General features: G+C 52.6%; 53 protein-coding genes (2 of these 53 only partly in view). 12 read left to right on the top strand and 41 right to left on the bottom strand.

The genetic code is table 11. The features are described 5' to 3' along the window. From nuoJ to lrhA, 10 genes are all read right to left on the bottom strand, one after another. Nucleotides 1-292: the 5' portion of an NADH-quinone oxidoreductase subunit J gene (gene nuoJ, locus EC840_RS12520; RefSeq protein WP_120162063.1), read on the bottom strand. It extends 269 nt beyond the left edge of the window; only the first 292 of its 561 coding nucleotides appear in the window; the start codon lies at nt 290-292; its stop codon lies off the left edge, out of view. A gap of 12 nt (nt 293-304) precedes the next feature. Then, nucleotides 305-847, bottom strand: coding sequence for an NADH-quinone oxidoreductase subunit NuoI (nuoI, locus tag EC840_RS12525; protein ID WP_112289933.1), 543 nt, complete (start codon nt 845-847; stop codon nt 305-307). Nucleotides 848-861: 14 nt separating this feature from the next. Next, nucleotides 862-1,839 (bottom strand): NADH-quinone oxidoreductase subunit NuoH, encoded by a 978-nt coding sequence (nuoH, locus tag EC840_RS12530; protein WP_112289931.1) that lies wholly within the window; start codon nt 1,837-1,839, stop codon nt 862-864. Next, nucleotides 1,836-4,562: an NADH-quinone oxidoreductase subunit NuoG gene (nuoG, locus tag EC840_RS12535; RefSeq protein ID WP_113877069.1), complete on the bottom strand. Its 2,727-nt coding sequence runs from the start codon at nt 4,560-4,562 to the stop codon at nt 1,836-1,838. Before nuoG ends, nuoH begins: the two co-directional genes overlap by 4 nt. A gap of 141 nt (nt 4,563-4,703) precedes the next feature. Beyond that, nucleotides 4,704-6,065 (bottom strand): NADH-quinone oxidoreductase subunit NuoF, encoded by a 1,362-nt coding sequence (gene nuoF / locus EC840_RS12540; RefSeq protein ID WP_112289929.1) that lies wholly within the window; start codon nt 6,063-6,065, stop codon nt 4,704-4,706. Beyond that, nucleotides 6,062-6,598 (bottom strand): NADH-quinone oxidoreductase subunit NuoE, encoded by a 537-nt coding sequence (nuoE, locus tag EC840_RS12545; RefSeq protein WP_226790007.1) that lies wholly within the window; start codon nt 6,596-6,598, stop codon nt 6,062-6,064. The genes nuoF and nuoE overlap by 4 nt, the downstream gene beginning before the upstream one ends. A 2-nt stretch (nt 6,599-6,600) precedes the next feature. After that, the gene (nuoC, locus tag EC840_RS12550; RefSeq protein WP_013574591.1) at nt 6,601-8,400 is read right to left on the bottom strand and encodes an NADH-quinone oxidoreductase subunit C/D; all 1,800 of its coding nucleotides are present in this window, start codon (nt 8,398-8,400) and stop codon (nt 6,601-6,603) included. An 89-nt stretch (nt 8,401-8,489) separates the two neighbouring features. Beyond that, nucleotides 8,490-9,164 carry an NADH-quinone oxidoreductase subunit B gene (locus tag EC840_RS12555; RefSeq protein WP_013574590.1) on the bottom strand — a complete coding sequence of 225 codons (675 nt, stop codon included), beginning with the start codon at nt 9,162-9,164 and terminating at the stop codon, nt 8,490-8,492. Nucleotides 9,165-9,186: 22 nt separating this feature from the next. Continuing rightward, on the bottom strand, nt 9,187-9,630 hold the full coding sequence (locus EC840_RS12560; protein ID WP_101076106.1) for an NADH-quinone oxidoreductase subunit A: 444 nt from the start codon (nt 9,628-9,630) through the stop codon (nt 9,187-9,189). Nucleotides 9,631-10,344: 714 nt separating this feature from the next. Then, complete coding sequence (lrhA, locus tag EC840_RS12565; protein WP_113877048.1) at nt 10,345-11,289, bottom strand: transcriptional regulator LrhA; 945 nt, start codon at nt 11,287-11,289, stop codon at nt 10,345-10,347. 985 nt (nt 11,290-12,274) lie between these two features. Between lrhA and EC840_RS12570 the strand changes: the two genes are divergently transcribed. Further along, on the top strand, nt 12,275-13,489 hold the full coding sequence (locus EC840_RS12570; RefSeq protein WP_113877047.1) for a pyridoxal phosphate-dependent aminotransferase: 1,215 nt from the start codon (nt 12,275-12,277) through the stop codon (nt 13,487-13,489). A gap of 110 nt (nt 13,490-13,599) precedes the next feature. Further along, nucleotides 13,600-14,199 (top strand): 5'-deoxynucleotidase, encoded by a 600-nt coding sequence (gene yfbR / locus EC840_RS12575; protein WP_112289921.1) that lies wholly within the window; start codon nt 13,600-13,602, stop codon nt 14,197-14,199. Here yfbR and EC840_RS12580 read toward each other — a convergent pair whose 3' ends face one another. The 4 genes from EC840_RS12580 to yfbV all read right to left on the bottom strand — a co-directional run bounded on the left by EC840_RS12580 (nt 14,200) and on the right by yfbV (nt 17,977). Further along, nucleotides 14,200-16,032, bottom strand: a complete 1,833-nt coding sequence (locus EC840_RS12580) for an SLC13 family permease (RefSeq protein ID WP_112289919.1) — start codon at nt 16,030-16,032, stop codon at nt 14,200-14,202. A 118-nt stretch (nt 16,033-16,150) separates the two neighbouring features. Further along, the gene (locus tag EC840_RS12585; protein ID WP_132965573.1) at nt 16,151-16,804 is read right to left on the bottom strand and encodes a sugar phosphatase; all 654 of its coding nucleotides are present in this window, start codon (nt 16,802-16,804) and stop codon (nt 16,151-16,153) included. Between the two features lie 27 nt (nt 16,805-16,831). Next, entirely contained in the window at nt 16,832-17,326 is a 495-nt protein-coding gene (locus EC840_RS12590; RefSeq protein WP_013574583.1) for a YfbU family protein, read from the bottom strand. Nucleotides 17,327-17,521: 195 nt separating this feature from the next. Next, nucleotides 17,522-17,977: a terminus macrodomain insulation protein YfbV gene (gene yfbV / locus EC840_RS12595; RefSeq protein WP_112289915.1), complete on the bottom strand. Its 456-nt coding sequence runs from the start codon at nt 17,975-17,977 to the stop codon at nt 17,522-17,524. A 519-nt stretch (nt 17,978-18,496) separates the two neighbouring features. Here yfbV and ackA point away from each other — a divergent pair. Together ackA and pta are read left to right on the top strand one after the other, a co-directional pair. After that, nucleotides 18,497-19,699 carry an acetate kinase gene (gene ackA / locus EC840_RS12605; RefSeq protein ID WP_112289913.1) on the top strand — a complete coding sequence of 401 codons (1,203 nt, stop codon included), beginning with the start codon at nt 18,497-18,499 and terminating at the stop codon, nt 19,697-19,699. 180 nt (nt 19,700-19,879) lie between these two features. Beyond that, nucleotides 19,880-22,024, top strand: a complete 2,145-nt coding sequence (gene pta / locus EC840_RS12610) for a phosphate acetyltransferase (protein WP_192878640.1) — start codon at nt 19,880-19,882, stop codon at nt 22,022-22,024. Nucleotides 22,025-22,109: 85 nt separating this feature from the next. Here pta and EC840_RS12615 read toward each other — a convergent pair whose 3' ends face one another. The 5 genes from EC840_RS12615 to EC840_RS12635 form a co-directional block, all read right to left on the bottom strand. Next, nucleotides 22,110-23,063: a transketolase family protein gene (locus EC840_RS12615; RefSeq protein ID WP_132965575.1), complete on the bottom strand. Its 954-nt coding sequence runs from the start codon at nt 23,061-23,063 to the stop codon at nt 22,110-22,112. Further along, nucleotides 23,056-23,889 carry a transketolase gene (locus EC840_RS12620; RefSeq protein WP_132965577.1) on the bottom strand — a complete coding sequence of 278 codons (834 nt, stop codon included), beginning with the start codon at nt 23,887-23,889 and terminating at the stop codon, nt 23,056-23,058. The genes EC840_RS12615 and EC840_RS12620 overlap by 8 nt, the downstream gene beginning before the upstream one ends. A gap of 119 nt (nt 23,890-24,008) precedes the next feature. Next, nucleotides 24,009-25,385, bottom strand: coding sequence for a PTS ascorbate transporter subunit IIC (locus tag EC840_RS12625; protein WP_132965579.1), 1,377 nt, complete (start codon nt 25,383-25,385; stop codon nt 24,009-24,011). Nucleotides 25,386-25,434: 49 nt separating this feature from the next. After that, a complete protein-coding gene (locus EC840_RS12630) occupies nt 25,435-25,716 on the bottom strand; it encodes a PTS sugar transporter subunit IIB (protein WP_013574575.1) in 282 nt (93 codons plus the stop codon). A 125-nt stretch (nt 25,717-25,841) separates the two neighbouring features. Beyond that, a complete protein-coding gene (locus EC840_RS12635) occupies nt 25,842-26,285 on the bottom strand; it encodes a PTS sugar transporter subunit IIA (protein ID WP_132965581.1) in 444 nt (147 codons plus the stop codon). A gap of 352 nt (nt 26,286-26,637) precedes the next feature. Here EC840_RS12635 and EC840_RS12640 point away from each other — a divergent pair, with 352 nt between their 5' ends. Further along, nucleotides 26,638-27,654 (top strand): LacI family DNA-binding transcriptional regulator, encoded by a 1,017-nt coding sequence (locus EC840_RS12640; protein WP_113877039.1) that lies wholly within the window; start codon nt 26,638-26,640, stop codon nt 27,652-27,654. Between the two features lie 39 nt (nt 27,655-27,693). On the opposite strand, the gene yfcD is transcribed toward EC840_RS12640, so the two are convergent. Next, the gene (gene yfcD / locus EC840_RS12645) at nt 27,694-28,308 is read right to left on the bottom strand and encodes an NUDIX hydrolase YfcD (protein ID WP_112289900.1); all 615 of its coding nucleotides are present in this window, start codon (nt 28,306-28,308) and stop codon (nt 27,694-27,696) included. A gap of 312 nt (nt 28,309-28,620) precedes the next feature. Here yfcD and yfcG point away from each other — a divergent pair, with 312 nt between their 5' ends. The 3 genes from yfcG to EC840_RS12660 all read left to right on the top strand — a co-directional run bounded on the left by yfcG (nt 28,621) and on the right by EC840_RS12660 (nt 30,656). Continuing rightward, nucleotides 28,621-29,247 carry a GSH-dependent disulfide bond oxidoreductase gene (gene yfcG, locus EC840_RS12650; RefSeq protein WP_132965583.1) on the top strand — a complete coding sequence of 209 codons (627 nt, stop codon included), beginning with the start codon at nt 28,621-28,623 and terminating at the stop codon, nt 29,245-29,247. A gap of 152 nt (nt 29,248-29,399) precedes the next feature. Beyond that, the gene (locus EC840_RS12655; protein ID WP_129639052.1) at nt 29,400-30,296 is read left to right on the top strand and encodes a TIGR01777 family oxidoreductase; all 897 of its coding nucleotides are present in this window, start codon (nt 29,400-29,402) and stop codon (nt 30,294-30,296) included. Nucleotides 30,297-30,302: 6 nt separating this feature from the next. Further along, nucleotides 30,303-30,656 carry a hypothetical protein gene (locus EC840_RS12660; protein ID WP_132965585.1) on the top strand — a complete coding sequence of 118 codons (354 nt, stop codon included), beginning with the start codon at nt 30,303-30,305 and terminating at the stop codon, nt 30,654-30,656. Nucleotides 30,657-30,964: 308 nt separating this feature from the next. On the opposite strand, the gene EC840_RS12665 is transcribed toward EC840_RS12660, so the two are convergent. Further along, the gene (locus tag EC840_RS12665) at nt 30,965-32,560 is read right to left on the bottom strand and encodes an ABC transporter substrate-binding protein (RefSeq protein WP_129639054.1); all 1,596 of its coding nucleotides are present in this window, start codon (nt 32,558-32,560) and stop codon (nt 30,965-30,967) included. Between the two features lie 158 nt (nt 32,561-32,718). On the opposite strand from EC840_RS12665, the gene pepT reads away from it, so the two are divergent. Next, the gene (pepT, locus tag EC840_RS12670; RefSeq protein WP_132965587.1) at nt 32,719-33,951 is read left to right on the top strand and encodes a peptidase T; all 1,233 of its coding nucleotides are present in this window, start codon (nt 32,719-32,721) and stop codon (nt 33,949-33,951) included. Between the two features lie 61 nt (nt 33,952-34,012). Here the strand turns inward: pepT and hisP are convergent, their stop codons facing one another. The 15 genes from hisP to EC840_RS12745 form a co-directional block, all read right to left on the bottom strand. Next, a complete protein-coding gene (gene hisP, locus EC840_RS12675) occupies nt 34,013-34,786 on the bottom strand; it encodes a histidine ABC transporter ATP-binding protein HisP (RefSeq protein ID WP_113877034.1) in 774 nt (257 codons plus the stop codon). 34 nt (nt 34,787-34,820) lie between these two features. Then, nucleotides 34,821-35,537 (bottom strand): ABC transporter permease, encoded by a 717-nt coding sequence (locus tag EC840_RS12680; protein ID WP_112288119.1) that lies wholly within the window; start codon nt 35,535-35,537, stop codon nt 34,821-34,823. Then, nucleotides 35,534-36,220 (bottom strand): histidine ABC transporter permease HisQ, encoded by a 687-nt coding sequence (locus EC840_RS12685; RefSeq protein WP_112288118.1) that lies wholly within the window; start codon nt 36,218-36,220, stop codon nt 35,534-35,536. Before EC840_RS12685 ends, EC840_RS12680 begins: the two co-directional genes overlap by 4 nt. 106 nt (nt 36,221-36,326) lie before the next feature. Further along, the gene (gene argT, locus EC840_RS12690) at nt 36,327-37,109 is read right to left on the bottom strand and encodes a lysine/arginine/ornithine ABC transporter substrate-binding protein ArgT (protein ID WP_112288117.1); all 783 of its coding nucleotides are present in this window, start codon (nt 37,107-37,109) and stop codon (nt 36,327-36,329) included. A gap of 322 nt (nt 37,110-37,431) precedes the next feature. Beyond that, complete coding sequence (locus EC840_RS12695; RefSeq protein WP_113877032.1) at nt 37,432-38,004, bottom strand: UbiX family flavin prenyltransferase; 573 nt, start codon at nt 38,002-38,004, stop codon at nt 37,432-37,434. Nucleotides 38,005-38,135: 131 nt separating this feature from the next. Further along, on the bottom strand, nt 38,136-39,653 hold the full coding sequence (purF, locus tag EC840_RS12700) for an amidophosphoribosyltransferase (protein WP_112288115.1): 1,518 nt from the start codon (nt 39,651-39,653) through the stop codon (nt 38,136-38,138). Between the two features lie 30 nt (nt 39,654-39,683). Then, complete coding sequence (cvpA, locus tag EC840_RS12705) at nt 39,684-40,175, bottom strand: colicin V production protein (RefSeq protein WP_112288114.1); 492 nt, start codon at nt 40,173-40,175, stop codon at nt 39,684-39,686. A 349-nt stretch (nt 40,176-40,524) separates the two neighbouring features. After that, nucleotides 40,525-41,316: a cell division protein DedD gene (dedD, locus tag EC840_RS12710; RefSeq protein ID WP_132965589.1), complete on the bottom strand. Its 792-nt coding sequence runs from the start codon at nt 41,314-41,316 to the stop codon at nt 40,525-40,527. Next, complete coding sequence (gene folC / locus EC840_RS12715; protein ID WP_132965591.1) at nt 41,306-42,592, bottom strand: bifunctional tetrahydrofolate synthase/dihydrofolate synthase; 1,287 nt, start codon at nt 42,590-42,592, stop codon at nt 41,306-41,308. The genes dedD and folC overlap by 11 nt, the downstream gene beginning before the upstream one ends. A gap of 187 nt (nt 42,593-42,779) precedes the next feature. Then, entirely contained in the window at nt 42,780-43,694 is a 915-nt protein-coding gene (gene accD, locus EC840_RS12720; RefSeq protein ID WP_112287107.1) for an acetyl-CoA carboxylase, carboxyltransferase subunit beta, read from the bottom strand. A 263-nt stretch (nt 43,695-43,957) separates the two neighbouring features. After that, complete coding sequence (locus tag EC840_RS12725) at nt 43,958-44,626, bottom strand: DedA family protein (protein WP_112287108.1); 669 nt, start codon at nt 44,624-44,626, stop codon at nt 43,958-43,960. Nucleotides 44,627-44,700: 74 nt separating this feature from the next. Beyond that, nucleotides 44,701-45,531, bottom strand: a complete 831-nt coding sequence (gene truA, locus EC840_RS12730) for a tRNA pseudouridine(38-40) synthase TruA (RefSeq protein WP_132965593.1) — start codon at nt 45,529-45,531, stop codon at nt 44,701-44,703. 2 nt (nt 45,532-45,533) lie between these two features. Then, nucleotides 45,534-46,544, bottom strand: coding sequence for an aspartate-semialdehyde dehydrogenase (locus EC840_RS12735; RefSeq protein WP_112287110.1), 1,011 nt, complete (start codon nt 46,542-46,544; stop codon nt 45,534-45,536). A 130-nt stretch (nt 46,545-46,674) separates the two neighbouring features. Beyond that, nucleotides 46,675-47,802, bottom strand: coding sequence for a 4-phosphoerythronate dehydrogenase PdxB (gene pdxB, locus EC840_RS12740; protein ID WP_113877024.1), 1,128 nt, complete (start codon nt 47,800-47,802; stop codon nt 46,675-46,677). Between the two features lie 100 nt (nt 47,803-47,902). Next, nucleotides 47,903-48,694 carry a helix-turn-helix transcriptional regulator gene (locus EC840_RS12745; protein WP_112287112.1) on the bottom strand — a complete coding sequence of 264 codons (792 nt, stop codon included), beginning with the start codon at nt 48,692-48,694 and terminating at the stop codon, nt 47,903-47,905. A 128-nt stretch (nt 48,695-48,822) separates the two neighbouring features. Here EC840_RS12745 and EC840_RS12750 point away from each other — a divergent pair, with 128 nt between their 5' ends. Both EC840_RS12750 and flk read left to right on the top strand, forming a co-directional pair. Then, on the top strand, nt 48,823-49,728 hold the full coding sequence (locus EC840_RS12750; protein ID WP_129639059.1) for a DMT family transporter: 906 nt from the start codon (nt 48,823-48,825) through the stop codon (nt 49,726-49,728). A 258-nt stretch (nt 49,729-49,986) separates the two neighbouring features. Next, the gene (flk, locus tag EC840_RS12755; protein WP_132965595.1) at nt 49,987-51,036 is read left to right on the top strand and encodes a flagella biosynthesis regulator Flk; all 1,050 of its coding nucleotides are present in this window, start codon (nt 49,987-49,989) and stop codon (nt 51,034-51,036) included. Here the strand turns inward: flk and EC840_RS12760 are convergent. Next, nucleotides 51,033-51,488, bottom strand: a complete 456-nt coding sequence (locus EC840_RS12760; protein ID WP_112287115.1) for a rhodanese-like domain-containing protein — start codon at nt 51,486-51,488, stop codon at nt 51,033-51,035. The two genes, flk and EC840_RS12760, sit on opposite strands and share 4 nt — an antisense overlap. A gap of 100 nt (nt 51,489-51,588) precedes the next feature. On the opposite strand from EC840_RS12760, the gene EC840_RS12765 reads away from it, so the two are divergent. Continuing rightward, on the top strand, nt 51,589-53,067 hold the full coding sequence (locus EC840_RS12765; RefSeq protein ID WP_132965597.1) for a PLP-dependent aminotransferase family protein: 1,479 nt from the start codon (nt 51,589-51,591) through the stop codon (nt 53,065-53,067). On the opposite strand, the gene EC840_RS12770 is transcribed toward EC840_RS12765, so the two are convergent. From EC840_RS12770 to fabB, 4 genes are all read right to left on the bottom strand, one after another. Further along, on the bottom strand, nt 53,060-54,187 hold the full coding sequence (locus tag EC840_RS12770; RefSeq protein ID WP_129639062.1) for an SLC13 family permease: 1,128 nt from the start codon (nt 54,185-54,187) through the stop codon (nt 53,060-53,062). The two genes, EC840_RS12765 and EC840_RS12770, sit on opposite strands and share 8 nt — an antisense overlap. Before the next feature lie 175 nt (nt 54,188-54,362). Beyond that, the gene (locus tag EC840_RS12775) at nt 54,363-55,841 is read right to left on the bottom strand and encodes a PepSY-associated TM helix domain-containing protein (RefSeq protein ID WP_132965599.1); all 1,479 of its coding nucleotides are present in this window, start codon (nt 55,839-55,841) and stop codon (nt 54,363-54,365) included. An 85-nt stretch (nt 55,842-55,926) separates the two neighbouring features. Next, nucleotides 55,927-56,412: a DUF2946 domain-containing protein gene (locus EC840_RS12780; RefSeq protein WP_132965601.1), complete on the bottom strand. Its 486-nt coding sequence runs from the start codon at nt 56,410-56,412 to the stop codon at nt 55,927-55,929. Nucleotides 56,413-56,644: 232 nt separating this feature from the next. Continuing rightward, nucleotides 56,645-57,671, bottom strand: partial view of a beta-ketoacyl-ACP synthase I gene (fabB, locus tag EC840_RS12785; RefSeq protein ID WP_112287120.1) — the 3' portion only. Its footprint extends 194 nt past the window's final position; the window shows 1,027 of its 1,221 coding nt (coding positions 195-1,221); the start codon falls outside the window, past its right edge — the gene reads right to left on this strand; the stop codon is at nt 56,645-56,647.

The following is a 57,671-nucleotide window of genomic DNA, read 5'->3' on the forward strand; positions in this document are numbered from 1 at the left end:
GAACCGAAGGTCCGATCCAGGTAGCAGGTTTAAGCCATGCACGTTCCTGTTCTTCGACATTGCCGAGGTTGAGCATCATCACGACGAAGACGAACAGCACCATAATGGCGCCGGCGTAAACGATGATCTCCAGGGCACCGGCGAAATACGCACCGAGCGAGAAGAAGACCGCAGCAATCGCCAGTAAAGAGACGATCAGATACAGCAGTGCATGAACCGGGTTGGTATGCGTGATAACACGCAATGTCGCCAACACGGCCACCAGGGCTGCAATATAAAATGCAAATTCCATGCTTGCGGCTCCTTAAGGCAACAGACCTTTGACGTTGATCGGTTTGGCTTCATTTTCAGCTTCGCCTTTCGACTTGCCGTCAATCGCCATACCGGCCATCCGGTAGAAATTGTATTCCGGATATTTACCCGGCCCAGAGATCAACAGATCTTCTTTTTCATACACCAGATCCTGGCGTTTGAATTCGCCCAGCTCGAAGTCCGGCGTCAGCTGAATGGCTGTTGTCGGGCAAGCTTCTTCGCACAGACCGCAGAAAATGCAGCGTGAGAAGTTGATGCGGAAGAATTCCGGATACCAGCGACCGTCTTTCATTTCTGCTTTTTGCAGAGAAATACAGCCTACCGGACAGGCTACCGCACACAGGTTACAGGCAACGCAGCGCTCTTCACCGTCCGGATCGCGCGTCAGCACGATACGGCCACGGTAACGCGGAGGTGGATTGACCGGAACTTCAGGGTACATCTGGGTTTCGCGCTTGGCGAAGGCGTGCATGCCTATCATCCACAAGCTGCGAACCTGGGTACCGAACCCGACCACTATGTCTTTCAATGTCATGGTTTCATCACCCCTTATTGCGCGTTGTACAAGATGACCGCAGCGGTCGCCAGCAGATTAAGCAAGGTCAGTGGCAGGCAAACTTTCCAGCCAAATGACATCACCTGGTCGTAGCGGGGACGCGGTAAAGCAGCACGGATCAAAATGAACATCACCATGAAGAACGCCGTTTTCAGCGCAAACCAGATCACCGGATACAGGAACGGCCCCTGCCAGCCACCGAAGAACAAGGTGACGATCAGCGCAGAGACAGTCACGATACCGATATATTCCCCCACGAAGAACAGACCGAATTTCATACCGGAATATTCAATGTGGTAACCATCGGCCAGTTCCTGCTCGGCTTCCGGCTGGTCAAACGGGTGACGGTGACAAACAGCCACACCGGCAATCGCAAAGGTCACGAAACCAAAGAACTGCGGGATGATGTTCCACATGTGCGACTGAGAAATGACGATGTCTTGCAGATTGAAGGAACCCGCCTGCGCTACAACGCCCATCAGCGATAAGCCAAGGAACACTTCGTAGCTCAGCGTCTGAGCGGATGCACGCATCGCACCCAGCAGCGAGTATTTGTTGTTACTGGACCAGCCAGCGAACAACACGGCATAGACGGTCAGACCGGCCATCATCAGGAAGAACAAAATACCGATGTTCAGGTCTGCGGCGAACCAGGTCGGGCTGACCGGAACAATCGCAAAGGAGATCAGCAGGGACGTAAATGCAATCATCGGCGCCAGCGTAAAGATGGCTTTGTCGGTGAATTTAGGTACCCAGTCTTCCTTGAAGAACATCTTGATCATGTCAGCGACCAGCTGCAGGGAACCGCCCCAGCCGACACGGTTTGGTCCGTAACGGTTCTGGAACAGACCCAGCAAGCGACGCTCACCGAAGCTCATAAAGGCCCCGCAGGTCACAACAACCAGCAGGATCACGACAGCTTTCAGAATAGCGATCAATGAATCAATGACTACAGGTGTAAACCAGCTCATTGTGCTGCCTCCCGCAGATTTTCAACCGTTGCGCCAACCAGTATCGGAGGAATACCCGGCAAGCCCAGCGGCAGGCCAACCTGGCCCTGACTCAATGTTTCACTCAGACGAACCGGCAATCTGAGGGTCTGACCGGCACAGGTGAATTCCACCTGAGAACCTGCATTCACCCCTAATTGCGCAGCATCTGCCGGGTTAACCATCACATACGCCTGTGGCATACGTTGCTGGATCACCTTAGAGCGCTGTGTCATTTCTTCGCTGCCGAACAGGTGATAATAAGGCGCAACACGCCAGTTATCGCTCTGCGCAGTAAAGGCAGCCGGAATAGTGGTGAAGTAATCGAGTGTCCCCTCACCTGCTTCAATCAAACGCACACCCGGATCACCATGGCGCAGACTGCCGCCGACTTCACTCTGGAATTTGTTCCAGGCTTGTGGTGAGTTCCAGCCCGGCGCCCAGGCGAATGGCACCTGATTGCGGTTGGCTGTCGGGCTGTTGTTCCCTTCCATTGAGAAGGCAAACATGGTGTCTTTATCTTGCGGCTGACGCGGTTCATGAACGCTGATGTTCGCGCGCATGGCGGTACGACCACTGGAACGTGCCGGAGAACGCGCCAGTTTCTGACCACGGATACGGAAGCTGGCGTTTGGCGCAGCTTCTACCATGCCTTTCAGCTGTGGCAGTGCTTCAACGCAGGCTTCAATGACGTGATCCAGCTGCGTCCAGTCAACATGGCGGCTGTTGATGGTGGAATGCAGCGAGTGCATCCAGCGCCAGCTTTCCAGCATAGCAACCGTTGTGTCGTAGTAAGCCGGATCGTAAACCTGGAAGAAGCGCTGTGCGCGGCCTTCCTGATTCACCAGCGTGCCGTCGCTTTCTGCGAAACTTGCCGCAGGCAGGATCAGGCTGGCTTTATCCATAATGCGCGTACGCTGATGGTCAACGACCAGCAGGTTCTGCACATTCGCTAATGCCGCATCAACTTTCGCTTCAGGCGCCTGACGATAAAGGTCATTTTCCATGACGATCGCGCTGTCGGCTTCGCCGCGGGTCAGCAATTCCAGTGCTTCGTCCAGCGAGCCGCCACCAATCATCGAAAGACCGATGCTGTTTGCCGCAGAAGCCACGAACGTAATGCCGACATCACTGCCAGCCACTTTCAGCGCTTTCGCGATATTTGCAGCGGCTTCGATGATGGCATCAGAACCGGCGCTCGTACCGGTGATGATCAGCGGCTTGCGCGCGCCGGTCAGTGCCTGCACGATCACGTCGATTTTCTTGTTCAGGCCATCAGCAAGGTCGCTGACCGCTGGCGCAGAATTATCCAGCGCATGGGCGATAGCAAAGCCGAAACGCGCCTGCTCATCGACCGGTGCACGGTAATTATAAGCCGCGATATCGTCGAGTTTGGTGTTGTCCACGTTAGTGATGAACAGCGGATGTTTGGCGTGCTGACCGATGTTCTGGACTGCCGCGATTTGCCAGTCGGCTACGCGCTGAGCCGCAGCCATCGCGCGGGCTTTGCCTTTAACGGCCTGACGAACAGATAACGCGATACGCGCACCGGTCTGAGTCAGATCTTCGCCCAGCACCAGAACGGCATCGTATTCTTCGATTTCACGCAGCGCCGGTGTGTGAACACCGCTGTTGCGCAGAACGTTCAGCATCAGTTGCAGACGGCCCTGCTCTGCCGCATTGATACCGGTATAGAAGTTTTCGGCGCCAACCAGTTCGCGCAACGCAAAGTTGCTTTCCAGACTCGCGCGCGGAGAACCGATACCGATGGTTTTCTTCGCCTGACGGATAATGTCTGCCGCGCCCTGCATCGCCTGTTCGGCGTTAAGTTCGATCCAGTCGTTACCACGAAGCTGCAAAGGTTTCTTTGGACGATCTTTCAGGTTCACGTAGCCATAACCGAAACGACCACGGTCGCACAGGAAGTAATGGTTTACGGTACCGTTATAACGGTTTTCGATACGACGCAGTTCGCCGTAACGCTCACCCGGGCTGGTGTTACAGCCAACAGAACATTGCTGACAGATGCTTGGCGCAAACTGCATGTCCCATTTACGGTTATAGCGTTCGGAGTGCGTTTTATCGGTGAATACGCCGGTCGGACACACTTCTACCAGGTTACCGGAGAACTCGCTTTCCAGCGGGCCATCTTCCGGACGACCGAAATAGACGTTGTCGTGCGCGCCATAAACACCCAGATCGGTGCCGTCCGCGTAATCCTTGTAGTAACGGACACAGCGGTAACAAGCGATACAGCGGTTCATTTCATGAGAGATGAACGGCCCGAGATCCTGGTTGTTATGGGTACGCTTGGTGAAACGGTAACGGCGCATACTGTGGCCGGTCATGACTGTCATATCCTGCAGGTGACAGTTACCGCCTTCCTCACACACCGGACAGTCGTGCGGATGGTTTGTCATCAGCCATTCCACGACGCTTTCACGGAATTCTTTCGCTTCAGAGTCGTCGATGGAAATGAAGGTGCCATCAGACGCCGGTGTCATACATGACATCACCAGACGACCGCGCGTGTCTTCCGCGTTTTGGTATTGCTTAACCGCACATTGGCGGCAAGCGCCGACGCTTCCCAGCGCCGGATGCCAGCAAAAATAAGGAATATCGAGGCCGAGAGAGAGGCAAGCCTGTAACAGGTTGTCCGCTCCGTCTACGTCGTATTCTTTGCCGTCTACATGAATCGTAGCCATAGTCAGCATGCTTCCACGTGGCCCGTCTAAACGGGCGTTAATCAAAAATTCTTGCCGGGTTGGCGTATATCATTCGACAGCGCGTCCCTTGTTCCGGAAATTCGCGCACAGCGGGCTCACGTCCGCTGCCTGTTGCCTTCACTACCAGCGCTCTTTCAGCAGATTGTTCGGCTGAATGCCCGCAATCGCATGTGCGTTGTTGTAATGCTGTTTGGCGATACCCGCCTCAAACTCTTCCCGGAAATATTTAATCGCACTCTGCAATGGCTCCACGGCACCTGGCGCGTGTGCGCAGAAGGTTTTGCCCGGGCCAAGCTGGCGGCAAAGCTGCAGGAGAGTTTCGATATCCCCCGGCTGGCCTTCACCACGTTCCAGCGCACGAAGAATTTTCACACTCCACGGCAGGCCATCGCGGCACGGTGTACACCAGCCACAAGATTCACGAGCGAAGAACTCTTCCAGGTTACGCACCAGCGGAACCATACCGATTTCATGGTCAACGGCCATCGCCAGTGCGGTCCCCAGACGGCTACCGGCTTTACCAATGCTGGCAAAGTCCATCGGCAGATCCAGATGATCGGCGGTCAGGAAGTCGGTCCCCGCCCCGCCCGGCTGCCAGGCTTTAAATTTCAGGCCATCACGCATGCCACCGGCATAGTCTTCAAGAATTTCACGTGCGGTAGTCCCAAACGGCAGTTCCCAGACGCCAGGGTTTTTTACCCGACCAGAGAAGCCCATCAGTTTGGTGCCGGCATCTTCACTTTTGCCCGCAGACATACCTTTGTACCAGTCCACTCCGTGCTCCAGGATGGCTGGCACGTTGCACAAGGTTTCGACGTTGTTCACGCAGGTCGGTTTACCCCATGCACCGGCAGACGCCGGGAACGGTGGCTTGGAACGCGGGTTAGCACGGCGGCCTTCCAGCGAGTTAATCAGTGCGGTTTCTTCACCGCAGATGTAACGCCCTGCGCCGGTGTGAACAATCAGTTCAAAATCAAAACCGGTACCGAGAATATTTTTACCCAGCAGTCCCGCTTCTGTGGCTTCCGCAATCGCACGACGCAGATTCACTGCCGCTTCGATGTATTCGCCACGCAGGAAGATGTAACCACGGTAAGACTTCAGCGCGAATGCCGAGATCAACATGCCTTCCACCAGCAGGTGCGGCATTTGCTCCATCAGCATACGGTCTTTATACGTGCCCGGTTCCATCTCATCGGCGTTACACAGCAGATAGCGGATGTTCATGCTTTCGTCTTTCGGCATCAGGCTCCACTTCAGACCGGTGGAGAAACCTGCGCCGCCGCGCCCTTTCAGGCCAGCGTCTTTTACCAGATTGACGATTTCTTCCTGAGCCATACCTTTAAGTGCTTTTTCTGCACCGACGTAACCGTTTTTGCTGCGGTATTCGTCAATCCAGACAGGCTGCTTATCATCACGCATACGCCATGTCAGCGGGTGCATTTCTGGCGTGCGTTCGATGTGTCTTGGAATGTAGGTCATGCGTAGCGCTCCAGTAGCGAACCGATCGCTTCTGGCGTCAGATGGCTGTGCGTGTCCTCATCAATCATCATTGACGGGCCTTTGTCACAGTTACCGAGGCAGCAGGTCGGCAGCAGGGTAAAACGTCCGTCTTCAGTCGTTTCGCCCGGCTTGATGTGCAACTGTTGTTCCAGAGCAGCCTGGATCCCCTGATAACCAGTGATGTGGCACACTACGCTGTCACAGTAACGGATCACATGGCGACCCACCGGCTGACGGAAGATCTGGCTGTAGAATGTCGCCACACCTTCAACATCGCTGGCAGGAATGCCCAGAACATCGGAGATCGCGTAGATAGCGCCATCAGGCACCCAGCCACGCGCTTTTTGCACGATCTTCAGCGCTTCGATAGAGGCCGCACGGGCATCTTCGTAGTGATGTTTTTCGTGCTCAATCGCTTCACGTTCAGCGTCGCTCAGCACAAACACCGGCGGCGCGACGGGCTCGCTGACGTTGATGTACTGAACTTCTGAGTCTTTATTGATATCTGTCATCGTTAGCGGTCCACATCTGACATTACAAAATCGATACTGCCCAGATACACGATCAAGTCGGATACCAGGCTGCCACGGATTACGGACGGGATCTGCTGCAAATGCGGGAAGCTTGGCGTACGGACACGGGTGCGGTAGCTCATGGTGCTGCCGTCACTGGTCAGGTAGTAGCTGTTGATCCCTTTGGTTGCTTCAACCATCTGGAAAGATTCTTGCGCAGGCATGACCGGCCCCCACGACACTTGCAGGAAGTGCGTGATCAGGGTTTCGATGTGTTGCAGCGTGCGCTCTTTCGGTGGCGGCGTGGTCAGCGGGTGATCCGCCTTGAACGGGCCTTCCGGCATGTTTTTGTAGCACTGTTCCAGAATACGCAGGCTCTGACGCAGTTCTTCCACTTTGAGCATCACGCGGGAATAGCAGTCACTGACGCCATCACCTGTCGGGACTTCAAAGTCAAAGTTTTCGTAGCCAGAGTATGGACGCCATTTACGCACATCGAACGGGATACCCGTTGCGCGCAGGCCAGCACCGGTGGTGCCCCAGGCCAGAGCGTCGTCTGCGTTATACGCAGCTACGCCTTTGGAACGGCCAATCAGAATGGTGTTTTTCAGCGCCGCTTTGACATAGGAATCCAGACGCGCTGGCATCCAGTCAAGGAACTCGCGCAGCAGACGATCCCAGCCCTTCGGCAGGTCATGCGCTACGCCACCAATACGGAACCAGGCCGGGTGCATACGGAAACCGGTGATCGCTTCCACCAGATCGTAGATTTTCTGACGATCGGTAAAGGCGAAGAACACCGGAGTCATCGCGCCCACGTCCTGAATAAACGTAGAGATGTACAGCAGATGGCTGTTGATACGGAACAGTTCAGACAGCATGACACGGATGGTGTTAACGCGATCCGGCGTCACGATACCGGCGAGTTTTTCAACGGCCAGCACGTAAGGCATTTCGTTAACACAACCGCCGAGGTATTCGATACGGTCGGTGTAAGGAATGTAGCTGTGCCAGGACTGGCGTTCGCCCATTTTCTCAGCACCGCGGTGGTGATAACCGACGTCCGGAACACAGTCGACAATCTCTTCACCATCAAGCTGCAGGATGATACGGAAAGCACCGTGCGCGGACGGGTGGTTAGGACCGAGGTTGAGGAACATGAAGTCCTCATTTTCGGTACCACGCTTCATGCCCCAGTCTTCAGGCTTGAAGGTCAACGACTCCATCTCGAGTTCTTCTTTCTGCTTGGTCAGCTCGTAAGGATCGAACTCGGTGGCGCGTGCCGGATAGTCTTTACGCAGCGGGTGCCCTTCCCAGGTCTGCGGCATCATGATGCGCGTCAGGTGCGGGTGGCCATCGAAGGTAATACCGAACATTTCCCACGTTTCGCGCTCATACCAGTTAGCGTTCGGGAACACTTTGGTGATGGTCGGAACATGAAGATCGTTTTCTGCCAATGCCACTTTGATCATGATGTCGCGGTTACGCTCGACCGAGATCAGGTGATAGAAAACGGAAAAATCCGCGGCCGGTAAACCGTCGCGGTGAGTACGTAAACGCTCATCAAAGCCATGCAAATCGAAAAGCATGACATAAGGTTTTGGCTGTTTTCGTAAAAAGGTAATCGCTTCCAGTAACTGTTCACGTTTGAACCACACCACGGGAATTCCGGTGCGGGTCGCCTGAACAGTAAAGGCCTCTGGCCCAAAACGGTTACGCAATTCGCCGATAACCGGATCATCGAGATGATCACGGGTATGCCATGCTGGCAGGGCGGAATCTTGCGTCGTCAAATCTGTCATATTTTTTTCACCACACTAAATGGTCATTTATGCCGTAAGGGGGATATTCATAAACACCTCCCCTCAGGGTTGACTCTCAGACCGCAGTGTTAAATCTCGTCCGGCGAACGCAGATTTGTCACTGCAATACGCTCAGCACGTTTACGCTCTTTTTCAGACTGCATATTCGCGCGGTAAACACCCTGATCGCCAACAACCCATGACAATGGGCGACGTTCTTTGCCGATGGATTCCTGCAGCAGTAACAGAGCCTGCATATAGGCTTCCGGACGTGGCGGGCATCCCGGAATGTACACATCGACAGGCAGGAATTTATCCACGCCCTGAACGACAGAATAAATATCGTACATACCGCCGGAATTCGCACAGGCACCCATCGAAATGACCCATTTTGGTTCCAGCATCTGATCGTACAAACGCTGAATAACCGGCGCCATTTTGGTGAAGCAGGTCCCGGCTACCACCATAAAGTCAGCCTGACGTGGTGAAGCACGCAGAACTTCTGCGCCAAAACGCGCAACGTCATGCACCGCAGTGAATGACGTCACCATTTCCACGTAACAGCATGAAAGACCGAAGTTATACGGCCAAAGGGAATTCTTACGACCCCAGTTCACCATGCCATGCAGTGATTCCTGGAGATTTCCCATGAAGACGCTGCGTTTAACCTGTTCCTGAAGAGGATCGCCGACGACCTCCTGAGATTGCAGGGGGTAACGGTCGTTCTCACCGTCCGGGTCTATGCGGGTGAGCGTATAGTCCATCTTAATGCCTCGCTATGACTGCTTACTGAGGGTGACTGTTGGTATTAATCGCCGGGCTTGGTTTAACAGGTCCTTTCGAACGTGTTGGTGTCCAGTCGAGTGCGCCAATACGCACCAGATAGAACAAACCAGCCAGCAGTACCAAAATGAAAATGGTGGCTTCAACGAATCCGGTCCAGCCGCTTTCGCGAATAGATGTTGACCATGCATACAGATACAGGGCTTCAACGTCGAAAATAACGAAGAACATGGCGACCAGATAGAACTTGGCGGACAGACGCAGTCGGGCAGTGCCGACAGAGGCGATACCTGATTCAAAAGGCGTGTTTTTGTAACGCGCTCTGGCTCTCCCGCCAAGAAACGCGGCGCCCAGTAACATCAGGCAACAAAGACCCATTGCGACGACAAGAAAAACGGCGAACGCCCAGTGTTGAGCGATGACTTCAGTGGCTGTTGACATACTCATTGCTTACTCATCAAAAGTGGCACTTTGGCATCTGCTCTGTAAGGTCGGCAGCTTGCGCACCACATCGATTCAAGGGAAGGATTAAAAACCACACAGTTCACGGCTCAACAAGGCATTAAGCCAGTGATTTGTTGTGGGCTTTTTACCCTTTTCTATAACCTTTTGTCAACTTTGACAAAAGTATCTCCACATTAGTTTACATGCATAGCATTTAATTAACATATCATGCGCCGGTACTTAAGCTAAATCGTGTCAGTAAAATACTCTGGTAAAGCATGAGCCTGTGATGGGAGTTATGACATCTTTCGAACTTTCCTATTGTCGCAGGAATAGGCAGCGCTTCCACTCTCTTAATAGGGTTATTTTTTTGATCTGTGTCAGAGTTCTGTCAATTTTGAGAGATAAAAAGGCACACTTTTAACAAGTTTTGTTGATTTTCAAAAAACGACAAGCGATTTACGGAAAAATTTGATGCTATTTTTTAACGTTGAAAAATGCTGGTTTTTTCGCCATTTAGTCGCTCAATTGTGGTTGGGGAGTGTTGCGAACAAGGGTCTTTACAGGGAGCGGGAAGCGATAAGGTTATAAAAGGCGGGTTTTACGCGAAATAATAAACAGAAGCACTAAAAGTATAACTCTTGCACCTCAAAAGAGGTAGAAGCCTTTACCCCCGCCCCGTTAAGCGGAGGCGGAAGGTAAAGCTGGGCGAAAATCTTAATTTTGGGGATCTGCCAGGAACTCCTGATCATCATCCACTACCGGACGCGGACCATAAGCGCTAAGCGAATAAGGATCATTCCCCTGCTCCACGGCATTGAAAATCGCCATGGCCAGTTCATTTTCACAACGGGCATTTTTGTACAGCACATACTGCGTGTCAGGCAGTCGTGGTAAACCGTCCTGTTCACCCAAAACACGTAACTCCGGACTCATCATTTCGATAGGTCGCGCAGTCACGCCCAGACCGGCACGTACTGCCGCACGAATGGCAGACAATGTAGAAGCCACATACGCAATACGCCACGGGATCCCTGCCTGATTAAGATGTTCAGTCGCCATTAAACGATAAGGGCTGGGCTCATCAAGCACCACCAGTGGCACGCTGTCCCCGGAAGGATAAGCAAAATCCGCTGAACAGTACCAGAGCGTTGGCGAAGTGCGCAGAACGATGTGCGGGTGGTCGGTATTGGTCATCGTAGTGATGGCCAAGTCCACTTCCTCACTTTCAAGCATCGATAGCATGAAAGGACTGCGTTTCACGCGGACATCAATCGACAACTTAGGATAGATCGACGTCACCCGGCTGAGCAGGAAAGGCAAAATGGTGTCAGCTGTATCATCTGACGCACCAATCGTTATCCCGCCCTGAACATTGCTGTACATCAAAGAGGTGCAGGCTTCATCATTGAAACGAAGGATTTTGCGTGCATACCCCAATAACTGAATACCATGTTCAGTTAATAATTTATTGCGTCCATGTCTGGCAAACAGTTCTTTTCCAACGAGTTGTTCTAGACGTTGCATTTGTTGGCTTACCGCCGACTGAGTACGACACACAGCAGCAGCAGCCGCAGCGAACGTATTTAAATCAGCAACAGCTACAAATGTCCTCAACAGGTCGAGATCGAGATTGAGGATTGGACGATTTGCAATTGTCATAGTTTTTCTTCACTTTATAGAATCTAATAACAAGCTACCCTGATGGTGCGTCAAAGTACCCGCAAAAAGCAGAATACCAGATATGTCGGATACTCACTCATTTGATAAGCTAAATTGAGAAATATTTGTGCATGAAAGTTTTGGCCATTGTGAGGATACGGGCATTAACTTCGCCCACTCTAAATCCACATAAAGGCTAAATGATTAGAGCATCTTAATTAATATAGTCTGTCCTGCTGAACCCTTCCATAACCCGCCTGCGTGCGCTTTCTGTCTGCAATAGCCGAAAATCCGCACGATCTCACGCATTGAAAACATAAGCCAAATTAATTAATAAAATCAGCCAGTGAAAATATAATTCAACAAATTCATTGAGTCACGCGAATAACAGAATTTCTCAGCCAGGTATAGTTAAAGCAAGATTAAGATTTTTCTAGTTTCTTCAAAATTTGTTTGCGCTGGAAAATTAAAATATAGCGCTCAAAAGCATTTTCATACATTAATGAAATAGGTTTCAGTTATCATTAAGAACATGATCATCTATCCAGCATTCATTATTATACATTAGCGAAATAACACTGACGCTTGTTAAGAATTTTTATCAATAAAACAGGACTGCCCAATTTTTTTTCAGAATTTATCGAGCTTTGGTAAGTTTTCATGATGTTCAGTTCAAAATTTGCTCTGGCGGGATTAACGCATTAAGCGGTGCAGCCAGCGAAAACAGTGAATTTATTGTTCGTAAAGCGTACTTTTGCAAAATATAAAAACGCAAAACACACAGAAACAAGAATTAAAAACCACATGATGATTCAAACGCTTTGTTAAAAGCCCGCCTCAGTTGACTTTACTGCTGTTTTTCACCAAAACAGTGCAAAGCCCTTCTCTTGCCCTCTGTCGGGGAGTAAATTGTGCCATTCGCACTGCTCTGCGGCCGCTCGTCGCCAGGGAAGAACAGGCTTTACTGCAAAAGGCTCTCATTTACATGTCCCCGATTGAAAAATCCCACAAACTGGACAACGTCTGTTATGACATTCGCGGCCCGGTGCTTAAAGAAGCAAAACGCCTTGAAGAAGAAGGTAACAAAGTCCTCAAACTGAACATCGGCAACCCGGCGCCATTCGGATTTGACGCACCGGACGAAATTCTGGTCGATGTCATCCGCAATCTGCCGACGGCGCAAGGCTACTGTGATTCCAAAGGTCTGTTTTCTGCCCGTAAAGCGATCATGCAGCACTATCAGGCGCGCGATATGCGCGACATCACGGTTGAAGATATCTATATCGGCAACGGTGTTTCTGAGCTCATCGTTCAGTCAATGCAGGCATTACTGAACACCGGCGACGAAATGCTGGTGCCTGCGCCGGACTATCCGTTGTGGACTGCAGCGGTTTCACTTTCCGGTGGTAACGCGGTGCATTATCTGTGTGACGAGGGCGCGGACTGGTTCCCTGATATCGCCGATATTCGTGACAAAATCACCCCGCGCACCCGCGGTATAGTGATCATCAACCCGAACAACCCGACGGGTGCGGTCTACAGCAAAGAATTGCTGATGCAGATTGTTGACATCGCCCGCGAGCACAACCTGATTATCTTCGCAGACGAAATTTACGACAAAATTCTGTATGACGAAGCTGAGCATATTTCAATCGCTTCTCTGGCACCGGATCTGCTGACCGTTACCTTTAACGGTCTTTCAAAAACCTACCGCGTGGCCGGATTCCGCCAGGGCTGGATGGTTCTGAACGGGCCGAAGAAGCATGCGAAAGGTTATATCGAAGGTCTCGAAATGCTGGCCTCGATGCGTCTGTGTGCCAACGTGCCGATGCAACACGCTATTCAAACCGCATTGGGCGGATACCAGAGCATCAGCGAGTTTATTCAGCCGGGCGGACGTCTGGTTGAACAGCGTGACCGCGCATGGGAGCTGATCAATGAAATCCCGGGAGTTTCCTGCGTGAAGCCGAAAGGTGCGCTGTATATGTTCCCGCGTATTGACGCCAAACGTTTCAACATCCATGACGACCAGAAAATGGTGCTCGACTTGCTGCTCCAGCAAAAAGTCTTGCTGGTTCAGGGTACCGCCTTTAACTGGCCGTATCCGGATCATGTCCGCATCGTCACGCTGCCGCGCGTGGACGAACTGGAAATGGCCGTTAACAAACTGGGCCGTTTCCTCGAGACCTACCGCCAGTAATGTTCAGGGCGCAGCATCAACGGCTGCGCCCTTTTCTCTTTCGCCTATTTACATCACTGCCCCGCACTGCTCACAATGGACGCTCATTCACCGTTGTTATTGAGAGTGCTATGAATCAGAGTCATTTTTTCGCCCATCTTTCCCGCCTCAAACTGATCAGCCGCTGGCCGCTGATGCGCAATGTCCGCACAGAGAATGTCTCTGAGCACAGCCTGCAGGTTGCCTTCGTGGCTCACGCTTTAGCTGTCATTAAGAACCGTAAATTTAACGGCAATCTGAGCGCTGAACGCGTTGCCCTGCTCGCGATGTATCATGACGCCAGTGAAGTGCTGACCGGCGATATGCCAACGCCTATCAAGTATTACAATCCGCAAATTGCGCATGAATACAAAAAGATTGAGAAAATTGCTCAGCAAAAGCTGATTGAAATGTTGCCGAAGGAATTGCAGGAAGATTTCCGCCCGCTGATTGACGAGCATTATTACACTGAAGATGAAAAGCTGACGGTCAAACAGGCTGACGCACTGTGTGCTTATCTGAAATGTCTTGAAGAGCTGTCTGCGGGAAACAATGAATTCACCCTGGCAAAGGCACGCCTGGAAAAAACGCTGGCAGACAGAAAAAGCCCGGAAATGGACTACTTTATGGAAGTCTTTATTCCGAGCTTCAGTCTGTCACTGGATGAGATCAGCCTCGATTCCCCGATGTGATCAGAACGGGAAAAGCACTGGCACCAGAAACACGCTGACGACCATCACCAGCAACGTAAAAGGCACGCCGATGCGGATAAAGTCGCCGAATTTATAGTTACCCGGCACCATCACCAGCGTGTTCACTGGTGACGACACCGGTGTCATAAAGGCAGCAGACGCGGCAATCGCGATGATCATGGTGAACGGGTAAGGCGACACGCCCATCTGATGCGCCGCTGCAATCGCGATCGGCGCCATCAGCACGGCAGTCGCCGTATTGGAAATAAACAGCCCGATCCCCGCGCAGAGAATGAACAAACTCAGCAGCATCATATAAGGGCCGTAACCGCCGCTGACTTCCATCAACCCCTTCACTATCAACGCCACACCGCCGGTTTTTTGCAGCGCCAGCGCAAAAGGCATCATCCCGATGATTAACAGCAGGCTAGGCCAGTGAATGGCTTTATAAGCACCTTCCATCGTAATGCAGCGGAATTTGCCCATCAGAATGCAGGCGATAATGGCGGCAATCGCATTGGGCACGTCGTCGGTGAGCATCAGCGCGACCATCAGCGCCAGGCAAAACAGCGCATGAGGTGCCTGGCTCAGCGCAGGTGCGACTTCGTCCACTTCAGCAGGAAGATTCAGCACGATGAAATCATGCATCTGTTGCTGAAGCTGGCGGATAAGTTTCCAGTCACCAATCACCAGCAACATATCGCCCAGCTGTAATTCCTCATCCACCAGTCTGCCTTCGAGCGCTTCCCCCTGACGGCGGATGCCAACAACGTTCAGGCCATAGGTCGAACGGAAAGCCACGTCGCGCAGTGTTTTGCCTAATAACTCGGAATCAGGGATTAACGACACTTCGGCCATACCGACATCTCTCGATTGTTCAGAGAAATATTCGCCGCGTAACACCATCGGCTCAAGCATTTCATCGGTACAAAACTGCCTGAATGATATGCCGGAATCGGACATATCAAGCAGCAAGACATCGCGGGCAAACAGTTCGGTATTCCCTGTCGCGCTGACCATCACACGGCGAAACTTCCGCCAGCGTTCAATGCCCACCACATTTGCGCCATAACGCGAACGCAGGTGTAAATCATCCAGCGTGCGTCCGACCAGCGGAGAACCGGGGCGGACTGTTACCCTTCGCGCCCGGCCGGTCAGACGATAGTCGCGGATCAAATCGCGAAAAGTCCGGCGTTTCCAGCGCTGTTTATCCTGCAAAGCGTTATCGGATGAGAGCCAGCGACGTGCGATCAGCATATAGCCAACGCCCATGATCAGCACCACCAGTCCGACCGGTGTGACCCCGAAGAAACCAAAACCATCGAATCCTTCACGCAGCAATTCACTGTTAACCACCATATTCGGCGGTGTCGCAACCAGCGTCATCATGCCGCTGATAAGCCCGGCGAAACTCAGTGGCATCATCAGCCGTGCGGGAGAGGTTTTCATGCGGGCAGAAACGCTGATGACAACAGGAATGAAGATCGCGACCACACCGGTGGAACTCATAAAAGCACCGAGACCGGCCACCGTGAGCATCAGCAAAACCAGCATCCGTGTTTCACTGTTACCGGCGACTTTCATCAGCCAGTCGCCAACCTGATAGGCCACGCCGGTTCTCACCAGACCATGCCCGACGACAAACAGGGCAGCAATCAGAATCACGTTGGGATCACTGAATCCCGCCAGCGCTTCATTGATGGTCAGCGTGCCGCTTAGCACGAAGGCAATGATCACCAGCAACGCCACAATATCCATTCGCAGCGTATTGCGTGCGAACAGCACCATAGCAATAACAAGTAACGTGACTACCCAAAATAATTCACCGGTCAAAACACACTCCGTTTGCGTTGAGATTGAGAGGCAGGACGGGTATCAGAATGGCATAAAAAAACCCCGCATAAGCGAGGTTTATATCAATTTAAAGAAGGAAACTGTGTTTTTTCTGTACTTAACGCAGGCTGACTTTTACGCCTTCGCCGGAACTGCTGACCAGCAGAATTTCCAGCGTCGACAGGTCAAAATCAACGTTTTCAATGCCCGGAGTGTCATCAGGCGCATTAACCGCAATGACTTTGCAGCCCGCAGCCAGACCGGCCATCACGCCCGCAGCGGCATCTTCGACAACAACACAATCTTCCAGTGCCAGACCTAAACGTTCTGCGCCAAGCAGATAGGCATCCGGTTGAGGTTTGCCGTGTTTCACCTGCTCCGCAGTAATAAACACTTCGGGCTCTGGCAAGTTCGCCGCTTTATGACGGGCGCTGGCGACAGGCATTGAACCGGAGGTCACAATCGCCCAGGGAATGTTCTGGCGGTTGAGCTCGCTTAACAGTAAATGCGCGCCGGGAAGCGCAGTGACGCCTTCAGTGTCGGTCGCCTCAATTTGTTCCAGTTTTAGAAACTCTTTCTGAATCGTTTCTTCACTTTCGCCTTCCATGAAATGACGTAAGGAAGTAATCGCCTGTTTGCCGTGAATGAACGCCAGAACATCCTGAGGATTGACTCCCCAACTGAGCGCCCAGTTAATCCATGAACGCTCAACTGCCGGTAATGAATCCACTAACGTCCCATCAAGGTCGAACAAGAAACCTTTGCACTCCACAGGCAATTCCCCTTTGGTTATTTCGCATTAAGCATTAATGATTTGCGCGATCTCTACCGCACTCAGATGGTACTGACGCGGGCACGATTGCCATACCGCCAGCATACGCTGGTATTTATCCCACATTTTGGTCTGCGAGTTAAAGCCATGCGTGCCTGCATCGAAGTCAGTGTAACGCCCTTCGGTATTCACCATAAAACGAACATAGCTTAAATAACGGGATTCAGTGGCGGCATCGAAACCAAGGAAATCAATACGGCGACGATCCAAATCCTGTGTATCTTTAAGATTGGTCCATGACACCTGCATGGCATGGTGCATTTCCATAATATTAATCACTGTGCGACAGGTTTCTTCCGGCAGCTCACCGAAATCTCTGTCCAGCTCGCGCATTTGCAAACCAAAACCGCGTTCAATTACCGTCTGTAACCGGCGATACCGTTCCGCATTATCGGGATCCAGCATGGTCATCATTTTGTATTGATTCGATAAAATCAGGCGTTGAGCGTTAGTCATTTCCATCGTGAAAATCCTCATGTCTGCATAATGAGCAAAGCATGGCATAGCGCAAAGTTCTGCGAAATCGCAAGCACACCATTCTTTGATTTGAGTCGGGATCTCATCTGAAATAATCACCGGAGGGGACTTTCCTCCGGTGTCATGCAACTTATGAAAGACTATAGATGATGGCTGACAGGGTCAGTGGAGAAATCAGGCTTACAGATCGTCTAAAAATGTTTTATCGAGTTGCTTGAACGCGCGTTTAAGCACGTCAGCTAAAGACTGATAGGTCGGGGTGCCTTCAATCGGTGCCAGCGCTTGCCCGGCTTCTGCAAGCTTATTGCGCACATCATGGAACCAGCCGAGTAAACCAGGAGGCAGAGGCGTCACGGAACGCCGACCGAGCCACCACAAGCCCTGCATTGGCAAACTGCAGGCAAAAATCGCTGTAGCTACCGCCAGCCCGAGCTGACCACCGAGGGCAATTTGCCACGTCAGGGTAAATACAGCCACCGGCGGCATAATACGCACGGCAAAACGGGTGGCCGTAGAGATGCGGTTCTCCGGAAACATAGGAGCCAGGCGCTTATCTGACGGCCATGTCTTCATATAGTGCTGTCCGCGCTGGAAGATCTGAAACCAGCTTACGGAGCCTGTTGGCTTACTCGTCATATCTGCACCTCAACTTCACGTATAAAATTTAAAAAATAGTTGTAAAACACAAACTGGAGTTTACCACGATAAAATATATTTTGTTTTTACTGACACTGTCGGTATTCTATCGCAGCCTCGCAACCCTCTCAGGCAACGACATCATAATAAAGTTGGGATACAAACGGTAATTTGCAATGTTTGCTCCCTATATTAAGCATAGTGCCTTGCTCTGGGTGGTTTTGTAATTAGTTATTGTATTTTTTGTTAGTGTTTTTACTGATTAGTAACATCCTGAAGGCGCATAACAGAGATACTTTGTGCCCGTGCACAGATTATTCCCCTGTTATCAGAGGGCTTGAACAACTAGAGCCCGGCGATTCTCCAGCTTTTTCATCATCATGCCGGTTTTGGCTCTCCGGCATGATGTTAATCATAATTGTCACCGCCATTATGCGCTACGCTTGATGTCAGATTGACGATTTATTAACCACGTGTATTGTTTTTCTTAAACAGCACCAACAATAAATAGGTACTTCCATGTCGAGTAAGCTTGTACTGGTTCTTAACTGTGGTAGTTCTTCCCTTAAGTTTGCCATCATTGATGCTGCAAACGGCGAAGAACACATTTCAGGTTTAGCCGAATGTTTCCATCTGCCAGAAGCACGCATTAAATGGAAAATGGACGGTGGCAAAGAAGAAGCCGCTTTAGGTGCGGGTGCCGCACACAGTGAAGCGCTGAAGTTTATCGTTAACAACATTCTGAGCAAAAAACCTGAGCTGTCCGCAGAGCTGGTTGCAATCGGCCACCGCATCGTTCATGGCGGCGAAAAGCTGACCAAGTCCATGCTGATCAACGACGCTGTCATCGAAGGTATCAAAGAATCTATCCCGTTTGCACCGCTGCATAACCCGGCTCACCTGATCGGTATCGATGAAGCGCTGAAATCTTTCCCTAAACTGGCTGATAAAAACGTTGCCGTTTTCGACACCGCTTTCCATCAGACCATGCCGGAAGAGTCTTATCTCTACGCCCTGCCGTACAGCCTGTATAAAGATCACCATGTCCGTCGTTACGGCGCACACGGCACCAGTCACTTCTATGTGACTCAGGAAGCCGCAAAAATGCTGAACAAGCCAGTGGAAGAAGTGAATCTGATCACTTGCCACCTGGGTAACGGCGGTTCTGTCAGCGCCATCCGTAACGGTAAATGTGTAGACACCTCCATGGGTCTGACCCCGCTGGAAGGTCTGGTGATGGGTACGCGTAGCGGTGACATCGACCCGGCTATCATCTTCCATCTGCATGATTCTCTGGGCATGAGTGTTGATCAAATCAACAAAATGCTGACCAAAGAATCTGGCCTGCTGGGTCTGACCGAAGTCACCAGCGACTGCCGTTATGTGGAAGACAACTACACCACCAAAGCGGATGCTAAACGTGCAATGGACGTGTTCTGCCATCGTCTGGCGAAATACATCGGTGCATATACTTCACTGATGGAAGGCCGTCTCGACGCCGTGGTATTCACTGGCGGCATCGGTGAAAACGCCGCAATGGTTCGCGAACTGTCTCTGGCTAAACTGGGCCTGCTGGGCTTTGAAGTTGACCACGAACGCAACCTGGCTGCCCGTTTCGGCAAATCCGGCGCGATCAATAAAGAAGGCACCCGCACCGCTCTGGTCATCCCGACCAACGAAGAGCTGGTGATTGCACAAGACGCCGCGCGTCTGACTGCATAATCGATTCAAGACTGCCCGCGTCATGCGGGCAATTTTTCACTCAAAGGCAAACGCCGCCCGTTTGGACGCACCGCGCAGGATAATCATCGCGCTTATGCTGATCATTATCCCCTTTGCACAAACCTGCGAATGTCCCTGCCTGGCAACCGTTAAAGAGGTTTAGCCGTGTCCCGTACAATTATGTTGATCCCTACAGGCACCAGCGTTGGTCTGACCAGCGTCAGCCTGGGCGTGATCCGTGCCATGGAACAAAAAGGCGTCAGCCTGAGCATCTTCAAGCCAATCGCTCAACCGCGTGCTGGCGGCGATGCTCCTGACCAGACCACCACCATCATTCGTGCTAACTCTACCGTGACTGCAGCTGAACCGCTGAAAATGAGCCACGTTGAAACGCTGCTGAGCTCCAACCAGCAGGACGTGCTGATGGAAGAGATCATCGCGCGTTACCATGAAAATACCAAAGACGCAGAAGTGGTGCTGGTAGAAGGTTTAGTGCCAACCCGTAAACACCAGTTCGCCAACGCGCTGAACTATGAAATCGCTAAAACCCTGAACGCAGAAATCGTCTTCGTTCTGGCGCTGGGCAATGATTCTCCTGCGCAACTCAAAGAACGTATCGAACTGGCCCGTTCCAGCTTCGGCGGCAGCAAAAATAAAAACATCACCGGCGTTATCATTAACAAACTGAATGCACCGGTTGATGATCAGGGTCGTACCCGTCCTGATCTGTCTGAAATCTTTGATGATTCAACCAAAGCCAGCGTGGCAAATATCGACCCGACTCAGCTGTTCGCCAACAGCCCGCTGCCGGTTCTGGGTTGCATTCCATGGAGCTTCGAGCTGATTGCCACTCGCGCAATTGACATGGCCAAGCACCTGAACGCCCGCATCATCAACGAAGGCGACGTCAAAACCCGCCGCGTGAAATCCGTGACCTTCTGCGCACGCAGCATTCCTCATATGCTGGAGCATTTCCGTCCGGGTTCCCTGCTGGTCACTTCTGCTGACCGTCCGGACGTGCTGGTTTCAGCCTGTCTGGCCGCCATGAATGGCGTAGAAATCGGTGCGATCCTGCTGACCGGCGGCTACGAAATTGATGAGCGCATCAACAGCCTGTGCGAACGCGCCTTCCAGACCGGCCTGCCAGTCTTCATGGTAGATACCAACACCTGGCAGACGTCCCTGAGCCTGCAAAGCTTCAACCTGGAAGTTCCTGCAGATGACCATCAGCGCGTAGAGAAACTGCAGCAGTACGTGGCGTCTCACATCAATGCTGACTGGATCAATTCCCTGAGCGCCCACTCCGAGCGTTCACGTCGTCTGTCTCCGCCAGCCTTCCGTTATCAGCTGACCGAACTGGCCCGTAAAGCCGGTAAACGCATCGTTCTGCCAGAAGGCGACGAGCCACGCACCGTGAAAGCGGCAGCGCTGTGTGCTGAACGTGGTATCGCGGAATGCGTTCTGTTGGGTAATCCTGACGAGATCAAACGCGTTGCAGCGGCTCAGGGTGTGACGCTGGGTAAAGGCATCGAAATCGTTGATCCGGTTGTTGTGCGCGAAGAATACGTGGCACGTCTGGTTGAATTGCGTAAAAGCAAAGGCATGACCGAAGTGGTTGCGCGTGAGCAACTGGAAGACAACGTGGTTCTGGGCACGCTGATGCTGGAACAAGGTAACGTTGATGGTCTGGTTTCCGGTGCGGTTCACACCACCGCAAACACCATCCGCCCACCGTTGCAGTTGATCAAAACCGCGCCGGGCAGCTCACTGGTTTCTTCTGTGTTCTTCATGCTGCTGCCTGACCAGGTTCTGGTATACGGCGACTGTGCGATCAACCCAGATCCAACCGCTGAGCAACTGTCTGAAATCGCTATCCAGTCTGCGGATTCCGCAGCGGCATTTGGTATCGAACCACGCGTTGCGATGATCTCCTACTCAACCGGTAACTCCGGCGCAGGTAGCGATGTCGAGAAAGTGCGTGAAGCGACCCGTCTGGCCCAGGAAAAACGTCCTGATCTTATCATCGATGGTCCGCTGCAATACGACGCCGCAATCATGGCTGACGTTGCAAAATCCAAAGCGCCAAACTCGCCGGTTGCGGGTAAAGCGACCGTGTTCATCTTCCCTGACCTGAACACCGGTAACACCACGTATAAAGCGGTACAGCGCTCTGCGGATCTGGTCTCTATCGGGCCGATGCTGCAAGGTATGCGTAAACCGGTTAACGACCTGTCCCGTGGCGCACTGGTAGACGATATCGTCTACACCGTGGCACTGACCGCGATTCAGTCTGCTCAGGCAGAAGCTGCGGTTACGGCTAAATAAGCCAGAACCTCTGAGCGTAAAGCTTCTGAACGCAAAACGCCGGGCTTAATGTCCGGCGTTTTTTTTGTCTTTTTTTCGGTAAATCTCAGAGCAACCTTTTCGCGGCCTCAAGAATATGTTCAGCCGTCAGGCCATATTCCTGCTGCAAGAACTCCTGCGTCCCTACCTGACCGTAACGCTCTTTCACGCCCACACGGCGCATCGGCACCGGCTGGTTTTCCACCAGCACTTCCGCTACCGCCGATCCCAGCCCGTTGTGAATACTGTGGTTTTCACAGGTCACAATTTTGCCCGTTTTCGCGGCGTATTTGATGATAATGTCTCTATCAATCGGCTTGAGGGTGAACATGTCGATGACTGCCGCACTGACGCCTTCACGCTCCAGCATTTCTGCCGCTTTCAGCGCTTCTGCGACCATAATCCCGTTGGCGATCAGCGTAACGTCAGTACCGTCCCGCAGCAGATTAGCTTTGCCGATGGTAAACGTCGCCCCTTCCTGATAAACCTGCGTGGCCTGTTTGCGGATAGTGCGTACCCAGTAGAAACCTTTCAGATCCATCAGCTGCAACAGGATATTGCGGAACATCACCGCATCAGTCACTTCCATGACTACGGAATTCGCCAGCCCGCGCACGATGCCCATATCCTCAAACGACATATGCGTGCCACCGTTATGACAGGCGCTGACGCCCGCATCTGACGCGATAATTTTGACGTTATTCTTCTGATAATCCAGCGACATAAACAGCTGATCGAAACAGCGGCGACTGGCGAATGCGGTAAAAGTATGCACAAACGGCACGCGACCGGTCAGCGACAAACCTGCTGCAACGCCGATCACGTTGGCTTCCATAATGCCGCAGTTAATCACATGATCAGGATGATCTTTATGCACGCCGTCCATCGCCATCGAGCTCATCAGGTCGGCTTCAAGCGCGATAATCGGCGTATTTTCCACAATCTTTTCACGCACGGTATTGGCGTAGACTTTACGCATTTCCACCGCATCTTTTTGTAATTCCAGAGAGACTTCAAACATGGGTGGCCTCCAGCTCAGCGATAGCGTTTTCGATTTCCAGTTTCACATCCGGGGTTAACCGCAGATGGTGCGAGTTCGCCAGTTTCTCGAGATACTTCACGCCCTGGCCTTTGATACTGTCGAGTATCACCACCAGCGGACGCTGTTCGGCGTGACGAACCGGCGTCACCACCTCGCTTATCGCTACAATGTCATCGCCTTTAATGGTCTGAACATCGAAACCAAACGCACTGAATTTTCCGGCCAGATCAAACGGTTTGATGACTTCATCTAATGTGCCGTCAAGTTGCTGTTTGTTGTAATCGATGAACAGCGTCAGGTTGTGCAGATTGTGGTGCGCAATAAACTGGAAGGCTTCCCAGCACTGGCCTTCGTTGAGTTCGCCGTCGCCAAGAATGCAGAATACACGGTTGCTGCGACCGGCCAGTTTATGCGAAAGCGCCATGCCTGCAGCGATGGAAACGCCCTGCCCCAGCGAACCGGTAGTAGCATCGACGCCGGTGGTGCGCAGCCTGTCCGGATGGCTCGGTAACCGGGTGCCATTCTGGTTCAGCGTTTGCAATTCACTGACCGGGAAATAGCCTTTCAGCGCCAGCGTCGCATACAGCGCCGGTCCCGCATGGCCTTTGGATAACACGAAATAATCGCGATCCTGCCAGTCTGGTTTTTTCGGGTCGATGCGCATGACATCGCCATACAGAACCGCCAGCGTTTCCACCACTGACATGCTGCCGCCATAGTGCCCGAATCCCAGACCGGTCAACATTTTCAGCGTCTCGATGCGGATATGGCGGGCCAGATCACGAACCTCCTGGACATCTTTCATCTTCATTGATCCTTATTTTAGTGAGCACTTATCCTGGCCTGTTATTTCTAACAGGCAGGACAGTGTTTCCCGGATGGTCTTACAAAACGTATTCGTTAAAAAACGGTGTGATGCAGGATTTACTTCTCTGTGACTTCTTTCTCAGCTATCGGTTTTTTACCGAGATAGTTCCAGGCAACCAGTACCGCGAAGATACCGACGATCAGCGCCATGATGCCTTCCTTCGACATGAAGCGCGCCAGATTGCCCAGCAGTATGCCGATAACGCCGAAGTCCGCGTCAGAGAACGTTGCGTTGGCAAAGCCCAGCGCACCCAGTACCGGCAACAACAGAACCGGCAGGAAGGTAATCAGAACGCCGTTAGCAAACGCCCCGACCATCGCGCCACGACGTCCGCCGGTGGCATTACCGAACACACCCGCGGTTGCACCGGTGAAGAAGTGCGGCACCACGCCCGGCAGGATTAGCACCAGATGCATTTGCCCTAACAGGAACAGGCCGACCAGACCGCCGAGGAAACTGAACAGGAAGCCAATCAGCACAGCATTCGGTGCGTACGGATAAACCACCGGACAGTCCAGCGCCGGACGGGCATTCGGCACCAGTTTTTCAGAGAAGCCGACAAATGCCGGGACAATTTCTGCAAGGATCAGACGCACACCCTGCAAAATGATGAACACACCCGCCGCAAAGGTAATAGCCATGATGATGGCGTACACCAGATAGTTCTGGCCCGCGCTGTAGGTCGCTTCAACAAAGACCTGACCAGCGAACACCGCCATGATCAGATAGATAATGATCATGGTGAGGGAGATTGAAATGGAACTGTCGCGCAGAAAGCTCAGGTTTTTCGGCAGATTCATTTCTTCCGTAGAACGTGAACCTTTGCCAACTTTACTGCCGATCCAGCCTGATAAGACGTAACCGATGGTGCCGAAATGGCCGAACGCCACGTCATCGCTGCCGGTGATTTTGCGCATATAACGCTGCGCCAGCGCCGGGAAGAACGCCATGATAAGGCCGAGCGTCAGGGAACCGGTGAAGACCAGAGCAACCCCTTCAAAACCGGCAACGGTCAGAATGACGCTGATCATACAGGCCATATAGAACGTGTGATGTCCGGTCAGGAAGACATATTTCAGTCGTGTGAAACGCGCCACAATCAGGTTTGCCACCATACCGAACGCCATGATTAAAGCGGTCGGCGCACCGAATTTCTCCAGCGCGATGGAAACAATGGCTTCGTTATTTGGAATAATACCCTGGATATTAAAGGCGTGTTCAAACATACCACCTAATGGATTAAGAGAGCCGACTAATACCGTAGCACCACCGCCCAATACTAAAAAGCCCAGTATTGTTTTTACCGTACCTTTGACCACATCAGAAAAGTTTTTCTTTTGCGCGACCAGGCCGATTAATGCGATGAGCCCCACCAGTACGGAAGGCACTTTTAATATATCAACCACAAACTTGAGCGTTTCCTGGATAAACATATCCACCTCGTTTGTCTATTTGTTTTATTTGTAGGGTTATTCAGTGACGTCAGGACACTGGGTGTTTTTCAAAATGCGCAATCAGTTTGGTTTCAAGTTCATTGATATCAATAATGTTAGTGATCACCACTAACTGATTTTCCGGGATGCTGGCGCTGGCAGCGATGTCTTTCGCCATCACGAACAGGTCGGCTTCACCGGGAATGGCAGAAGACAAATCAGAGTGCTGAACATCCGCCTGAATATTCAGTTTCTTCAGCACTTTTTTAATGTTCATTTCAACCATAAAGCTGCTGCCTAAACCGGAACCGCAAATCGCCATAATTTTCATTTTATTCACCTGTTCTTTATCTGTTTTTGAATGCGTACATAGCGTATCAGTTGCCCGTATTCAGGCCTCTGACTGTTTATATTTCCTGATTGGAATGATCTTCCCTGTGACGGTATTAACTCAAATTAATAGCGGGAAATCACATCCTGTATTTCACTGATGCTTTTCGCCTGATGGATTTTCTGCATATCTTCATCACTGGAAAATAATTCAGCCAGCTCAGAAATTAGCTCAATATGACTGTGCTTATCAGGTGCGGACAACATGACGACCGTATACACCGGATCGTTATCCTCTGAATTAAATTTCACCCCCTGCGGTAACGTCACCAGCGATAACCCCAGTCCATTAGCTCCCTCTTCCGGTCTGGCATGTGGCATGGCGATGCCCGGTGCCAGAACAAAATACGGCCCCAGCTTTTCCCGCTGCGCAAAAATTGCGGTCAGGTAATCCGGGGTAATTGTCCCTTCTTTCAGCAGTGGCTCAGCGCTCACTTCCACTGCCTGCCGCCAGTCCGTGATATCCGTTCTGATCTGAATTCGTTCAGATGTCAGCCAATCATTCAGCATAGTGATGCTCCGTTATATTTTTGAAGATGGCCGGTCAAATTTCCCCCAGACCGCACCAACGATCCAGACTCTACTTCAGCGGTAGCGTTAACATCTGTGACACAACTCACAAAGATAGCGCTACCAAACTTCTATCATTGAGATCTGTGATAGCGCTATCAAAAATAATCGCGCTGCGGTATCACCGGCCAGCGGCTGGCACAAATAACGGTATACTTTGTCAGGAAATTGCCGATAATTTACCGAATTCTGCCGTAGTTCCCGTTATGCCGGTCCTGCTGCGGCCCGCTTTTTCGTTATGCCAGCAGGTATACATTGTGCGCAAGATGCGCAGTTAAGGTCAGGATCGTGAATGTCCATTAACAAGAAAAGACGCAGTACCGGAAGAGTCACACTGGCGGATGTCGCGCAGCTGGCAGGCGTAGGCAGCATGACCGTTTCCCGCGCGCTGCGAACGCCGGAGCAGGTTTCCGACAAGCTGCGGGAAAAAATCGAAGAAGCCGTCAGTCAGCTGGGTTATCTGCCTAATCAGGCCGCGAGTTCACTGGCTTCTGCCTCGTCCAATACCATTGCGATGATTGTGCCCAGCCTGTCTGAATCTGGCTGCGCGGAGATGTTTGCCGGATTGCAGAAAGTGCTGCAACCGGCGGGATACCAGATCATGCTGGCCGAGTCCCAGCACCGGATGGAGCGTGAAGAAAAACTGCTGGAAACGCTGCTGTCCTACAATCTGGCGGCGGCTATTTTGCTTTCCGTCGAGCACTCCGCGAATGTCAGGCAATGGCTTGATAATCTGACCATTCCGGTTCTGGAAATCGGTGCGCTAACCGATTCACCTATCGATATGAATATTGGTATTGATTACGTCGAGGCGATGTTTCAGCTGACGCAGACCGTGGTGGCAAAGGGTTACCAGAACATCGGCATGCTGTGCGCTAATCAGGAACAGTGGATTTTCCAGCAGCATTTACAGGGCTGGCGAAAAGCGATGCTGAAAGCGCACATGTCGCCGCACCGGGTGATTAATGCCGCGGAACCAGCCTGTTTTTCTACCGGAGCCCAGCAACTGCCTGAGTTTCTGCTGGCCTGGCCTGAACTCGACGCGCTGGTATGTGTGTCAGACGATCTCGCCTGCGGTGCGCTGTATGAATGTCAGCGCAGAAGAATCAAAGTGCCGGACGACCTGGCTGTGGTCGGTTTTGGTAATTCGGACGTCAGCAAAGTCTGTCAGCCACCGCTGACCACCATCGCTATTCCGCATAAAGAAATCGGGGTACGTGCGGCACAGGCGTTACTGGCGAGGATTAATGATGAGGAATGGGAAGAGGTGACGATCGCATCGTCATTGTGCAAGCGGGACAGTTGCTAAAAAACCGCGGGCGATAGTATATCGCCCGCGAGATGCTGATCAGATATCGTCTTCGGTCGACGAATCTTCATTAGCTTTCACACTTTCCACCGCCGGTGTTGCTTCTTCACGCGTCAGAGGCTTACCGTGTTCTTTCTCGTTATTGCGCGTCATCCACAATGAGAGTGCTTTCAGAGAATCAGGCGTAAATTCATCACAGCGGGCAGTGATTTCTTCCGGAGTCATCCAGCGCACTGCGTCGATTTCTTCTTCCTGCAACGCGAACGGGCCATGGGATACGCAACTGAACAGTGCGCCCCAGACGCGGCATTTATTCTCTTCCTCGAAATAGAACTGACCGTGCTCGGCAAAAGGCACACCGGCAATGCCTAACTCTTCTTCGGCTTCACGACGCGCTGAATCCAGAATATTTTCACCGCTTTGCACCACGCCACCTGCCGTTGCATCCAGCCAGCCCGGGTAGAAATCTTTGGTTTCAGTCCGGCGCTGAATCAAAATATTTCCCATGCCGTCATGAACCACGATATAGCTGGCACGGTGACGCAGGACCTGAGCGCGCATTTGTTGTCGGCTGGCCTGGGCAATGACTTCGTTATCTTCGTTGACGATATCAACCCACTCATCCGTACTGATGTTTTGCTCTTGTTCTGACATCCGCTGGAACCTTCTCTTTTAAGCGCTGGTCTGTGCGCAATAAGTCTGTGCGCTGTGATTTTGCAACACGTCGATAATGTCCGGAGATTCTATTGGGTCTGCTGGGTTGCTTCAATAGCTATGGGTGCGCAGATACACCGTAAAAGTTATGTCAGCCCACAAAGTTCGCCATCAGACAACTCTGACATAGACAGCCGTTCATATGCATTATGATAACCTATTACTCAGGATATAAAGTTTGTGATTATCAATCCCCCATTGGCGCATCCCGCCCCGCAAGTCGCGGAGTCTGATTAACACGCAGGAGGCAATATGATCGATCTCTATTACGCACCCACACCCAATGGCCATAAAATTTCTCTTTTACTTGAAGAGTGTGGCCTGCCATACCGGCTTTATCAAATTGATATGAGCGCCGGCGAGCAATTCAGGCCTGAATTCCTTGCCATTTCTCCCAACAATAAAATCCCGGCCATTGTTGATAATGAACCCGTGGATGGCGGCGCGCCACTCAGTGTCTTTGAGTCTGGCGCAATTTTGCAGTATCTGGCAGAAAAAACCGGCAAATTCCTCAGCCAGGAACTGCGCGAAAGAACCATCACGCTGCAATGGCTGACCTGGCAGGTTGCCGGATTTGGCCCGATGCTGGGTCAGAATCACCATTTTACCCACTACGCTCCGCAACCTGTGCCTTATGCCATCGAACGTTTCCTGCAGGAAACCCGGCGGTTATATGGGGTACTAAACCGTCAGCTGGAGAAAAATGCCTATATCGCGGGCGAGAATTACAGCATTGCTGATATTGCCACTTACCCGTGGGTGGTGGCGCATGAACGCCAGCGAATTGATCTGGCGGAGTTTCCTGCCGTGCGCAACTGGTTTGAGCGGGTGAAAAGCCGCCCGGCGACGCAAAAAGCCTATGCGTTAGCGCAGGCATAATCCGCCCCGATGCCTCCGTACTTTGCCGGAGGTGTTTTCCCTTCTGCAAAATAAAAACACTTAATTGTGCTCCATATCGCGAGTTAATGGCGGTGACTCATCTATGATTATAGTCAGTTCATCCGCGAATTCAGACAGTTAAGGATCACGATATGAAAGTCCTGATAACCGGCGCAACCGGGCTCATCGGTCGAAAACTCACCGGGCGACTTCTTGAACAATCTCATCAGATTACCGCACTGAGCCGCGCCCCTGAACGAGCGGCGAAGCTGTTAGGCTCGCAGGTTCAGGTATGGGAAACGCTGGAAGGCAAAACCACCCTCGACGGTTTCGACGCCGTCATCAACCTTGCCGGTGAGCCGATCGCGGACAAACGCTGGACGAAAGAACACAAAGCCCGATTATGTGAAAGCCGCTGGCAGCTCACTGAAAAACTGGCGACGCTGATTAATGCCAGTCAGACGCCGCCTTCAGTCTTCATTTCCGGTTCAGCGGTCGGGTATTACGGCGATCAGGGGCAGGCGCTGGTGCCGGAAGATGAGCCGCCGAACAAGCAATTTACCTGGCAACTTTGCGCCCGCTGGGAAGCCCTGGCGATGTCCGCTCAAAGCCCGTCCACGCGAGTTTGTCTGCTGCGAACCGGGATCGTACTGGCCGAAAAAGGCGGTGCGCTGGCAAAAATAGTGCTGCCCTTCCGCGCCGGTCTCGGTGGCCCGATCGGCGATGGTCAGCAATATATGCCGTGGATCCACATCAATGACATGATTGACGGGATCCTTTTCCTCCTCGCCCACGAAACGCTCTCAGGCCCATTCAATATGGTATCGCCTTATCCGGCACGTAACGAACAATTCAGCGCCCTGCTCGGGGAAGTCCTCCACCGACCGGCATTTATGCGCGCACCCGCGCCTGTGGTTCGTTTGCTGATGGGGGAATCAGCGGTGCTGGTGCTGGGAGGCCAGCGTGCCGTGCCACGCAGACTGGAAGCCGCAGGGTTTGAGTTTAAGCATCAGGAATTGAAGGAAGCACTGGAGGATTTGCTGGCGTGAAGGGTCTTGCAGCCCTTCACCCTGCTCGACCAGATGGGGATGTTTCGGCTTCTCATAGGTACAATGGCGCGGTACTGGCGCTTTTTAAAAACTGATCGGGGGGGGATGTTTCGGTTTCTCAATAACTGCGCTCACATAGGCTATTTCGCCGAAACCGAGCAGAGGGGAAAAGCTTTTCCCCTCTGCACTCCCCTCGCTTTTTCACTGCGCGCTGTCGCTGGAATGAAGGACATGTTCCGGCACATTGGTGTGTGGCGCAAAATGTCATCGCTCCGCGATGCCCTCATTTCAGGATTCGAGCCTCTGGTCTCGAACCATTCATTCGGTGCCATTTTTGAGCACGCCAATCAACTTATCTAAAAGATAAAAAACGGTCAGCCGTTGAATTTAAGATCTCACGGGCGAATCAGAAATCTTGCTGAACGGAGCGGCTTCGAGACCCAGGGCTCGAAGACCGAGAGAAGGAACCGCAAAGCGGCAAGATTTCCAGCCTGTCACTGTGGTTGCTGAAACATAGCCAGCGAGCGAAGCACTTGTTGAAAAGGCGAGGAGGAATCCAAAGGAGGAAAAGCACTTTCCTCCTTTGGGCGGTTTCGGCGCAGAAAATTATGTGAGCACAATTATTGAGAAACCGAAACGTCCACAATTCAATTCCCCCCCCTCAGGTTCTACTCCTTCACATCCACCTGATAAAAAACATGTTTCCCAAACGGATCCACTTCATAGCCGGTCACTTCTTTGCGGACCGGTTCGAAAATGGTCGAGTGGGCGATCATCACCGCAGGGGCCTGATCGTGCATCATCTGCTGAGCTTGTTCGTAAAGCGCGACGCGTTTGGCATGATCGGTGGTTTCTTTCGCTTCGGTAATCAGCTTGTCGAACGGTGCGTAACACCATTTGGCTGAGTTCGAACCGCCCTTCGCGGCGTTACAGGTAAACAGCGGACCGAAGAAGTTATCCGGGTCACCGTTCGCCGTCGTCCAGCCCATCAGTGCCGCCATGTGCTCGCCGTTACGGATGCGGGTCTGATATTCGCCCCATTCGTAACTGACGATGTGCGCTTTCACACCGATTTTCGCCCAGTCCGCCTGAATCATCTCCGCCATACGACGGGCGTTCGGGTTATACGGACGCTGAACCGGCATCGCCCACAAGTCGATATCGAAACCGTTCGGCATTCCCGCTTCAGCCAGCAGCGCTTTGGCTTTCTCAGGCGAATAATCGTAATCCACCAGCTTGTCGTTGTAACTCCAGACACCGGTCGGCAGCAGCGTTTTGGCGACGGTTCCGGTGCCATGGAATACCGCTTCGATGATTTGCGGTTTGTTAATCGCCATGGTCAGTGCCTGCCGTACTTTCACATTATCCAGTGGCGCTTTCTGCGTGTTGAACGAGAGGAAACCGGTGTTAAGGCCAGCCTTGCTCATCAGATTGATGTCTTTATTTGCACGCATACGCTCGAGATCGGCCGGATTCGGGAATGGCATCACCTGACACTCGTTTTTCTCGAGTTTAGCAAGACGCATTGAGGCATCAGGGGTGATGGTATACACCAGACGGTCAATTTTAGATTTGCCCTGCCAGTATTCAGGGAACGCCTTGTACAGCAGACGCGTGTCTTTCTGGTATTGCATCAGCTCGAACGGGCCGGTGCCGACAGGATCCTGATCGACCTTTTCCGGCGTACCGGCTTTAAGCATCTGATCGGCATATTCCGCAGAGAGAATCGATGCGAAATACCACGCCAGATCCGCCACGAATGGCGCTTCCGGACGAGTCAGATTGAAGCGGACAGTGTAGTCATCCACCTTATCGATACTGCCGATAAGGTCACCCATTTTCAGGCTGTCGAAGTTCAGGTACGTGCCGCCGGAAATTTTATGGTAAGGATTATTTTCATCTTTCTGGCGCATGAACGAGAAGATCACGTCGTCAGCATTGAAATCGCGCGTCGGCTTGAACAGTTTGTTGCTCTGGAATTTCACGCCCTTGCGCAAATGGAAGGTATAGGTTTTACCGTCCGCACTGACATCCCAGCTTTCCGCCAGGCTTGGGATCAGCTCCGTGGTACCGATTTTAAAATCCACCAGACGGTTATAAATCGGTGCCGCGCTGGCATCCACAGAGGTACCCGAGGTGTAAAGTTGCGGGTTGAATTGCTCAGGCGAACCTTCAGAACAATACACCAGCGTTTTTGCAGAAACGCCACCTGTGATGGCCAGCGCCAGTAAACCTGTGCTTATTTTTAATATGTTGTGTTTCATTATTTTCCCTTTTTCCCTGTCCGGAGAGTGTTTAAATCTTCTTCATCGTGGAACATAAAGCAAAAACAGATTAACATCTGGATAACACGTAGTAATACTTTGTTATATATGAAAATCTTATAACAGGGAACAATATTTGCGCACATTCAGAGGTCAAGATGTCGACAACAATCGCAAAACAGCTTACCGAACGTTTCTACCGCTATCTCTCCGTGACATCACAAAGTGATGCCAGCGCGACCACTCTGCCAAGTACACCAGGCCAGCACGATATGGCGCGCTTACTGGCCGATGAGCTGCACCAGCTCGGTCTGGAAAACATTCAGATCGACGAATACGCGACCGTCACCGCCGTAAAATCCGGGACTAAAAAGGGTGGTCCGCGCATCGGTTTCATCACGCATATTGATACCGTGGATGTCGGCCTGCGCCCGGACATTCACCCGCAAACCTTGCGTTTTACCGGCGAAGATGTGTGCCTCAATAGTGAAAAAGATATCTGGCTGCGCCCTGCCGAGCGCCCGGAGATCCTGCCGTACAAAGGCGAAGACATTATTTTCAGCGACGGCACCAGCGTGCTGGGCGCGGATAATAAAGCGGCGGTGACTGTCGTGATGACATTGCTGGAAAACCTGACCGCTGAGCAGGAATACGGCGATATCGTGGTGGCGTTTGTGCCGGATGAAGAAATCGGACTGCGCGGCGCCAAGGCGCTGGATCTTGCGCGCTTCGATGTGGATTTCGCTTACACCATCGACTGCTGCGAACTCGGCGAAGTAGTTTACGAAAACTTTAACGCAGCGGCTGCTGAAATCACCTTTACCGGCGTGACCGCGCATCCGATGTCAGCCAAAGGCGTGCTGGTGAATCCGCTGCTGATGGCACAGGATTTCATCCGTCATTTTGACCGTGCAGAAACGCCTGAAAATACCGAAGGCCGTGAAGGTTATGTCTGGTTCAATGGCATGAGCGCGTCGCAGCAAGGCGCGGAACTGAAAGCCTCCATTCGTGATTTCGACAGCGCCAGTTTTGCAGCACGTAAGCAAAAAATTCATGATGTCGCGAAAGAGATCGCCGCGCAGTATCCGACGGCGAAAGTCTCAGTTGATATCAGTGACACCTACAGCAATATCAGCAGCGCCATCGGTGAAGATCGCCGGGCGATTGATCTGATCTTTGCAGGTTTGAAAGAGATCGGCGTTGAGCCAAAAGTGATCCCGATGCGCGGCGGCACCGACGGTGCAGCGCTGTCAGCCAAAGGTTTACTGACGCCGAATTACTTTACCGGCGCGCATAATTTCCACTCGAAATTCGAGTTCCTGCCGGTGAATTCGTTTGTGAAATCCTATGAACTCACCGTTCAGCTTTGCATGCTGGCGGCGAAGGGTTGATTTACTTTAGGTAAAATCATCCCAGCCTTCCCCTCGTGCGAGGGGAAGGCGCATAAGGATATTACTTCAACGCACCTGAAAGGAACTGTTGCAGGCGGGCACTTTTCGGGCGGCCAAAGACTTCCGACGGATCGCCCTGCTCTTCAATCACGCCCTGATGCAGGAAAATAACGTGGCTGGAGACATGACGGGCAAACTCCATTTCATGCGTCACCACCACCATGGTTTTCCCCTCTTCTGCCAGTTTTTGCATAATACGCAGCACTTCGCCGACCAGTTCAGGATCGAGCGCAGAGGTCGGTTCGTCAAACAGCAGCACTTCAGGCTCCATCGCCAGTGCGCGGGCAATAGACACGCGCTGTTGCTGACCGCCTGACAAATTCACCGGATATTTACCCTGTGCGCGGGCGTCAATGCCCACTTTATCGAGATACTTCACCGCACGTTCACGCGCTTCCGCTTTGCTTAACCCCAGCACCTGCACCGGCGCTTCCATAACGTTTTCCAGCACCGTCATGTGGCTCCACAGGTTGAAATGCTGGAACACCATCGTCAGTTTGGTACGCAGCAGTTGCAGCTGTTTTTTATCAAACACTTTCAGCTGACCGTCGGTGTCGCGCACCATGCGGATATCCTGATTATTGACGCTGATCGAACCTTCACTTGGTTTCTCAAGAAAGTTAATGCAGCGCAGGAAGGTACTTTTTCCGGATCCTGATGAGCCAATAATACTGATCACATCACCCGCATTGGCAGACAAAGAAACGCCTTTCAGCACTTCATGGTCGCCATAGCGCTTGTGGAGATCGAGAACCGCTAATTTGTTTTCTGGCATAGTTTTTATCCGCAATAATTATTGGTTGGCTTTTTTAATGGGCAGACTGAGGCTTAACATGCGCCAGCCAGCGTTTTTCCGCCTTGCGGAACAGACCAATCAGGACAAAAGAAACACAAAGATAAATCACTGCTGCGATCCCGAAAGCATAAAACGGCTGATACGTCGCCGAGTTGATGTCGCGGGCGATTTTCAGCACGTCCGGTACCGTGGCGGTAAACGCCAGCGCGGTGGAATGCAGCATCAGAATGACTTCATTACTGTATGCAGGCAGCGCTGTGCGTAATGCAGACGGCAGAATAATGCAGGTATACAGTTTAAAGCGTGAGAATCCGTAGGCATTGGCCGCTTCAATTTCACCGTGCGGAACAGAACGGATCGCACCGGCAAAAATCTCGGTGGTGTACGCGCAGGTATTGAGCGTCAGCGCCAGAATCGTACAGTTCAGTCCGCTGCGGAAGAAGGCATTCAGGAAGTCTGTGCCACGCACGATTTCCAGGCTGTACATCCCGGAATAAAACACCAGCAACTGGACATACAGCGGTGTTCCGCGGAAAACGTAGGTATACAACCAGATCGGGTAGCGGATGAATTTGTTGGAAGACACGCGCCCCACGGCCATCGGCACTGCCAGTAACCCGCCGATGACGACGGAGCTGATCAGTAACCACAGGGTGATGGCCAGACCGGTGAATCGGTAACCGTCGCTGTAGAGCAGGGACATACCGTACTGTTGTAAAATCTCGATCATAGATCAGCCCTCTTCACACCCAGCGAATAACGGCGATCAAGCCATACCAGCACGCCGTTCGACAGCGTGGTGAAAATCAGATAAACCACACCCGCCACAATCGCAAAGTAGAACGGCTGATACGTGCCTTTACCGGCCAGCTGCGTGGCTTTGACCACGTCATTCAGGCCGAGCAATGACACCAGCGCGGTGGCTTTGAGGATAACCTGCCAGTTGTTGGCAATACCCGGCAGCGCAAAACGCATCATGGCCGGGAACAGAATTCGACGGAAAATTTGTGAGCCGCTGAAACCAAATGCGGTCGCCGCTTCGATTTGCCCGCGTGGAACCGCCATAAACGCGCCACGGAACGTCTCTGTGAAATAAGCGCCGTAAATAAAGCCCAGCGTGATGATACCGGCGCTCATCGGGTCGATATCAATCTGCGACATGCCGATGGATTCGGTCAGGCTGTTGAGAGCAATCTGCAAGCCGTAAAAAATTAATAACATCAATACCAGATCAGGTACGCCGCGGATAAGCGTGGTATAGCAACCAAAAAAACCAGAAATAATCCGGCTCTTCGACAGTTTCCCACCAGCCCCGATAAGCCCTATCACCAGCGCTAAAATAACTGACGAAATCGCCAGCTCCAGTGTCACCAACGTGCCCTGGATAATTACCTGGGAATACCCATACAGCATGGTTTTTTCCTGTCTTTAATGGATCCCTGCGCAGGCAAAACGGCAACCTGCGTCAGAACCGCAGGGAGCGGCAAACCGCTCCCTTTGGCACATCTCACAGCGCAAATCAGCCGCCGTAAACGTCAAAATCGAAGTATTTTTTCGCCAGTTTGTCGTAAGTCCCGTCTTTACGCATGCTGTCAAACGCCTTGTTCAGTGCGTCTTTCAGGTCGGTTTCATTCTTACGCAGACCCATACCGGTGCCCACGCCAAAGAATTTATCGTCTTTCACTGAAGGGCCTGCAAACGCATAGTCTTTGCCCGCAGCCTGTTTCAGGAAGCCTTCACTGCCTGCCACTTCATCCTGGAATGCTGCGTCCAGACGACCAGATGCCAGATCTGCATAAATCAGATCCTGGTTCTGGTAAGCCACCACGTTGATGCCTTTTGGCTGCCATTGTGCGTTGGCATAGGCTTCCTGAGTGGAACCCTGCAATACGCCAACGTTTTTGCCTTTCAGGGCATCCAGAGTGGGCAGAATTTTGGAGCCTTTAGGCGCGATAAGGCGGGCGTTAGCGGCATAAAGTTTTTCAGTAAAATCAATTTCCTGCTGACGTTTTTCGGTGATGGATAACGAGGAAATAATCGCATCAATTTTCTTGGCTTTCAGGGAAGGGATCAGTGCATCGAAATCACTTTCAACATAAGTACATTTGATGGCTGCACGTTTGCACATCTCGTTAGCCAGGTCGATATCAAAGCCAACCAGCTTGCCGCTGGAGTCTTTTGATTCAAATGGGGCGTAAGTCGGATCAGTACCGATATTAATTGCTTTAGGCGCGGCAGCAAATGCACTACCTGCACTGGCTAAGACCAGAACCAGCGGAAGAACCTTGAACAACTTTTTCATACATTAGCCTCAGTGATTATTCATCTGTTGTGGTTGTGTGTGCGTGAATGAACGTCTTTTTATAGTTTGCTGAACGATGCAAATGGCTTTTTGCCAGATTTTCTCATGCACTTTTCGTGCCGTTTCTCAGCACAGCCACTTTCCGCTGTGAGAGAACGAAAACCGGTCAAAAAAGCATCGGGATAATGAAAGTTTTCAAAGGTCTGAAGGAAGAATAGCTGAAGGGGCGGCGAACACTGCACCTTAATGAATCAAATTGTGATCATTGTTGGTGCAATGTAACTGAACTGCGCGAAATGAGTGCGGATTGGGAGAAGAAAGATTAACGACTGCCCTGCCATCGAACAAATAAGTCTTCAGGGAGCTCAATATCAAACTGATCAATCACCCGGTTTACAGTCTGATCGATAATATCTTCGACAGATGTCGGACGGTGATAAAACGCCGGAACCGGCGGCATAATAATAGCGCCGAGCTCAGCGGCCTGGGTCATGAGTCGCAAATGCCCGAGATGCAGCGGTGTTTCACGCACGCATAACACCAGACGGCGGCGTTCTTTAAGCACTACATCCGCTGCACGGGTCAGCAGGCCGTCGGTGTAACTGTTCACGATACCGGAAAGCGTTTTGATTGAGCAGGGTAAAATCACCATACCTGCTGTTTTGAATGAGCCTGAAGAAATGCTGGCAGCGATATCACGTGAATCATGCACCACATCTGCCAGCACCTGAACATCACGCAGCGTCAGATCCGTTTCCAGGGTCAGCGTCTGGCGGGCGGCATTGCTCATCACCAGATGAGTTTCGATATCAGGCACGCTCTGCAATACCTGCAAAAGCCTGACACCATAAATTGCGCCGCTGGCGCCGGAAATACCGACAATAAGTCGTTTCATGAACACTGCCTTAGAAAAATGTAACCAGACCTGATGCTGCCAATACTGACATAAATCCAGACATAAAAAAACGCGCCCGCCCGGTTGTTCACCGGAGGGACGCGTTTATGCAGATGTCAGCAACCGGCTAATCAGCCTTCGTTGTGCATCTCAAGGTTTTCAGCTTCCTGCTGACCACGTAATGCCTGAGCATCGTCGTTACGCAGGGCTTCGAGGTATTCCAGATAGTTCTGGTCAACGTCTTTAGTGACGTAAACACCGTCGAACACTGAACATTCAAATTTCTCGATGTCGGTATTGTCTTCTTTCACTGCGGCGATCAGGTCGCTCAGATCCTGGAAGATTAACGCATCAGCACCAATCATCTGATTGATTTCGCTGACTTCACGGCCATGCGCAATCAGTTCATTGGCACTTGGCATATCGATACCGTAGACGTTCGGGAAACGAATTTCCGGCGCCGCTGACGCCAGATAAACACGTCTCGCACCCGCTTCACGCGCCATCTCAACAATCTGCTGAGAGGTGGTGCCGCGCACGATGGAGTCATCCACCAGCAGCACGTTTTTATCGCGGAATTCAGCACGGTTGGCATTCAGTTTACGGCGTACCGATTTACGACGTTCCTGCTGACCCGGCATGATAAAGGTACGGCCCACGTAGCGGTTTTTCACAAACCCCTGACGGTACGGTTTATTCAGGATACGGGCGATTTCCAGCGCGATATCGCAGGAGGTTTCCGGGATAGGAATGACCACGTCGATATCCAGATCTTCCCATTCACGGGCAATTTTCGCGCCCAGCTTTTCACCCATACGAACACGGGCGCTGTAGACGGAAATCTTGTCGATGAAGGAGTCAGGACGCGCGAAATACACGTACTCGAACAGGCACGGATTGTACTGAGGATTTTCAGCACACATGCGGGTGTAGAGCTGGCCTTTTTCGGTGATGTACACCGCTTCGCCCGGCGCAACGTCACGCAGGAACTCAAAACCTAATGTATCGAGTGCCACACTTTCAGATGCCACCATGTACTCATTACGGCCACCTTCCAGCGTGCGCTTACCGATAACCAGCGGACGGATACCGTGCGGGTCACGGAACGCCAGCATGCCGTGACCGATGATCATCGCCACACAGGCGTAAGCGCCACGGATTTTCAAATTCACCGCGGCAACCGCAGCGAAAATGTTATCGGCTTCCAGCGGGTAATGCTGGAAACGATCCAGTTCACTCGCCAGGATATTGAGCAGAATTTCAGAATCGGAAGTGGTGTTCACATGGCGACGCTGGCCTTCAAAAAGGTTGCTTCGCAATTCGTGAGCATTGGTCAGGTTACCGTTATGCGCAAGAGTGATGCCGAACGGAGAGTTGACGTAAAAAGGTTGAGCTTCTGAAGCGCTGGAACTGCCAGCCGTTGGGTAGCGCACATGGCCAATACCCATGTTGCCCTGTAAGCGTTGCATATGGCGGGCTTCGAAAACATCCTTCACCAGGCCATTCGCTTTCCGTAAACGGAAGTTATTATTGGCATCAATGGTGACGATGCCTGCGGCATCCTGCCCACGGTGTTGTAACACCGTTAACGCGTCATAAATCGACTGGTTTACCGGCATGAAACCGGCGATACCGACAATACCGCACATGTTGTCTTTTCCTCTTCAGCGCTGCCAGAACTAAATATGTTTTGGCAAGAAACTCGACGTGCTCTGCAGGTAGTCAAAGAACCACCTGATGATATAACTGAATTGTGGGATCAACTGGGATTGTTTCCAGTCTTCACTTTGTGAAAAACTGGTGAAGGTATCCAGGAAGAACAGCATCGCAGAGACGATTAACACCCCGCGCAGTGCGCCGAAGCACACACCTAACACCCTGTCAGTGCCGGACAACCCGGTTTTTTCCACCAGTGAACTGATCACATAGTTGACAATTGCACCTACGATCAACGTCGCGATGAACAAGATGGCAATTGCGATCCCGTTTCGAACTAACTCATCTTCGAAACGCGTGAAGTAGATGGCGAGATAAGGGTAATAATGGCTGGCAACAAAGAAGGCGCAAGCCCAGGTTACCAGCGATAAAGCCTCGCGAACAAAACCACGGATCAAACTGACTAAAGCAGAAAATCCGATAACCGCAATAATGACGTAATCAATCCAGACCATTAACTATTCCAGTGTCTAATCCAGTCACGTCTACCCCGGCATCCAGTTCGCGGCGAATTCTAACAGAAAAAGAAAACGTTTGCGTAGGGGAAATCTGCCGGTCAGACAAATTAATAATAGCGATTAAAAAAACCTCAATCGCAGCATAAACCTATAAAAACCCAGCCAGAGGATCTTATAGAAAAAGGGCACAAATCGCTTGTGCCCTCCGTGGTATTTATCATTATCAGAACCAAGCAATTGGAGTTGCAGCAAGGCAGCAAATGAGAGGATCCCGATGAGCTGACATTAGTCAGTGATTCGGGTCCTTGATTGCAGCGAACACAACTGCGGCGTCAAGTGCGCAAAGTCAGTGAGCGCTGTATGCCCGAACCTGCCCACCCAATCCGCTCAGCTGTTGTAACTGAGGCAATGACGCTTCAAGTTTCTGCTTCGATGCATCCGGCCCGACGTACAGACGCGTGATCTGCCCCTGAACCGGCGTTGCTGGCACGGTATAGGCGCGGAAACCGGACAACCGCAGATTGGCCACAATCTCATTGGCTTTCGCGGCGTTCTTCAGCGCACCCAACTGCACAACATACGACTGCCCTGCCGGTGCTTTCTCTTCCGCCGCAGGTTTAGGTTGCTCAACAGGTTTTGGCTGCTCGGCAACCGCTTTAGGCTGTTCAACCGGCTTCGGCTGTTCAACAGGTTTAGGTTTCACCGTCGGTTTTGCTTCCACCATCGGCTTAGGCTCAATCGTTTTCGGCTTCTGCTGAACGGGTTTGACCGGAGCCGGCTGCACCGGTTTTTTCTGCTCAGGCATCGTGGTGACCGGCGGCTGGGATTCCACCGTGGTATTGCCCGGTGCCACATTGCCATGATTTGCGGCGTTGGTGTTGTTGGCGGAACTGTCAGTATTCTGCCCGCCCGTCATGGACTGATCTGCCCCTTCCGGTGGCTGAGCAGGCAGCGATTGTGTGACCGGAGGCACCGAATCCTGTTCCTCAACATCACCCGGTTTTGGCACCAGGGGAATCGACGCAAATTCGTCTTCGTAATGCTTTTTCTTGCCGTCGAGTAAACCGGGCAGAATGATGACGCCCAGCGCCACCAGAATAATGGTCCCGACCAGACGATTTTGAAACTTACTTGCCACTGGTTTTCCCCGTGTCTATAGCATCCATTACGTGAGCTACGGTATGAAACGAGCCGCAGACAATCACAATATCCTGAGGAGCCGCCTCCTGCATAGCCTGTTTCCAGGCAGACTCCACATCATCAAATGGGCGTGCCTGCGGTAAATGTACCGTCAGTTCGGCAACGCTGGCACCACGCGGGCCTTCCAGCGGTGCGCAATACCATTCATCGACCTGAGGCGACAGACAAGCCAGCGTACCGGCAATATCTTTGTCTTTCAACATTCCGACGACGGCGCGCACTTTGCCGCCATTACGTGGCTGTTCAGCCAGGCGTCCGGCCAGATAAGCTGCGGCATGCGGGTTGTGGGCGACATCCAGTATGAGTCGCGGCGACTCACTCACCGTCTGGAAACGCCCCGGCAATGCGGCGCGCTGTAAGCCGCTGCGGAGCGCCGCTTCAGGAACATTCAGACCGGAATAATGCAGTGCGGCCAGCGCGGTGGCCGCATTCGCCAGCGGCACATTAGGCAACGGCAATGCATCCAGAATATTCACTTCTTTACCGGCGTCGAGCGCCACCCAGCGCCAGTATCCTGCATCAGCAGAAAAATGCCAGTTCACATCGCGGCGGTATAAATCAGACTGTTTTTCCTGTGCGACGTCAGCAATGGACTGAGGCATATCCGGCTCACCGACTACCGCAGGTTTACCCGCACGGAAAATTCCGGCCTTTTCGCGACCAATGCTTTCACGGTCAGAACCCAGCCAGTCAGTGTGATCGAGGGCAATACTTGTGACGACAGACACGCTGGCATCAACAATATTGGTCGCATCCAGACGCCCGCCCAGACCGACTTCCAGGATAACCACATCCAGCTTAGCCTGTTTAAACAGATGCAATGCCGACAATGTGCCGTATTCGAAATAGGTCAGCGAAATATCGCCCCGCCCGGCTTCGAGTACTGCAAAAGATTCGCAGTGCGCAGATTCCGGCAACTCCTCGCCCTGAATACGCACACGCTCGGTATAACGCACCAGATGCGGGGAACTGTAAACACCCACACGGTATCCGGCAGCCATCAGGACTGATTCAAGTGTCGCGCAGGTCGTGCCTTTACCGTTGGTTCCGGCTACGGTGAAAACACGCGGCGCAGGAGTCAGTAAATCGAGTTTTTCGGCAACCGCTCTGACCCGGTCAAGGCCAAGCTCTATGGCCTGAGAATGGAGATGTTCGAGATAATAAAGCCACGTGGCCAAAGGCGACGTGGCTTGGGGAATAAGTTGATTTTGCATGAGTCCCGTTCAACCTTATCAGGTTCACTTCGACACTACATCACCAGACTGTGAAAGCAGGCAATGCCCTCTTTGTCAGAATTCACCGACAGAGTAAAAGCACGGGCTGCCTGTTTTGCAGAGAAACAGCGGGCGGCACAACATCAGATGGCCGCCCGACTTACTGACCGGCTTTTACCCTGTTCGATCAGGCGTCCTGGTTGTCAGCGGCAGAACCGTTGACAGGAACATGGACGTCAACCACGTTCGGCTCCGGTTGCCCGGTCAGCTTCGCCAGAACGCTGCCCAGTTTGGCGCGCATATCCGGACGACGTACGATCATATCAATCGCACCTTTCTCGATCAGGAACTCACTGCGCTGGAAGCCCGGCGGCAGTTTTTCACGTACGGTTTGCTCGATAACACGTGGACCGGCGAAACCGATCAATGCTTTCGGCTCAGCGACGTTAATGTCACCCAACATCGCCAGACTGGCAGAAACACCGCCCATGGTCGGGTCAGTCAGTACAGAAATGTACGGCAGGCCGCGTTCCTGTAATTTCGCCAATGCGGCACTGGTTTTCGCCATCTGCATCAGCGACATCAGCGCTTCCTGCATACGTGCGCCGCCACTGGCAGAGAAACACACCAGAGGACAGTTATCTTCCAGCGCCTGTTCGACGGCACGTACGAAACGCGCACCCACAACAGAAGCCATTGAACCGCCCATGAAAGCAAATTCAAAAGATGCCACCACAATTGGCATACCGTACAGGGTGCCTTTCATGACGATCAGTGCATCTTTCTCGTTGGTTTCTTTCTGAGCAGCCACCAGACGATCTTTATATTTTTTGGAATCTTTAAACTTCAGAACATCTTTAGGCTCAAGCTCGCTGCCTAATTCAACCTCACTGCCCTCGTCCATGAAAGTGGACAGACGCATACGCGCGGTAAGACGCATATGGTGGTCGCACTTAGGGCACACCATGAGGTTGCGCTCAAGCTCGGCGCGGTAAAGAACCTGCCCGCAGCTGTCGCATTTAGTCCAGACGCCCTCAGGAATGCTTGCCTTACGGGTTTGCGAGTCAGTGCTCTTACTAAGAATTCGTTCAATCCAGCTCATCGATAACCTTTCTGTTTGAACCCGGCCGAAGCCAGTCCGCTGTTCATGCTGTAACAAGTCCCCTGAAACCTACCCAAAATCGCCTGTGTGCGGGGTGATAAAAAATCTCACATACCGCGCCACAGAAGGGTTGTTCGCAGGAACAGACCATAAATTGTCGCTCATTAAACCATAACGGCCAGACACTGTGGATAAAAAACTGGTCTTACCCTCAGGTTTAATGCCTTAAATTTTAAAGCGCTCGCACAAAAAAACGTCAGAGATTAATCCTGCTGACGCTTTTCTTTCGCCGCTGCGCGTTTGTGCCGCCAGATTTCAACCACACCTGGCAGGATTGACACTACGATGATAGCGACGATCAGTAATTTCAGATTTTCCTGAACAATCGGCAGATCGCCGAAAAGGTAGCCAGCATAGGTAAATAACAGCACCCAAACCAGCGCACCAATCACGTTATACGCAGCAAAATGACGGTAGGACATATGTCCCATACCGGCCACGAACGGCGCAAACGTGCGGACGATCGGCACGAAGCGCGCAAGAATAATCGTTTTGCCGCCATGTTTCTCGTAAAACTTGTGCGTCTTGTCCAAATAACTGCGACGGAAAATCTTTGAGTCCGGATTACTGAACAGACGTTCACCAAATACCCGACCGATAGTGTAATTCACCGCATCACCCACGATCGCCGCAATCGCCATCAGTGCGACCATCACGTGAACATTGAGATCATTGCTGGGTAATGCCGCCAGCGCACCCGCCACAAACAGCAGCGAATCACCCGGCAGGAACGGCGTGACCACCAGACCCGTTTCGCAGAATAAAATCAGGAATAAAATGCCGTATACCCAGATGCCATACTGCGCAACCAGTTCCGCTAAATGCACATCAATATGCAAAATGAAATCAATGACAAAGTGAATAAAGCCCATTAGATCCTCCACCTCTTCCTGGTCAAAAACGCTGTATTAATAAACGTTAATGCGATAAACGTTAAAAGTGTCCCTTAATCTTCCAGGAACAGTGGCCCCATATTCACCTGAGGTAATGCAAATTTCTCAGGATAATCAACAGACACCAGATACAAACCTTCAGGCTTGCCCGTCGCCGCGGCGAGGTTACGATCTTTCGCCGCCAGCAATTCAGACATCCAGCCCACCGGCTGATTGCCCGCACCAATCTCAACCAGGCTGCCGACAATATTGCGCACCATATGATGCACAAAGGCATTCGCTTTGATGTCCACCACCACATAATTCCCGTGACGGCTGACGTTAACATGCATGACGTAACGCCACGGCGTACGCGACTGGCATTGAGATGCGCGGAAAGACGTGAAATCGTTTTCGCCCAGTAACGCCTGCCCGGCCAGCTGCATTTTTTCCACGTCCAGCGGCATATGCACATGGGTCACCCCAGTGTGCAAAATCGCTGAACGGTAGCGGTTATTGTAAATAACGTAACGATACCGGCGGGCGGTCGCACTGAAACGGGCGTGGAAATCCTCGCTCACGTTTGCGCACCAGCGAACCGCAATGTCCTTTGGCAGATGGGTATTTACACCCATCGTCCAGGCGGCATCTTTACGCAGAACCGGTGTATCAAAATGCACCACCTGTCCGGTGGCACTGACACCGGCGTCAGTTCGCCCGGCGCAGAACACCACAATCGGCGTATTGGCCACGCGACTCAGCGCTTTCTCCAGACATTCCTGCACACTGGCCGCGCCCTGCTGACGCTGCCAGCCAAAATACGCGCTGCCATTATATTCAACGCCTAACGCCACACGTCCGGCGACCGGAGCCGCACCGACGTCAGCGATAACTTCATCGGACATAATCAGTACCAGTACTCGTTAATCAGCTTCTCGGCGGTTTCCACTGCCATCAGCGCGCCGCCGAAACGAACGTTGTCAGCCACTGACCAGAATTGCAGCAACTCAGGAATGCCGTAATCATTACGAATACAACCAATGCTCAGATTGGCGTTGCCGGAGGCGTCGCTGACCTGAGTCGGGAAATCATCTTCATCGCTGAGATTAATGTCATCAATACGCTCAAGTTCAGCACGCGCTTCTTCCGCCGACAGCGGACGCAGACCTTCGAGATGCACCACCTGCGCGTGACCGTAGAATACCGGCGACTGCACACAGCTGACGGAAATCGGCAGCCCCTCGTCCTGCAACACTTTACGCACCTGATCAACCAGACGACGTTCCTGACGCACGCTGCCCTCTTCATCGCTCACCAGCGGTAAGAGGTTGAAAGCCAGCTGCTTGCTGAAAATGCCTTCTTCTGCCGGAATACCGTTCAGCAGACGCGCGCTCTGACCGGCCAGATCGTCAACCGCGGCTTTACCCAGCGCTGAAACGGAAAGCAGAGAAGTAACATGCAGACGGGACAAACCGGCCTGTTCGGTCAGCGGTTTAATGGCAGTCAGCAACTGGCTGGTCAGGCTGTCAGCCACGGCCACGATGTTGCGGTTGCGATAGTGTGAAAGTGCATCCGGGTTAACGCCCGGCACCACCAGAGGAATGTCGTGTTCAAGGGAGAACAGACCGCTGCTGTCGATCACCAGACAGCCCTGATTTGCCGCTTCTTCGGCGTAAAGCGCAGAGGCTTCAGAACCGGCAACAAAAAATGCCAGCTGAACCTGCGACCAGTCGAATTCAGATGCCTGCTGCACGCGCAGGCTTTTGCCGTTAAAACGCACGGTCTGACCGGCGCTGCGCTCACTTGCCAGCGGGAAGAGCTCACCAACCGGGAACTGACGATCAGCCAATAATTCCAGTAACGCATCACCGACTGCGCCCGTTGCGCCAAGCAGCGCAATATTCCAGCCATCAGACATGTTGGTATTCTCCAGATATAAAAGTACAAAATACAAAGGGGCGATGAATATTCACCGCCCGGCTATTCAAAATATTTATCGCATCACTGCAGGCGAAAAAGCGTAAGGCTGTGTTAAGTCGTCGCTCAACTCAACCTAACTGGCTGTTGAAACCCAGTTTTTTCAGCACATCAGCGGTGGCTGCATCGTCGCAAATCACCCGTAAAGATGACCACTCACGACGTTCTTCATAAAACTTACGCAGCTTGTCGAATTCACCCGGTTTCCCGGCGACACGGCGCAAAGGCCGGTCATCGCGGCGCACATCATACACTAAGTGAATAAGACGCAGCAGTTTGGCTTCGCTCAGCGCGCCACTCAGCGTCACTTCGGCAAATTCCGGCGCCGGAAGTAAGGATTCCAGCGGCACGGTTTGTGGCTGACCGATAAACTGGCTGAATGCTTCAAACACCTGCGTGGTGCCGCGCGCTTTGCCTTCCAGGCTGTAACCGGCAATATGAGCGGTACCGATGGCGACTTTATCCAGCAGCGCCAGCGATAAATCTGGTTCCGGTTCCCAGACATCCAGCACGGCGGTCAGTTTTTTATTGCCGCTCAGCGCATCGAGCAGTGCCGCGTTATCCACCACTTCACCGCGACAGGCGTTGATCAGAATGCGATCAGCGGGCAGACGCGCCAGCAAATCCGCATCCACCAGATGATGCGTCGCATAAGGGCCGGACATATTCAGCGGCGTATGGAAAGTCAGGATATCCGCTTCTGCCACCAGTTTTTCCAGCGGCCAGAACTCACCGGCATCGCCACGGTCAGCACGCGGCGGATCGCACAATAACGTGCGCACACCCAGTGCTTCGAGGCGGGCATTCAGGCGTGATCCCACGTTACCGACGCCGATAATTCCGACCGTTTTGTCGCGCAGCTGGAAACCGTCGCGCTGGGCAAGGATCAGCAAGGATGAGAAAACATATTCCACAACGGCAATGGCATTACAGCCCGGTGCCGCAGAGAAACCAATCCCGGCGCTGGCCAGCCATGCATCATCAACGTGATCGGTGCCCGCGGTGGCGGTCCCCACAAATTTCACCGGTTTTCCCGCCAGCAAACTCTCGTTCACTTTCGTCACAGAACGCACCATCAGCGCATCGGCATCATTCAGGGCGTCTTGCGGGATGGGACGGCCAGGAACGGCCTGCACGTTCCCCAGTCGGCTAAAAAGCTCGACGGCATACGGCATATTTTCATCAACCAGGATTTTCACGTTTGTCTCCGGCAGCATGGCCTAAAGAAAGAATAGAAAATAAAGAGGGCATTGATTTTGCCACGATACGGGGGCAGATCCCAACTTTCAGGGCACAGCTTTACCTGTCGTTACGAAAACGCTGCGGCGTCGTGCCGGAAATCTGCTGGAACATGGCGATAAACGCCGAAGACGAGCTGTAACCCAGATCGAGCGAGACGTCGTGCACCGTTTTACCCTGCTCGAGCAGAGAGATCGAATGCAGAAAACGCAACCGCTGACGCCACTGTGCAAAGCTCATCCCCAGTTCCTGCTGACAGCGCCGCGAGAGAGTGCGTTCGGTGGTATAGACCTGCTTTGCCCACTGCGCCAGCGACGTATTATCCGCCGGGTTTTTCTCCAGCGCATTCAGAACCGGTGCCAGCAGCTTATTTTCGGACGTCGGTAAATAGGTATTCTGTCGCGGTGCCAGACTGATTTGATCCAGCAAAACGCGGCACATGCGCAGGTCCGCTTCAGTTTGCGGCTCGGTCATATTTCGCGAGAAACAATCATCGGCAATAGCATTAAAAATGGCCGTCGGTGTCAGCAAACAAGGCTCAGCGGGCAAATCCGTATCGAGTTCCGGCGCAATATCGATGGCACAAAAACGCGTGGTCTTGCGGTTATAGCTTGAATGCTCAACCCCGGCAGGTACCCAGATGGCGAATTCACGCGGAGCCAGATAGCGCTGGCCGTTGACCAGCATAGCGAGAACGCCGGATTTCACACAGATAATCTGGCTCCACGGATGTGAATGACGCACATATTCGGAATTCCCTTCCACAATCTCGCCGCGAAAAAGCAGCGTGACCGGCATTTTCTCGGGCAGTGGCGGATAATAACGGGGAGGTGCTGTACGGGGAGAAAGCATAAAAACCTTTTGTCTGTGACACGCGCGAGGGTTGTCTGAATTGCGCGATGTGTTGTCTGATTATCGTTATATCTAAGAAATAAGACAACCGTACACTAGCGTGACGATTTACTCAGGGATAATAATCAATGAATGCGCTGTTTCCTCTTTTTGCTGTACTCATCTGGTCGCTGAATGCGGTGGTGAGTAAAGCCTCGGCTTCCGCGATCGATCCGGCGGCCATTTCGTTCTACCGCTGGCTGCTGGCTTTATTAACGCTGACCCCTTTTGTGCTGCCCGGCTTGCTGCGTAATCTGCAGGCGGTAAAACAATATTGGTGGAAACTGCTGATCCTCGGTCTGCTGGGTATGGTGCTGTACCAGAGTCTGGCGTATTACGCCGCCCACAGCGTCAGCGCGCTGTTTATGGGGATCCTCAATTCGCTGATCCCTTTACTGACCGTGCTGATTGGTCTGGTGGTGCTGCGCATCGTCCCTACCGTCGGCGTGGCACTGGGCAGTATCATTTCACTCGGCGGCTTATTGTGGCTGGTGAGCGCGGGTGATCCGTCGCAACTGTTGCAGCACGGCATCGGCAAGGGAGAACTGATGATGTTCGCTGCGTCTGCGTCTTATGCGTTGTACGGCGTATTAACCAAGCGCTGGGCGATACCGCTGCCGAACTGGCAATCGTTGTACGTGCAGATCATTTTCGGCGTGTTGCTGCTGTTGCCCAACTTCCTGCTCGCCAGTGATGTCAGCCTGAACGCGCATAATATTCCGCTGGTGCTGTTCGCGGGGATCCCGGCGTCGATTATTGCGCCCTTCCTGTGGATCCAGGGCGTTATCCGCCTTGGTGCCAATAAAGCGTCTATTTTCATGAACCTGTCGCCAATTTTCACGGCGGTGATCGCCGTGCTGTTCCTGCACGAACAGCTGCATAGCTATCATCTGATCGGCGGCGGTATCACGCTTGCCGGTGTGATCCTCGCGCAGCGTTTACGTAAACCTCTGTACTCCCGCAAGCCGCCTGCGACACAAAAAGACCTCGGTTAAACTATTGCGCCATCCGGAAAAAGGATGGCGTTTCTTGCTGCTTTTCGCTTTCGCGCCCCGCAATACATTTTCGCCCACCGTTTTAAGCAAAAATATCTTCAGGAATCTCCGCCAGTCAGCTTTTCACTGTGTCGGTGAAAACACTTTGCAGGTATGATGAGGCGCTTCCGCGCTCTGCGCCGTACTTGTTACTTTTAACCTGAGTTTATTAACCTTAAGTTTAAGTGACGTTTTTAATTTCCAGCGAAGGACGGTGATATGCAACCTTTGAGCGGCCCGGGTATGCCGGTTGGCGACAACAGAACACAACCACAGGGTCAAACCGTTCCTGCAAAAACAGGCGCTGAGCTGCCATTAACGCCGGTACAGCGCACGACGCTGGAAAAACTGATCGTCAAGCTCATGGCACTGATGCCGGTCAAATCCGCTGAAATCTGGGCCAGCCTGCGCCACGAGCTTTCGCTGCCGCATGGCGCAGAAATCACCTCACAGCAGTTCCCGCAGGCTGAAAGCCTGTTACAGGGAAAGCTGACTCAGGCGCAGGACAGCCACGCCTCGCGCCAGCTGATGGTGCAACTGACCGAACTATTGCCACAGGGCAATAACCGTCAGGCAGTCAGTGATTTTATCCGCCAGAATTTCGGGCACACCGTGCTGAGCCAGCTGACGCATCCGCAGCTGCAACAGGTGCTGGACCTGATCCAGACCCGTCAGATGAATATCCCGCAACCGCAGCAGACGCCGGTCACAGACCGTCCTTTACTGCCTGCCGAGCACAACAGCCTGCAGCAGCTGGTAACCCGTCTCAGTGCAGCGACCGGCGAAGCACCGGTCAAAGTCTGGCAGACGCTGTTTACACTGGTGGGCGTTAAAGTCGGTGAACCTATCCCGGCAAAACATTTCCAGGTGCTGAGCCAGTTCTTGCAGGTGAAAGCCTCACTCAGCCAGCAGACCACGGCTCCGACGCTGACCACGCTGCTCAGCGTGCTCAAGCAACCGGCCAGTACGCATGAAATCCATCAGCTGACCGAATATGCCGATAACCGCTTCAGTGCGACGTTGTCTACACCGCTCAATCAGGCGCAGATCAGCGACCTGATCGGTGTGCTGTTCAGCCAGCGTGTTGACCGCTCACCGCGTGCGGACGAGACCGACGATGTATTCACGACCGTTTCGCGCACCGATCCGCAGCCGATCATGAATCCGCTGATTGCTATGTTGCCGCCTTCCATGCAGGCGATTGGCGGCAAACCGCTGCTGTTTATTGCGTTCGTGGTCGTCGCGATCCTGCTGTGGATCGTGTTCTAAACGCAGCCGCAATCATCAGGGGCCTGTGCCTTTGAATAGTTTCCGCGTTCTTCACCTGTTGCCAGCGGGTGCTGATCGCGGATCCAAAAATCCAGCCCGCCAATCATTTCCTTTACCCTGAATCCCAGCGTCGCCAGTTTGTACGCGCCCTGTGTTGAACCGTTGCATCCGATCCCGTCGCAATACGTCACATACACCTGCTCTTTACTGAGTTCGCGGGTGCTTTCTGCCGTCATCAGTTTATGCGGAAAGCTGACCGCACCCGGTACATGACCGCGCGCATAATGTTCAGCAGAACGGGTATCAATAACCACAATCCCGCTGACTTCATTTTGCAAATCCGCAGCGACATCAGCGGCATCGGTATAAAAGCTCAGTTTCGACAACAGATACGCCGCGCTGATTTCCGGCGACGGGGGTGCAAAATCCAAAACATAAGACTCTTGTTGCATAAACGCTTCCTTATAAAGTGATAGGACTAAAAACAGTTCCATCATCGCTGTTTTTGGTCTTATGATTAATGCCAATTTATGATCAACAATAAGACCGATTATGCCCGCGTCCCCTCAGCCATCCGCACTGATTACGCTTTTCGAAAACACGGCAGCCACAGCGTCAGGAACCTCCGCGGGTTTACGCGACAGGCTGTGTGCAGCGTTGCGTCAGGCAATAAATACCGGCGCTTTGGCTGGCGGAGCACGTCTGCCCTCTTCCCGGATGCTGGCGGCCGACCTCAAACTGTCACGCGTCACCGTGGAAGCCGCTTATGCACAAGTTGAAGCCGAGGGATATTTACAACGTCAGACCGGCAGGGGCACTTTCGTCAGCGCATCGCTGCCGGAAACTCGCGTGTCGCGCAAAAACAAAACCGCCACTTCGGGGCTTTCAAGGCTGTCAGCACGGGGGCACAACATGGTGGCTACCGGCGGATGCCGTGATCCGCTGTCACCGGTTCCCTTCGCCGCTGGTTCCCCCGATCTGCGTGCTTTTCCGCTGAAGATCTGGAAGCAAATCACCGCCAGACAGCTACGGGCGCAGGGCGAACGGTTGCTGGGGTATGGGGATCCACAAGGGTATCGGCCTCTGCGTGAGGCGGTCGCCAGCTATCTGCAGCAATCGCGGGGCGTTTTGTGCAGCCCGGAGCAAATCCTGATTACCACCAGTTCGCAGCAGGCGCTCCAGCTGTTGGCCATGTTGCTTGTCGACTCTGGTGATACTGTCTGGCTGGAACAACCCGGATACTTAGGCGCACGAAATGCCTTTGCCAGCGCAGGAGCCGACATTCGCGCTATTCCTGTTGATGGTCAGGGAATAGCGCCGGAACCAGATTTACCCGTACCGCGCCTGATCTATCTGACGCCGTCGCATCATTATCCGACGGGCGTAAGTCTGAGTTTGCCACGCCGTCTGCACCTGCTCAATTATGCAAAACGTCACGCCAGCTGGATTATAGAAGACGATTACGACAGCGAATTGCATTACGACGGGCGACCACTGCCTGCTATGCAGGGGCTGGATAAACATCAGCAGGTCATTTATCTCGGCACTTTCTCAAAAGTATTATTCCCGTCTTTGCGGCTGGCCTACGTCGTATTACCACCCGCCCTCGTTGGACCGATGGTGACACTGCGTACGGTGAATGACGGTCATTCTTCGCAGCTGATGCAGGCCGTTACTGCGGAATTTATGCACGCCGGACATTTCGCCTCGCACCTGCGTTTCACCCGCCAGCTTTACCACAGCCGCCGTGATCATCTGCTTCAACAAATCAGACAGAAAATTGAATGGCTCCGTCCGCAAATAGCGGCGGGCGGATTACAACTCGCTGCCCGTCTTCCTGCCGGACAGGAACAGTATTTCAGCGAACTTGCCGCGCGGGCTGGCATTGAAACACCGCGTCTTTCACCGTTATTTTTCGGCAATACCGGCCAGCACCAGGACGGCTGGCTGCTGGGGTTTTCAGCATTAACGCCTGCTGAAATCACCGCTGCCGTAAACCGCCTGGCCTCGCTGAAAGTTGCCGTTATTTAGCGAACAGCGCCAGCAAAAACCAACCCGCAACACCGCTGAATAGCAGGAACGGGAAGGAATAATAGTGAAATCTGAGCCAGATCTTTTTGTCATTCGCCATGCGCAGCGCGATGAGATTTGCCAGCGACCCGATCGCCAGCCCGAAACCACCTGCATTCACGGCGTAGGCCAGCAATGCGCCGGAAGGCAAATAGTTGATCATCAAAATCGTCGCCGGTACATTGCTGATCACCTGAGATAGTCCGATGCTGAGCAGATAATGCGCGTAATCCGGCAGGCCGTGGATCTGCGTAAATGCCGGCTGTAGAACCGGTAGGCCTACGATCAGGCGTACATCGATAAACATCACGATGAAAACCAAAATCAGCGGCCAGTCAATGCGCAGCAGAACCCCGCGCGCCAGCAGCAGGAAACATAAAACCACCGCCAGCAAGCCATACAGCGCCAGCCCCAGATCCACACAGGCGATAAACACTACGTACAACGCCACGCAGCAAACCAGTAATCGTTTCTGGAATGGGTAGCCCTGATTGCTTTCCAGCTTTTTCAGGCGGTGTGAAGGAAAACAGAACCAGGTGACCGCCAGCAGCGCGACCAGCGTGATCAACGCCAGCGGTGCCATCTGCCCGATGAAATGCAAAAACGATAAACCGGACTTATTCCATAACAGAATGTTTTGCGGATTTCCTATCGGCGTGAGCAGCGAACCGGCATTCACCGCCAGCGCCTCAAATATGATCAACCGCGTCACCGGCAACGACGTCATTTTTTTCAGTGTGATCGTCAGCGGAATAACGATAAACAACGCCACATCGTTGGTCATAAACGTGGAAAGCACCGCCGCCGCCATCACCAGAAACAGCGCCAGCCTGCGTTCATTATCGATGGCGTTGATCATCTTGCGGCCAACAAAATCAAAATAACCGCTGACCTCAACGCCTTTGGTCAGCATCAGTAATCCCAGCAAAGTGACGATGGTGTCCCAGTCAACAAACTGCGGGAACTGGAGGATTTTTGCAGGCTGAAACAGGGTCAGTGCGATACCCAGCACAATCAGAAGATGCAAAAATCTGTCCCGTAAAAAAGGTTTCAATACAGTGCCAAACGCCGCTATCAACATGGTTATTCTTCGCTGAACAAGATGCGCTGACGTTACCCGAAGAATCAAACCTCTGCCACTGCAAAAATGATTTCTCCGCGACATCGCGCAAAAAAAACGAGGCTCATACAGAGCCCCGTCATGATGTTGCGGCACGTCCCGCAAATTGTTTATTTCACGTCACGTCCGCGCAGGTTTAACCGACCGCAGACTGGACTTTCACTGCACGCCTGTTTCTCTGCCAGCGAAAAACATCTATCAGCAGAAAAATCACCAGACTCGCCCCCATCACCGGCAGTGAAATCGCCAGCCCGAGAGTGATGACAAAAATCGGGCATTGCAGGCTGAACGGAACGGTTCTCCAGGTTTGCAGCAGCGTAACAACCGGATTACCGCCGTCATTGCTGAGCGTTCTGCGCAGCCACCACAGGCGATATCCCCAGGCAATCATCACGCATAGCCCGAGACCAAAAATCACCAGAATGGCCTGATTCCAGATACCGAAGAGAATCCCCATATGTGCATCCACACCCCAGCGGGTCAGTTTGGCGAGCAGAGGAAAATCAGCAAAACGGGTGTGATCGACAATCTTCATCGAACGGGGATCGACTGAAACCGCATCAACCTGCGTTGGCCAGCTGCGGTCGACTTCCGTCACCGTCCAGGCTTTACCGGCTGAATAAGCCGGGCGAATTTCGATTTTATGCGCCTCAATCCCCGAATCACGCGCCGCCTGAACAACGGCATCAAAAGCCGGAGAAGAAACTGTGACAGCCTGCGGCACAGCAGGCATTGCGTGTTCTGACATGTCCATTCCCGGCATATCAGGCATGTCTGCCATTTGCGCATGATGCTCCGCATGTTCATCGGCCGGTACAGCCTCTGCCAGCGGATCCAGACTGGTTTTCACGGCAGGCGTCATCCAGCCCATATAAGCGCGCAGTACGCCAATATTGTCTCCAGCCCATTGTGACCACGTCAGACCGGTAGCGGAGAAGAATAGCAAGCCCGCCAGTAATATCAGACCGAGCGAGCTGTGCCAGCGGCGGCTGTTCTGCTGTTTCTCGATTTTCTCACTCAGCTTGCGCGGCATACGGGATTTGCGGCGGCTGCTCAACCACAGGACGACTCCGCCAAGCGCGGCAACCCACAGCCATGAAGCGGCGAGCTCACTGTAAATGCGCCCTGCATCGCCCAGCAACAGGCCACGATGTAAATCATCCAGCCAGGTACGGAAAGGCAAAATGCCGCTGGTGCCGTACACCGCCATGTCGCCCTTCACCGCCAGCGTGATGGGATCGATAAAAATCGCACGGCTTTTGGATGCCCCGAGTTGCGGATCAGAAAACATCACCCGCGTCGTTTCCCCCTCGGACGGTGCCGGTCTGACCGCATAAATCTTTTTATCCTGACCGGTTACGTTTAGTGCCGCATCAATCTGTCGCGAAAGGGGCTGTGGTTCGCCCTGTGAGGACGTAAAGAGCGCATCAGAATAGAGATAATTTTCGAACTGAGGGGTCAGCACATATAACGTGCCGGTCAGTGCCGCGACAAAAATGAACGGGCCCACGAACAGGCCAATGTAAAAATGCACACGGCGCAGCAACGCCATAAAGGCCGCTTGCGCAGGCATTTTTTTACCCGCGCCGGAAGGCAGGTTTGCTGGTTGATTCATAAATCTGATTTCCTGAATTTCAAATAGCACGCCGTCAACAGCGACAAGAATCGCGGTTAACTTGAAAGAAATTATTCAGAGGCAGTTACAGAAAAACAGGCGGTGCGCGGGGTTGGGAATCCGTGAAGAACAATGAAGGGATCAGACGTTGTATGACAGCGCGCGGTGGGGCACGGCTGGAGAAATCCAGCGACCACTGCATCGGCATGGCCTGTAAATCGAGCATCGGTAAATGCACCAGCAGCACGCAATAACCGCACGCGGCATCGCTCATGTCACCGGAAAGCATCGCTTTCACCGCATCCTGTGGCGCTGATTTACAGGTTTGCTTCTGACAATGTTCCATAGATGAGGCGTGATGGTCTGACAACGCCATGTCAGCCATCTCTGCGTCCGGCATATCCATGTCCATATCGGACATCATCATGCCGGGCATCATCATATGCTGCGCACCCTCAGCCACCAGTGATTTGGAAATCACCGGCGCAATAAACAACATCAGGATCGCCACAATTCCGAGCCAGGCCGGAACATGCAGATGTCGATGATGGAGGTGTCTGAGTGAGAGCATTATGTCAACAAGGTGAAAATAAGAAGCGGCTAAATTGTACCTGAATTGTTGAGAAACATATCCAAAATCATTCGAGTTGCATCAAGGCGGCGAGAGAATGAATCCTCAGGAGCTTACAAAAGTAAGTGACTGAGGTGAATGAACGAAGACAACGCAGAGGCGGTTCGAAGGATGATGGATGTAAAAAAGCCCGCTCGGAAGCAGGCTTTTATTCAGACATCAACGACGGGAATTATTTGTCGTTTTTCAGCTTACGCATGACCAGCGTGGCGTTGGTGCCGCCGAAGCCGAAGCTGTTAGACATCACTGTCGTCAGCTCGCGCTGAGTCGGTTTAGTGATGATGTCCATGCCTTCTGCCTGCTCATCGAGATTATCGATGTTGATGCTTGGCGCGATGAAGCCGTGTTCAGCCATCAGCAAGGTGTAAATGGCTTCCTGAACGCCAGCGGCACCCAGAGAGTGACCGGTCATGGCTTTGGTAGAAGACAGCGCCGGGGTTTTATCGCCGAACACTTCACGGATAGCACCCAATTCTTTCACGTCGCCGACCGGAGTAGATGTCCCGTGCACGTTAACGTAATCGATTGGAGTATCCACGCCGTTCATTGCCATTTTCATGCAACGTACTGCACCTTCGCCAGATGGAGCCACCATGTCTGCGCCGTCAGACGTCGCGCCGTAGCCAACGATTTCTGCGTAGATGTGTGCGCCACGTGCCAGAGCATGTTCCAGCTCTTCGACAACAACCATACCGCCGCCGCCTGCGATAACGAAACCGTCACGCGCTTTGTCGTAGGTACGGGAAGCTTTGTCTGGTGTTTCGTTGTAGCTGGTGGACAGTGCGCCCATCGCGTCGAATTCACACGCCATTTCCCAGCACAGTTCTTCACCGCCGCCTGCAAACACAACGTCCTGTTTGCCCAGCTGGATCATTTCTACCGCGTTACCGATGCAGTGAGCAGAGGTGGCGCAGGCAGAGCTGATGGAATAGTTCACACCGCGAATTTTGAACGGCGTCGCGAGGCAGGCAGAAACGCCGGAGGCCATCGCTTTGGTCACCATATATGGGCCAACGCCGCGCAGGCCTTTGGCACGCATACCGTCGGAGCCCGCAACCTGGTTGCGTGGTGAACCGCCGCCGGAACCTGCAATCAGGCCGGTACGTTCGTTGGAGACCATTTCAGGGGTCAGACCGGAGTCTTCAATCGCCTGTTGCATGGACAGGTAAGCGTAGATCGAGGCATCACTCATGAAACGC

This window comes from Rahnella sp. JUb53, from assembly GCF_004346065.1.
Taxonomy (GTDB): domain Bacteria; phylum Pseudomonadota; class Gammaproteobacteria; order Enterobacterales; family Enterobacteriaceae; genus Rahnella; species Rahnella variigena.

Bases quoted from the DNA above. Each gene is read 5' to 3' on its own strand.
- nuoI (WP_112289933.1), bottom strand. From the start codon at position 847: ATGACATTGAAAGACATAGTGGTCGGGTTCGGTACCCAGGTTCGCAGC.
- nuoH (WP_112289931.1), bottom strand. From the start codon at position 1,839: ATGAGCTGGTTTACACCTGTAGTCATTGATTCATTGATCGCTATTCTG.
- nuoG (WP_113877069.1), bottom strand. From the start codon at position 4,562: ATGGCTACGATTCATGTAGACGGCAAAGAATACGACGTAGACGGAGCG.
- nuoF (WP_112289929.1), bottom strand. From the start codon at position 6,065: ATGACCTACATTCCAAGACACATCGAACGCACGCCAGAAATGCACCCG.
- nuoE (WP_226790007.1), bottom strand. From the start codon at position 6,598: ATGACAGATATCAATAAAGACTCAGAAGTTCAGTACATCAACGTCAGC.
- nuoC (WP_013574591.1), bottom strand. From the start codon at position 8,400: ATGACAGATTTGACGACGCAAGATTCCGCCCTGCCAGCATGGCATACC.
- EC840_RS12555 (WP_013574590.1), bottom strand. From the start codon at position 9,164: ATGGACTATACGCTCACCCGCATAGACCCGGACGGTGAGAACGACCGT.
- EC840_RS12560 (WP_101076106.1), bottom strand. From the start codon at position 9,630: ATGAGTATGTCAACAGCCACTGAAGTCATCGCTCAACACTGGGCGTTC.
- lrhA (WP_113877048.1), bottom strand. From the start codon at position 11,289: ATGACAATTGCAAATCGTCCAATCCTCAATCTCGATCTCGACCTGTTG.
- EC840_RS12570 (WP_113877047.1), top strand. From the start codon at position 12,275: ATGTCCCCGATTGAAAAATCCCACAAACTGGACAACGTCTGTTATGAC.
- yfbR (WP_112289921.1), top strand. From the start codon at position 13,600: ATGAATCAGAGTCATTTTTTCGCCCATCTTTCCCGCCTCAAACTGATC.
- EC840_RS12590 (WP_013574583.1), bottom strand. From the start codon at position 17,326: ATGGAAATGACTAACGCTCAACGCCTGATTTTATCGAATCAATACAAA.
- yfbV (WP_112289915.1), bottom strand. From the start codon at position 17,977: ATGACGAGTAAGCCAACAGGCTCCGTAAGCTGGTTTCAGATCTTCCAG.
- ackA (WP_112289913.1), top strand. From the start codon at position 18,497: ATGTCGAGTAAGCTTGTACTGGTTCTTAACTGTGGTAGTTCTTCCCTT.
- pta (WP_192878640.1), top strand. From the start codon at position 19,880: ATGTTGATCCCTACAGGCACCAGCGTTGGTCTGACCAGCGTCAGCCTG.
- EC840_RS12615 (WP_132965575.1), bottom strand. From the start codon at position 23,063: ATGTTTGAAGTCTCTCTGGAATTACAAAAAGATGCGGTGGAAATGCGT.
- EC840_RS12620 (WP_132965577.1), bottom strand. From the start codon at position 23,889: ATGAAAGATGTCCAGGAGGTTCGTGATCTGGCCCGCCATATCCGCATC.
- EC840_RS12625 (WP_132965579.1), bottom strand. From the start codon at position 25,385: ATGTTTATCCAGGAAACGCTCAAGTTTGTGGTTGATATATTAAAAGTG.
- EC840_RS12630 (WP_013574575.1), bottom strand. From the start codon at position 25,716: ATGAAAATTATGGCGATTTGCGGTTCCGGTTTAGGCAGCAGCTTTATG.
- EC840_RS12635 (WP_132965581.1), bottom strand. From the start codon at position 26,285: ATGCTGAATGATTGGCTGACATCTGAACGAATTCAGATCAGAACGGAT.
- EC840_RS12640 (WP_113877039.1), top strand. From the start codon at position 26,638: ATGTCCATTAACAAGAAAAGACGCAGTACCGGAAGAGTCACACTGGCG.
- yfcD (WP_112289900.1), bottom strand. From the start codon at position 28,308: ATGTCAGAACAAGAGCAAAACATCAGTACGGATGAGTGGGTTGATATC.
- yfcG (WP_132965583.1), top strand. From the start codon at position 28,621: ATGATCGATCTCTATTACGCACCCACACCCAATGGCCATAAAATTTCT.
- EC840_RS12655 (WP_129639052.1), top strand. From the start codon at position 29,400: ATGAAAGTCCTGATAACCGGCGCAACCGGGCTCATCGGTCGAAAACTC.
- EC840_RS12665 (WP_129639054.1), bottom strand. From the start codon at position 32,560: ATGAAACACAACATATTAAAAATAAGCACAGGTTTACTGGCGCTGGCC.
- pepT (WP_132965587.1), top strand. From the start codon at position 32,719: ATGTCGACAACAATCGCAAAACAGCTTACCGAACGTTTCTACCGCTAT.
- hisP (WP_113877034.1), bottom strand. From the start codon at position 34,786: ATGCCAGAAAACAAATTAGCGGTTCTCGATCTCCACAAGCGCTATGGC.
- EC840_RS12680 (WP_112288119.1), bottom strand. From the start codon at position 35,537: ATGATCGAGATTTTACAACAGTACGGTATGTCCCTGCTCTACAGCGAC.
- EC840_RS12685 (WP_112288118.1), bottom strand. From the start codon at position 36,220: ATGCTGTATGGGTATTCCCAGGTAATTATCCAGGGCACGTTGGTGACA.
- argT (WP_112288117.1), bottom strand. From the start codon at position 37,109: ATGAAAAAGTTGTTCAAGGTTCTTCCGCTGGTTCTGGTCTTAGCCAGT.
- EC840_RS12695 (WP_113877032.1), bottom strand. From the start codon at position 38,004: ATGAAACGACTTATTGTCGGTATTTCCGGCGCCAGCGGCGCAATTTAT.
- purF (WP_112288115.1), bottom strand. From the start codon at position 39,653: ATGTGCGGTATTGTCGGTATCGCCGGTTTCATGCCGGTAAACCAGTCG.
- cvpA (WP_112288114.1), bottom strand. From the start codon at position 40,175: ATGGTCTGGATTGATTACGTCATTATTGCGGTTATCGGATTTTCTGCT.
- folC (WP_132965591.1), bottom strand. From the start codon at position 42,592: ATGCAAAATCAACTTATTCCCCAAGCCACGTCGCCTTTGGCCACGTGG.
- accD (WP_112287107.1), bottom strand. From the start codon at position 43,694: ATGAGCTGGATTGAACGAATTCTTAGTAAGAGCACTGACTCGCAAACC.
- EC840_RS12725 (WP_112287108.1), bottom strand. From the start codon at position 44,626: ATGGGCTTTATTCACTTTGTCATTGATTTCATTTTGCATATTGATGTG.
- truA (WP_132965593.1), bottom strand. From the start codon at position 45,531: ATGTCCGATGAAGTTATCGCTGACGTCGGTGCGGCTCCGGTCGCCGGA.
- EC840_RS12735 (WP_112287110.1), bottom strand. From the start codon at position 46,544: ATGTCTGATGGCTGGAATATTGCGCTGCTTGGCGCAACGGGCGCAGTC.
- EC840_RS12745 (WP_112287112.1), bottom strand. From the start codon at position 48,694: ATGCTTTCTCCCCGTACAGCACCTCCCCGTTATTATCCGCCACTGCCC.
- EC840_RS12750 (WP_129639059.1), top strand. From the start codon at position 48,823: ATGAATGCGCTGTTTCCTCTTTTTGCTGTACTCATCTGGTCGCTGAAT.
- flk (WP_132965595.1), top strand. From the start codon at position 49,987: ATGCAACCTTTGAGCGGCCCGGGTATGCCGGTTGGCGACAACAGAACA.
- EC840_RS12760 (WP_112287115.1), bottom strand. From the start codon at position 51,488: ATGCAACAAGAGTCTTATGTTTTGGATTTTGCACCCCCGTCGCCGGAA.
- EC840_RS12765 (WP_132965597.1), top strand. From the start codon at position 51,589: ATGCCCGCGTCCCCTCAGCCATCCGCACTGATTACGCTTTTCGAAAAC.
- EC840_RS12770 (WP_129639062.1), bottom strand. From the start codon at position 54,187: ATGTTGATAGCGGCGTTTGGCACTGTATTGAAACCTTTTTTACGGGAC.
- EC840_RS12775 (WP_132965599.1), bottom strand. From the start codon at position 55,841: ATGAATCAACCAGCAAACCTGCCTTCCGGCGCGGGTAAAAAAATGCCT.
- EC840_RS12780 (WP_132965601.1), bottom strand. From the start codon at position 56,412: ATGCTCTCACTCAGACACCTCCATCATCGACATCTGCATGTTCCGGCC.